This is a genomic window from Larkinella sp. VNQ87, from assembly GCF_049445795.1.
Taxonomy (GTDB): domain Bacteria; phylum Bacteroidota; class Bacteroidia; order Cytophagales; family Spirosomataceae; genus Larkinella.
The window spans coordinates 173015-230482 of sequence record NZ_JBMSDT010000011.1; the positions used below are offsets into that span (position 1 = coordinate 173015).

Sequence of the window (57468 nt, forward strand, 5' to 3'; positions counted from 1 at the left end):
CCGGAACCCGGATTTGCAGATTGCCACGCAGCGTATTGAAATGGCCCGTGCCAATTTCGAGTATACCCGGGGTGCCCTGGTGCCGTCGGTCAATGCCGTCGCAGCCACCGGTTTCGACCGGTTTGGGCGGTATACGATGAACGGGGTTGGCAATTATGATACGAACCTCTCGCCGAACATCGACGGCAAACAGCGCATTCCGGACGTAACGCCGGAGTATTTTCTGGGTTTTCGGAGCAACTGGGAAGTCGATTTGTGGGGCAAACTGCGCAACCGCAAGCGGTCGGCTTACGTCCGGTTCCTGGCGTCGGAAAAAGGACGGCAACTGATCGTCACCTCGCTGATCGCGGAAGTTGCCCGGTTGTATTACAGCCTGCTGGCCCTGGATAGTGAACTTGAAATTATCCGGGAAAACGTGGCGTTGCAGCAACGGGCTGTCGAACTGGTAGGGGTGCAGAAAGCCGCCGGGCGCGTAACGGAACTGGCCGTGCAGCAGTTCAACGCTCAGTTAATCAACACCCGCAGTCTGGAAGCGCAGGTTCAGCAGCAAATTGTACAAACTGAAAATCAGTTGAACCAATTGCTGGGACGCTATCCGCAACCCATCCCGCGTAACAAAACCATCAGCCAGCAGGAGTTTCCGAACCGGATTGCGGCCGGTATTCCGAGCCAGATGCTGCGCCGTCGACCGGACATTCAACAGGCCGAACTGGCGATGCAGGCGGCTAATATCGATGTGGACGTGGCCCGTGCCGAGTTTTTGCCTTCGCTTACCCTTACGCCCTACGTGGGCCTGAATTCCTTCCGGGCGTCGGTTTTGGTAGATCCTGCCTCGCTGGCGTTTGGCGTCCTGGGTGGTTTGGCGGCTCCGGTTTTTAATCGGCGCTATTTGAAATCCAACCTGGCCTTGTCGGTGGCGCAAAGCCGGGAAGCTTTTTATAATTACCAGAAAACGATTCAAACCGGTTTCAGCGAGGTCATGACCAGTCTGCGCGGGATCGAAAACTACCGGAAGGTGGCCGATTTGCAAACGCAGGAGGTTGCTGTGCTGGGGCAGGCGGCCACAATTTCGGATGAACTGTTTGCAACCGGCTATGCTTCGTATCTGGAAGTGATCACGGCCCAGCGGAGTGTGCTGGCGGCTGAGCTCTCGTTGATCAACACGAAACGGGCACAGTTTTTGTCGCTCATCGATCTGTATCGGGCGTTGGGGGGCGGGTGGTAGGCCTGACTGTTACACAGAGTTTATCAGGGGACATCAGAGGTTATCAGAGAAACCCTGATTAACTTTGATGTCCCCTGATAAACTCTGTGTAACAACTTTTGACCTTGACTCGCATCGGTTTGCTTTCGGACACCCACGGGTACTTGGACCCACAACTCTTCACCCACTTTGCGGAGTGTGACGAAATCTGGCATGCCGGAGATATCGGCACGCTGGAGATTGTGGACCAGCTTCGGGCTTTCAAACCCCTCAGGGCGGTTTTTGGCAATATTGATGACGACAAGATGGCCCGGGAATGCCCCGAACACCAGCGGTTTGAGCTGGAAGGTCTGTCGGTCTGGATGACGCACATCGGCGGGACGCCCCCGCGCTACAATCCGATTGTCCGGCCCGAATTGCTCCGTAACACGCCATCGGTTTTTGTGTGCGGTCATTCGCATATATTGAAGGTGGTGCGTGATCCGAAACTGACTAACTTACTGTTTATCAATCCGGGAGCGGCTGGTAAACATGGGTTTCATACCGTCAGGACGGCCCTGCGATTTAGCCTGGATGCCGGGCGGGTGACCGGTATGGAAGTGATCGAATTGGGTAAACGGTAAACAGTTGCCCCGATAAATTACTTATATTGGTGGCTAATTTACCTGAATGAATAAGATTGAATGAAAATAGCAGTTTGGCATAACCTGCGAAGCGGAGGAGGAAGTCGGGCGCTACACCAGCACATCAAGGGCTTGGCCCAACGCGGTCACTCGATAGAAGTCTGGACTTCGTCGATTGCCGACAGCCAATTTCTGAATGTCGATCCATACGTTAACAAAACGCACATCCTGCCTTTATCGATGGACATCCGGATTCGTGATGAATACCGGGACAAGATCTGGGCCATGCAATTTGAGCCCGAAACCCGGATTCGGCGAATGATGGACTTTTGCAACCGGTGTGCCGAGGAAATCAATGCAGGCGGTTTTGATGTATTGTTTGCCAACTCCTGCATCAACTTCTCCATGCCGTATATCGGGCGCTTTGTCACGATTCCGAAGGCGCTCTACCTCGGCGAACCCAACCGCACGTTGTTCGAATCGTCGCCGGAGCTAATCTGGGAAGGCTTGCCCCCGGCCCGGGGCAACTGGCGTAATTCCGATTACCGCAGCCAGTACTGGGAGGATATGTTCAAGATTCGGCAGGCACGGGTGCGGGTGCGGGAAGAGATTCACAATTACCGAAGCTACGATAAAGTACTGGTCAACTCGTATTTCAGTAACGAGAACTTGCTACGCGCTTACGGGGGCGCGGGCGAGGTTTGTTACCTGGGCATCGATTCGGGCCTGTTTCCGTTCCTGGATTTGCCCCGTGAGCCGTTTGTGATGGGCCTTGGGGCTTTCTTTCAACACAAACGGCCGGACATGGCGATCGAGTCGCTGGCGTTGGTGCCGGAAGCCATCCGCCCGAAACTCATCTGGGTGGGCGACATGGGCGATAAAGCATACGTCGACAAACTCCGCGAGTTAAGCCGGGAACGGGGCGTTGTTTTTGAACCCCGCGAGAAAATACCGCATCCGGAGTTGATTCACCTGCTCAACACGGCCTCGTGTCTGGTCTATACCTCGACGCTCGAACCGTTCGGGCTGGCTCCGCTGGAAGCCAATGCCTGCGGGTTGCCGGTGGTGGCCGTGGCCGAGGGCGGAGTGCGCGAAACCGTCATCGCCAATTACAACGGTTTGCTGGTCAATCGAAAACCGGAAGAAATGGCGCAGGCCATCGAACGCGTGCTGACCGACCCGGCCCTGGCCGACCGGCTCTCACGCAACGCCCGGCGCGTGGTGCAGGAACAATGGACGTTCGAAAAAGCCATCGACCGGATCGAAGACGCGCTGTTCCAGACGGTGGGTAAGGAGCGGGATGTGGTGGTGAAATAAAGAAAGACAGTATAACTAAAAGATCGGCTAAGCTCTGAGCTTAGCCGATCTTTTAGTTATACGTTAGAAAAGCTATCGTTTTTACAACGGAATCTGCTCGAAAACAACCGCCGGTTTGTCAGAATCCTTGAAGGCTTTGCGGGGACGGATGTTCAGCGTCTGGAACAATTGGCGATCCTGATCTTCTTCCGGGTTGGGTGTCGTGAGCAGTTTGTCACCGGCAAAGATGGAGTTGGCCCCGGCCAGAAAGCAAAGCGCCTGTTCTTCGACGCTCATCCGGACGCGGCCCGCTGATAACCGTACCATTGCTTTCGGCATGATGATCCGGGCAGTGGCAATCATCCGCACCATTTCCCAGACCGACACCCGGGGCTGGTCTTCCAGCGGGGTGCCTTCGACCGGCACGAGCGCGTTGACGGGCACCGACTCAGGATGTTCGGGCAGGTTCGCGAGCGTCAGCAGCATCCCGATGCGGTCCTGGTGCGATTCGCCCATGCCAATAATGCCACCGGAACAAACCGAAATACCGGCCTGCCGAACGTGGCCGAGCGTGTCCAGCCGGTCGTCGTAGGTGCGGGTTGAAATGATGTCGCCGTAGTATTCTTCGCTGGTGTCTAGGTTGTGGTTGTAAGCGTACAACCCGGCGTTTTTCAGCTTTTCGGCCTGGCTTTCGGTCAGCATCCCGAGCGTGCAGCAGACTTCCATGCCCATCTGGTTGACGCCTTTGACCATATCCAGCACTTTGTCGAAATCGCGGTTGTCGCGCACTTCCCGCCAGGCAGCTCCCATGCAAAACCGGGTGCTACCCGACTCTTTGGCCCGCTGCGCAGCCGTCAGCACTTCGTCGACCTCCATCAGCTTGTGCACCTTCACATTTGTGTGGTACCGGGCTGCCTGGGGGCAATAGGCGCAGTCTTCGGGGCAACCACCGGTTTTGACCGACAGCAGCGTACAAACCTGTACTTCCTGCGGATCGTGGTGCTGGCGGTGGACCGTGGCCGCGCGGTAAATCAGGTCCAGAACGGGGGCATTATAAATATCGGCGATCTCGTCGCGTGTCCAGTCAGTGCGTATGGCAGTCATAACAGGTTGCTAGCGTAATCCAGTTTTAAAAGCTACAGAAGGCCAAATATAGGCGGCACAGGCTACCAGCGCAAACGCTGGCCGTTCAAATTCTCGGCAGCAGGGGCCGTTAGCTGACGGAGTCAGTTAGCCCAGAAGGGTTTAGCTGGCTTTCGGGGAAGGATTTGAGCATATTCCGGGCCTTTATGACCAAATAGAGCAAATACCCGAGAATGAAAAGTTCGATGCCGTACTCCAGCGCGTAATCGGTCCGGCCCCAAATTTCGCTGATGGACTGGTAATAGGGTTGCCCGATCCGCCACCAGAGCGAGGGATGAATGGCGGCCAGCACGTTGAAGGCCAGCAACAACAGCAAGGCATTCCGGTTTTGGAAATCGATCAGTTGAAATACCAGCGGGAGCATGAACAGGTAGGCGTAATTGGCGACGGCGTTTTTCTGAACCATGGTCATAGTGCTGAAAACCGCGATGTAAAACAGCGGAAAGTAATGCCGGAAATCGCGCTGCCCCCGCCCTTGCAACATCCAGGCACCGACGAGCAAACATATTACCAGACCGGCGTAATTCCAGACCGACGATTCAAAATTAACCCAATTGCCCACCCAGGGATGAAGCATCGACGCCCAGTTGGGGGCTTTCAGGTACGTTCCTTCCTCCAATGGCTGTTCAATGAACAAAAAACCGGTTTTTAAAAACAGGAATAAAACCGCCGGAATGCCTAGCGTCGCCAGGCCCGCCAGAAACGGAACCAGCCGCCGGGTAAGCAGCAAAAACGGGATGATGATCAGAATAAAAACCGCTTTAGTCGACAGAATACCCAGGGCCAGCAGCAGCCCACTGAGGTACGGATTGTCGTTGCGTTTCAAGGCAAGAATGGCTGACAACGCAAAAAGCCAGAGCGCCACATCTTCCTGCCCACTTAATACCGACATCACAAACGGCACTGGTAATAAAGTGTAAAATAGTGCCCGAAAAAGCCGTTCCCCGCGTGTGTAAACCCCTTCGTACGTTTGGTAAGTCAGCCAAACCGCCAGCAGTTCGACCAGCGTCAGAAACAGGACAATGGCCCGGGTGTTGTCCCAAAACAGCAACGGAATCGCCATCCAGAAACCGTACAGCGGAGAATACGGGTTGTACACATCGCGGTACGGAATTTCCAGTGCCCTGGCGGATAAACCAATTGGATAGTAATAATTCGGAACGTCGGATTGTGGAGCGAAATCCAGCAGCAGGTAAGCCGTTACAAACGGCACCAACCGAAATACGCCCCAGAAAACAAGCAGCCAGGGGGCTTGACTGCGGTTGAAAAAAGACTCAAGCGTGGGTCGCTTGGACCAAACGATAAGGGCTAAAAGGCTTAAGGCCAGTGAGGCACCCAGCTTTGCGTAGACAATGAACATAAGGACAAAATAAACAGGGTACGCTCTCTTACGATACCGGGGAGCGACCCGTTTGAATTGACTGCGTCGCGTAGGGTCGGGTGGTGGCCTGTTCCAGTGACTTCAGATGAGCAAAGGTGCGCCAGACCAGCACCAGCAACAGCCCCACTTCAACAACCTGAATGAGGTAATCAACGGTGTTGACGCCCGATGCAAACACGGTTTGCCAGTCATCATAATTCAGCATGCCGACGTACAGCACCCAGATAATCGGCTGAACCGAGATCAGCAAATTAAGCAGAATGAGTTGATAGCCAAACCGGCGGTCTTCGGTTTGGAGCAGTTCGTACAACACCACGACCATGTACGTAAACAGGTAAAAACCGGGTGCGCTTGGCTGCGCCAGCATAAAGACTCCGAACGTCAGAATGAACAGCGAGGGGAAGATTTGCCGATAACCAATGTGCCGGTACCGGAAGGCGATATACGACGAAATCGCCATCGTGATCAACAAACTAATGGAGTTCAACCGGGTCAGGCTCACCTGATTATACAAACCGCTCAGGAAAGGCCGCGTCACGCTGACGATGTTGGGCGTCATGTGGTAGCCGGAATGTTGCAGCGGCATCAGGAAGGCGTCGCCCATCAGCAGGTACAGAATCACCAGGCTTGGCAGGCCGATGAGCACCAGCCCGAGCACGTATTTGACCTTATTTTCGACCAGAAAGAAAACCGGAATCACCAGCACGATGGCCATGCTTTTGATGATGATCATCGACAACCCCCAGATCACCCCAATCCATAGACTGGCCTGTTTCCGGCTGGCGTAGGCCATCGTGATCAGCCCGACGCCCCAGAACCAGATGTCTTCTTCGCTGCTCAGCACCATCGCGATGAACGGCATGGGCAGCAGGAAGTACAAAACCGCCATCAGCAGCGCATCCGGACGCTTCGGTTCGTAATACTGCCAGGTGGCCCAGATAATGGCAAACTCAAAAACCGCCATGAATGGAATCAGTACTTTGGCATTGTTCCAGAGGTACAGCGGCAGGCTGATCAAATACCCGAACAGCGGAGCGTGGTAGGAGAGAAAGTCCCGGTAAACCATGCCGCCGTTGAAGGCTCCGATGGCTTTTTTATAGAAAAATTCCGTATCGCTGCGGGGAGCAAAATCCATGATCAGGTACACGATAATAAAGGGTACGATCCGTAATCCGATGAACGAGGCCCAGAGCGTCAGCGCAGGCCGGTCGTTCAGGAGTTTTCGGAACGGAGCCGGATAACGAATCAGCAGCCAACTGGCGAGGGAGAGCAGTAACGTAATGATTACCTTGACCAGTGAAACCGTATCCTGGAAGAAGATCATGTAAACGGGGTGGTGGTTATAGTTTAGGGCAAAGGTCGCAAATCCGGTTTTAGCTACCAAATTTAACGAATGATCATGTGGTTGTTACACAGGGTTAATCAGGGAATATCAGAGGTTATCGGAGTCTTCCCTGATAACCTCTGATAACCTCTGATTAACTCTGTGTAACAACTGACTACTCACACTCGGCCTTGAACAGCTTGTACTCGTATGCTTTTTCCGGCTCTTTCAGCACCCAGCGCCCGGCTTTCTCAACACGTTCGCCTTCCCGCCAGGAAACCGCATCGCCCGCCAGCGTAAACGTGACCTCGTACACCTGACTCACGCCTTCGCCCGACCGCTGCCAGTCGGCCCGGATCTGGTTGTCGGTCAATGTGCCCGAGATCGGTCCCTGCGCCCGGTCTTTTTCAAAGGGCAAAACCGCCAGTTCGCCCGCGACGGTCGAGCCGTTGATCACCAGCCGGAGCCGCGTCGAATCGCGCCCGACGACCTGCCGGTAACAAACCGTATCCGCCGACGCAACAGCCGTTGAATCCGTCGATTGAGCAGTTGTTTCGGTCTTCTTAGAGCCTGAATTGCAGCCGAGAAGTGCGGAAAGGAGAAAGCCGGGAAGGAAAAGGTAGCGCATGGTGTTGATAGAATATCAAATGTTGAATGTAAAATTAATCGGGTGACCGACCCTTTTTCACTTTTACATTCGATATTACTCATTTTACATTTGAAATTTAAAAGCTACAAAAACCGACTACCGGTCAAAAAGACTTTTTGGTTTTCCGGCCGGATTGCCATTAGTTTGCAGCGTTGTTCTTTGTTTTCCGTCAAATACGCTAACGGTTTCCCCAAGAGGGTTGGGGAATGAAAAAGGAATCGTGTGAAAATCACGAGCAGACGTTGCTACTGTCAGTGACCGTTTAGAAAAGGGTTTGCCCTCGATGTCCATTGTTCCATGAAATGGGATGAGAAGGACGGCAAATACCGTCACAAGCCAGGAGACTTGCCTTAGCGGAGTTGATCCAGCCCACACGCTTCTGGGTGCCATCAAATCTTGACTGCTTCGCTTTTCCTGTCTTTTTCGGGCCGGGTGGGGTGCGTCATGGGTGTTGGTTTTCCGCTGCGGGCGGGCTGTGTGGAGTTCGGCAAAGAACTCGACCCATTTTTAACCAACATTCCAACCAAATGGTCGCACACAACCTCGGCTATCCACGAATCGGTAGCCACCGCGAACTCAAAAAGGCCAGTGAACAGTACTGGGCCGGAAAAATTTCCCACGATCAGTTGCTCGAAGCCGGTCGGCACATTCGACGCGCGAACTGGCTGACGCAACAGCAGGCCGGAATTCAGTTGATTCCGTGCAACGACTTTTCGTTTTACGACCAGACGCTCGACTGGTCGCTGACGGTCGACGCCATTCCGGCGCGGTTTCGGCCCCTGGTCGAAAAACCGGGCGCGAACGAGCTTGACCTGTATTTCGCCATGGCGCGTGGCTACCAGCAGAATGGGCTGGACCTCATCGCGATGGAAATGACCAAGTGGTTCGACACCAACTACCACTACATCGTGCCGGAGTTTACCCAAAATCAGACGTTTTCGCTGCGTTCCGACAAAATCTTCCGGGAGTTCGTCGAAGCCAAAACCGTCTTGGGAACCGTGCCGAAACCGGTTTTGCCCGGCCCGGTGACGTACCTGCTGCTGGGCAAAGAAAAAGAAGGCGGTTTTCACCGGCTGGACTTGCTGGATCGCTTGCTGCCGGTCTACGAACAGATCCTGAGCCGCTTGCAGGAGCAGGGTGCCGAATGGATTCAACTGGATGAACCGTGTCTAGTATTGAATTCGGACGAACGCCAACAGCTCGCCTACAGGACGGCTTACCGGTTTTTGCGCGAACGCTTCCCGAACCTGAAACTGCTCGTGGCGTCGTATTTCGAGTGTTTCGGTGAAAACCTCAACCTAGCGACGCAATTGCCTGTCGATGCCCTGCACATCGATCTGGTGCGTTGCCCGAGTCAACTGGATGATATTTTGCAAACTGATTTTGTGACGAAAAAAACCGCCCTGTCGCTCGGGCTGGTCGATGGCCGGAACATCTGGATCAACGACCTGAACCGCTCGCTCGGCTTCATCCAAAAAGCGACGGCTGCGCTCGGCAAAGACCGTGTTCTAATCGCGCCGTCGTGCTCACTGCTTCACACGCCCTGTGACCTGAATTCGGAGACCGACGCCAGCGGGTTGACGCCCGAAATCAAACAATGGCTGGTGTTTGCCAAACAGAAACTCGGCGAGGTGGTCAAACTGGCGACGATGGCCGAACAACCCGAGAGTGAACAAACGCAGCAGTGGTTGCGCGAAAACGAAGCCTTACTGGCGGCCCGGCGGCAATCCCAGCTGATCAACCGCCCGGCGGTGCAGGAGCGCGTTCGAAAGGTAACCGACCAGGATATAAACCGGACGAGCGCTTTTCCCGAGCGGCAATCAATTCAACACCAACGGCTAAACCTGCCCCTGTTTCCGACGACCACCATCGGTTCGTTTCCGCAAACCGAAGAAGTCCGCGTCAACCGGGCAAAGTTCAAAAAAGGCGAGAAGACGATCGAACACTACGAGGACTTTATCCGGCAGGAAACCGAAAAAGCCATTCGCTGGCAGGAAGAAATCGGGCTGGACGTGCTGGTGCACGGTGAGTTTGAGCGAAACGACATGGTTGAATACTTCGGCGAACTGCTCGACGGTTTTGCGTTCAGCCAGAACGGTTGGGTACAGAGCTACGGGTCGCGCTGCGTCAAACCGCCGATCATTTACGGTGATGTGTACCGGCCCGAGGCCATGACGGTGCGTTGGACGGAATTTGCCCAATCATTGACCGACAAACCGGTGAAAGGCATGCTGACCGGCCCGGTGACAATCTTGCAATGGTCGTTTGTGCGCGACGACCAGCCGCGCCGGGATACCTGCCTACAGATTGCTTTCGCCATCCGGGATGAAGTCGTGGATCTGGAAAAAGCCGGTATTCGCATCATTCAGATCGACGAACCGGCCATTCGGGAAGGTTTGCCGCTGCGTCGCGAAAACTGGGTAAATTACCTGGACTGGGCCGTTCGGGCGTTTCGGGTGTCGGCGTCGGGCGTGGGTGATGAGACGCAGATTCACACGCACATGTGTTATTCGGAGTTCAACGACATCATTCAGCCGATTGCGGACCTGGACGCCGATGTGATCACGATTGAAACTTCGCGTTCGCAGATGGAACTGCTTGACGCGTTTGTGCAGTTCAATTATCCGAACGAAATCGGCCCCGGCGTGTACGACATTCACAGCCCCCGCGTGCCGACGACGGATGAGATCATGGCGTTGCTGAAAAAAGCCGCCGATGTGTTGCCCGTCCGAAATCTCTGGGTCAATCCCGACTGTGGCTTAAAAACCCGCCGGTGGCCCGAAACGGAGCAGGCGCTGAAAAACATGGTGCAGGCGGCCCAAACGGCGCGAAAGCTGGTGGCTGAAACCGTATAATCGGTTGGAATGAAAAATGTAAAATGTTAAATGCTGAATGTAAAAGTGCGTTGCGCTTAGCTACTTTTTCATTTGACATTTAACATTTTGCATTTATTATTCTAAAATACGTTTCGTTAAAGTTATGAACACACAAACGAACAAGCACGAAACCGTCGGGTGTCCGCGCTGCGGAGCGCCGTTTGAGTGCAAAGTCGGGTGCATCAACCTGTGTCAATGCACGGCGGTGGCGTTGACCGACGAACAACGGCAGTATATTCGGTCAAAATTCAGCCATTGTTTGTGTGCGAATTGCCTGCTAGAACTCCGAACCGAATACAACCAGACTGTGCATCTGGAACGGATGGCGAAATTCCGGAATGCGCATTGAACCTCATGAATTCACTCGAAGAACGAATTAAACAGGCCGAAACCCGCGTTTTCAAGGCGGTTTTCCCGAATACAACCAACCACTACGACACCCTCTTTGGCGGAACGGCCATGCAGCTAATGGACGAAATTGCGTTCATCACCGCCACGCGGTTTACGCGCAAACGGGTCGTAACGGTTTCATCGGACCGCATCAATTTCAACAAGCCCATTCCGGCCGGAACCATCGTCGAGCTGGTGGGCAACGTGGCACACATCGGCAATACGAGCCTGAAAATTGATGTTGAAATTTTTGTCGAAGAAATGTACAGCGATCACCGCGAACGCGCCGTTCACGGTTCGTTTACCTTCGTGGCCATCGACGAGCACAAAAATCCGGTGAAGGTGTTGTAAATCACTTCCCCGTGCCTGAACCGGCGACTTCCTTCCCGATTTGATTCCAGTTCGGCGGGTCGACACCCAGCAGGTGTTTGACGAAGAAATCCCGCCGTTTGCGTTCGCCGAAGTCACCGCCGGAGGTGTGGCCCATGCCCGGTAACGTCACTAGTTCGAAGTCTTTGTTGGCCTTGATGAGCGCATTGGCGAGCTGATAGGTCGAAGCCGGGTCCACGTTGTCGTCCACCTCACCGACGAGCAGGAGCAGATTGCCCTGTAATTTGTGGGCATTCGTCACGTTGGAACACTCGTCGTAGTGCGGGCCGATGGGGTAACCCATCCACTGCTCGTTCCACCACATCTTGTCCATGCGGTTATCGTGGCACCCGCAGGACGACACAGCGGTTTTGTAAAATTCGGGGTGAAACAACAACGCCCCGGTCGAACTTTGCCCACCCGCCGAGGTGCCGTAAATGCCCACCCGGTCCAGGTCGAGGGAACTGTATTTCCGGGCAGCCGCCTGCATCCAGAGAATTCGGTCCGGAAAACCGGCGTCTTTCAGGTTTTTCCAGCACACATCCTGAAACGCTTTGGACCGGTTTGAGGTACCCATGCCGTCGATTTGCACCACAATGAAGCCCAGTTCGGCCAGCTCGTGCATCGACAAATTGTTGGTCATGAAAGACTTCGGGACAAACGAACCGTGCGGCCCGGCGTAGATATTCTCAATCACCGGGTATTTCTTGGCCGGATCAAAATTCGTGGGCCGGATGATGACGCCCCAGATGTCGGTTTTGCCGTCGCGCCCTTTCGACACGAACACTTCCGGCGCTTTCCAACCCGCTTTTTGCCATTCCGAATGATCCGCCTTTTCGAGTTCCATCAGCACCCGGCCGTCGGCGGTACTGCGCAAAACCGTCACCGGCGGCAGGTCGACGCGGGAGTAGGAATCGACAAAATACTGGTAATCCGGCGAGAACGTGGCCGTGTGGTTGGCGTTCTCGGTCGTCAAAGCCGTCAGCCCCGAACCGTCGAAGTTCACTTTGTAATACTGCACAAAATACGGGTCCTGGTCGGGATTCCGACCGCTGGCGGCAAACCAGATGGTCCGGGTTTTGTCGTCCACATGCACCAGATTCCGAACAACCCATTCGCCTTTGGTGATCTGCTTTTTCACTTTTCCGGTCACGCCGTCGATCAAATAAAGGTGATTCCAGCCATCGCGTTCCGACGCCCAGATGATTTCCTGCCCGTCGTTGGCATCGTGCCGGGAGCGTTTGCCGCTGTAGTCGATGAAGGTGTTGCTGCGCTCCTCGATCAGCGGGCGGATGGCACCGGTTTGCGCGTTCACTTCCAAAACCCGGTAGATCTGATGGCCGCGCTGGTTGTATTCGAACGTAAAAGCCCGGCTGTCTTTGCGCCATTCGAGCCGCGACAGGCTGAATTGCTGGTTAAACAGTGCATCGTCCACCGGAATTTGCTTTTTCGAATCCAGTAAAAATAGTTGTGGGCGTCGGATTGGCAGAGCGTCGCCTGGTTTGAGGTACTCGCGGGATTCCAGTTTGGGCTGAAGCTGGTCTTCCGGCGAAGACCGGACGAAGTAGATCAAATGCTTTTTGTTGGGCCGGATTTTGTTCGTAACCAGCTTTTTACCATCCGGCGACCACTGGATGTAGGCCGAATAATACTCGCCTTCCGAACCATCGAAACTAAGCTGGATTTCCTGTTTCGTTTTTTCGGAACGAACGTACAGGTTATAATTCTTAATGTAGGCCGTTTGGGTACTGTCAGGCGAGAAAACCGGTTTTTCGTCCAGTTCGTCGCGGCTGTTGCCCCAATACCGCCGGTCGGTGGGTTCGGCCCGGAACGGCCCTTTTTTCCGGAAGGCAAACGAACCCGTCGCGTATTGCCAGATGGCTCCTTCGGCCACGAACTCCACGTCTTCATCATCTTTCCCGAAGGTGATCGACGTAAACGGCAGGTTGAACGGATCGATTTTTTTGCCGGTTGCTTCGGTCAGTTTACGGGCCAGTTGTTCCTGGTCAAATACCGGCTGGCGGGTTTGTTTTTTGGGATCGACCACTACAAATTCGCGTCCACGCGCCGTTCGGATCAGGTACCAGAGTTTCTGGCCGGGTGTCCAGAAAACTGCGCCCGGAGCATTGTATAGCTTATTCTGTAAATTTTCCTTCAGGGCTGCCGATCGTTTGTAATCTTCGAGCTTGCCCTGGGCCAGCGCCGGATATTTGGAAAGAAGCAAAAGGAAAGCGAAAAAATTCAGGAAGATTAGTTTCCAAACGGGCCAGCGGCTTGCAGGCGGGTTTGACAAACAAAAAACAGTCATTTTGGTACGAGCTTCGGAGGTTTTTTGGGACGATTCTCCCGAAAATACGGAAAAAAAGAACACCCGGCCATTTCGAACGAGTCGGAACGACCGGGTGTAGGCAGACCCTCATGACACGAACCGGTAACATCAGCGGTTCCCCTGGCGCTTCGTTATCATAGGTAGGTCGAGTCAAAGGCTTCTGTGCCAGATATACGAATCAGGTTGCCAAATGGTTGCGTCGGGTTGAAAACTTTTTTGCCGACCCGGTTTTTGGCGGTTATATATTTAGTTTAGAGTCTAGAGTTTATAGTTGAAGAAACCATAAACTCTACACCGAGCAACTACTCAAGGCAATTCATACGCGACTACATAATCGCCGAGTTTTGTTCCAACTTTAGCGTGCCCGCCAGCCGCTATGACTACGTATTGTTTGCCATTGAGCTGATAGGTCATCGGTGCGGCCTGACCACCCGCCGGAAGCGGTACTTCCCAGAGCAAGCTGCCGTCGCGGGTGTTGAACGCCCGGAGGTGCCCGTCGAGGGAAGCGGCTACAAACACCAGACCGCCCGCCGTGACGATGGCTCCACCGAAGTTGATGGAACCCCATTGCCGGGCCTGCGGCACTTTTTCGGGATCGTACATGAAACCGAGCGGCACTTCCCATTCCAGCGCCCCTTTTTTCAGGTTAACGGCCGCCAGTGTTCCCCAGGGTGGGGCGGTTTGCAGGCTAATTCCCTGTTCGTCTTTGTCCATTAAATAGCTACGTTTCAGGACGTAAGGTGTCCCCGATTGCATCCCGGTTTCGGCCCGCATTAGGTTCTGGTCGTTTTTAACCGATTCCGAAAGCCGGGCGCGGGGAATAAGCGTAATGACGGCCGCAAGCCGATTGATGTTCGTGATGAGCAAACCGGATTCGGGGTCGTAACACATTCCGCTCCAGTTGATGCCACCCACATTGCTGGGGGCAATAACCGAACCTTGCAGCGACGGCGGGGTGAAAGGCCCTTCGAACAGGAGGGCCGAAATCCGGCGTTGGGCGGCTTCTCTGGCTTCGGGTGTGCGGCCCCAGGGTTCCGGTTTTTGTAACCCCAGTGTGGGTAACGTGACCGGAAACGGTTGCGTCGGATGGGCCACTTCTCCGGTAATTTTAGAGGCCGGAACCGGACGCTCTTCCACGGGAAGCAGCGGTGAGCCGGTTTCGCGGTGAAGGATAAAAATGTGCCCCATTTTGGTGCCGACGGCCACGGCCGGAACCGGTTTTCCGTTTTGATTGAAGGCAAACAGGAGCGGCTGGGCAGCATTATCGTAATCCCACAGATCGTGGTGAACGGTCTGGAAGCTCCAGACGACCTTACCGGTCGACGCCCGGATGGCCACGATGGAACTGGCGTTGAGGTTGGCCCCCAGTCGTTCCCCTCCGAAATAGTCCGGACTCGGCGAGGTCGTTGGAATGAACACCAGATCACGTTCGGCATCGGCCGAAATGATCGACCAGGCGTTGGCGGCTCCGGTTTGGGTCGCGTTGGGGCCTTTCCAGGTCTCAAAACCGGGGTCTTTTTTCGAGCGCGGAATGGGGTCCCAACTCCAGCGTAACTGGCCGGTCAAGGCATCGTAAGCCCGCACGACCCCCCGTTCGTAGTTAAACCGCTGGTTGTCACCCATCGACGAACCGACGACGATGGTGTTACCGATGACGGCGGGTGGGGATGTAACGCTGATGTTACCAACTCCGGCGCGTAAGTCAACGGTTCCGTCCTGCCCAAACGTCGGGATCGGCTTACCGGTGGCGGCATCGAGTGCAATCAGCCGCCCGTCGAGTGTCGGGACGAATACCCGTTTCAGGGCGCTGGCGTTGGCCTTGTCGGCGGGCGCGGGCCAGATCGAAACACCCCGGGAAGTCACTTCCGATAAATCCTGGCGCAAATAAACATCGGGATCATACGACCATTTCTGCTGACCAGTGACAGCATCGATGGCAAATACCCGGGTCGTAGGTGTGGTGAAAAAAAGCGTTCCGTCGACCATGACCGGCGTGGCTTCAAAGGCGGCTTTTTCATGAGCATTGGTGCCTTTGTATAGATCCAGCTCGCCGGTACGGAACGTCCAGGCGACGCGCAACTGCTTGACGTTGCCGGTGTTGATCTGTTTCAGGGGCGAAAACCGCATCCCCCCGGCGTCGTTGCCATACGCGGGCCATTCAACGGAAGCCGCCGGGGCGGTTGGCAAAGGTTGTGCCCAAAGGGTCGTTTTGAGCAAATAGAGAAACACAGTGGTCCAAAAGAATACGAACTGTCTCATGGGAAAAATGGAAATAGAGAAGGAGGGTTATTTAAGGCCAAAAACGAACCGGGTTAGTTTGAACGGGCGAATCAGGAACCAATAGAGCGCTCCGCAGATCAGCAACGAGGAGAAACTGATCAGTAAAAAACCGTCGTAAATACCAAACTGACTGGATTTTAGGACAAAATAGCCGATGAACACAATGACAGTCTGGTGCAGGATGTAAAACGGGTACACGGCTTCGGTCAGGTAGGGCAGAATGGGCCGGTTGACATTCAAATAGTGAAAACCGTACGCAACGGACATCAGCACCGAAAACCAGATCAGGCAATCGGAGTTGAGCAGGTGCGGCAGTTCCCAAACCAATTGGTCTTCTAATTCGGGATGACGGTTTAGGTATGCCAGCGAGGCATACAGGCAAAGCGTACAAACCAGCGTTGCAAACAGAAAAATCCGTCGTTGACCCGACAGTATCGCAGCGAAGTGCGGACGGCTGACTAGGAGGTAACCCAACCAGAAAAGCAGTAAATTCTTGGTGAAATACGCCCAATCATTGACCAGGGCGTGCGTTTCGTCGGGGAAGAACGGTTTTAGCGCCAGTTGGCTGAGGATGATGAAGCCCACGAGGGTTAGCGCACCCCCCGGTTTGCTAATTAGTCGTTCGAGTCCGTCGGTGAGCCGTTGCCCGCCGGGTGATTTCAAAAACCGGAAGACGGGAATACTCAACAGAGAGTACAGAAATAAATAGGCCACAAACCAGAGGTGATGCCAACTGAAAGCACCGCCTGTGCCGCCGTCTTCGTAGACCTGAAACCGGAATACTTCGGGGTAAAAGTCGGCATAGGAGCCAGAAAACCGCCCCCGGTGCAGCCATTCAAAATAAATCTGGGGTGGTACGATGACAAACATGCCGAACACCAGCGGAATGAAAAGCCGTTGAAACCGCTCCCCGGCGTAGCCTCCGTACGTCCGGCGTCGGAGGGCGAAGTAGGTTCCGGCTCCCGAAATAAAGAAGAGCAAGGGCATCCGCCAGCGGTGCAGCCAGCGCATGACATCCTCAAACAGCGGGCTGGTTTGGCTGCTTTGAATATGCCAGCCCCAACTGACGTAAATCATGCCGGTATGGTAAAACAGCAGAATTAGAATGGCCAGCACGCGCAACCAGTCGAGGTCGTAGCGCCGGGCGGAGGGCAGTGGGTTAGGGGCAAAGGGCAAAGGGTTGGGGGACCGTGTTGGTTGGGGGCTGTGCATGGCGTTGCTCGTTTGATCGGGTCAAAGATGGCCGCTATTGGAGCCAAAAAAGCCATTTTCCGATCTTCACGAAGTTCACGCCGACCGGGACGAAGTCGCCGTGGCCCGAAACTGGGCCGGGGTCTGGCCGGTGAGCCGCTTAAATGCCGTATGAAACGCCGAACTGGAGTTGTAGCCGACGCGCTCAGCAATCTCGTCGATTTTGAGGTGAGCCGTCGCCGAATCCTGCAACAGGTTCTGTGCTTCCCGAACGCGGTAGGTGGCCAGCAAATCAAAGAAGCTCTGCTCCAGCCGGTCGTTCAGCAGTTGGGAGAGGTGATGCGGGGACGTGCGCAGCCGCTGGGCGAGTTTAGGCAGGGAAAGATCGCTTTCCAGATACGGCTTTTCCTGGTCGAAAAGCCGGTTTAGTTTTTGCAGGAGATTTTCTTCAATTTCTTCCGATAACGCAGACCGTTCGTATTTTTTCCGGACATCGGCCGCTGGTTCCGGCGTTTTATCCTCTCGGAAAAAATCCGAGCGACGCATCACCAGAAAGCTCGTTGCGTAGATCGTGGCTGCGATGTAGGTTGCCAGCAGGTAATCGCCGACATCCCGTTGAAACTGTGGTTTTACCAGAATAATCAACAAAGGAACCAGCGCAAACAGCCAACTTAGGACGCGGAGGGAGTGCAATTGGCCGGATGATTTTAGTTCGGGATTGCGACGCATGGCTTTGCGGATGGCCAGCAGCGAAAGGATTGCATAAATCAGGCAACTGAGCAGCGTCATTTCGCTGATGTATCCGCGCAAGCCGGTAAAATCCTCGTCCAGATACGACTCGGCGTCGATGTAGGGCATCTCGGGATGCTGCGAGTGAAGGTAGGAATTGTACTTGAATTCAAGCGGTTGGTAAAACCAGGTGATGGCGTTCGCCAGCCAGATGCCGAACGGAATCAGGTGCAACAACCACCGACGGGGCATTCGTTTCCAGATGCGACTGAAGGTGTAAAAATAAAACAGCGGTGCGATGACGAAATTGATTGGTTCCGAAAAGTCCACCGTCCACAACGCCCGGAAGGTGTAGTTGCTATAATTCAGGAAAATCTCACCGCTGATGGCGGCCAGTGCGAGCGTAAACCAACCCAGGCAGCGGTTGGCAAGGTTTTTACCCCGTTCACCGGTCAGAAAAAAAAGGCCCAGAAAGAGCCCCTGCGCCACCCCCAGCAGAATGATGAGGGCAAAGACGTCAAGGTGAACCGGCAGTATCTTCATAAAACCAAACAATCCGTTGGCTAAGATACAAAAAAAGTACCCACGGACTTAAGTCCGTGAGAGCTAGTATAACCTTTAAGTTGATATCAACAACAGAGAGTTGAAGCTCTCACGGACTAAAGTCCGTGGGTACGGGGTTATTTAATATCCAGTCCGAACGGCATCCGGGCCTGAAGGCCTTCCATGCGTTTCAATTGTTTTAGGTAGGTGACATACGGAGCCAGATCGCCAAGCTTGGCCTGAAGTTGCTCTTCCTCGTCGCCGGTGAAGGATTTCATCAATTCTTCGAAGGCATTTTTCTTCTCCGGCGTGTAGCGAACCCGGTAATCGCCTTCTTTCAAATTGGCGGCTTTAGCGGCCAGTTGCACGGCTTTGTCCAGTCCGCCCAGTTCATCGACCAGCCCGTTGGCTTTGGCCTGCACCCCCGACCACACTCGGCCCGACGCCAGCGCTTTCAGGCTGTCGAGCGGAAGTTTGCGGCCCTGGGCGGCTTTGCTCGTAAAAAGCTCATACCCCCGGTTAACGCTCTGTTGCAGCGTATTTTTCTCAAATTCGCTCATTTCGCGGGTAAACGACGGGAAATCGGCGTGTGTGTTGGTCACGACGCGGTCGTAGGTAATGCCGAGTTTGTCTTTGAAAAATCCTTCGGTGTTGAACAACATCCCGAAAATACCGATCGAGCCGGTAATGGTGTTGGGCTCAGCCACGATTTTGCGGGCGCCCATTGCCAGGTAATAACCGCCCGAAGCCGCGTAGTCGGACATGGAGGCAATAACCGGTTTTGCTTTGTTCGCCAGCACCACTTCGCGCCACATCACATCCGATGCCAGGGCACTGCCGCCCGGTGAGTTAACCCGAATCACGATGGCCTTCACTTTGTCGTCCAGCCGAGCTTTCCGGATTTGCTCGGCTACGCGGTCGGAAGCTACATTGTTGTCGTCTTTGCCGGAAACAATCTCTCCATCGGTGACGATAACTGCCACCCGGTTTTTGATATTGCCTTCTTCGACGTATTTCTTGGCGTTCCCGTACTTGCTGAGCGAGATGAAATCGATTTTTTTCTTGGCATCGACCTTCAATGATTTCCGCATATCGGCTTCCACTTCATCATAGTAAGCGGTTTTCGTGACCAGCCGGGCTTTCACGGCATCACCGGCGGTTTGAATCGTGAGATTGTCGGCGAGTTTCTTCAGTTCGGGCACCTGTAGGCCCCGGCTCTGGGCTACGTTCGCCAGAAAATGGTTATTCAGTGAATTCAGGAACGAGGTCGTCTGGGCCTTGTTGGCTTCGCTCATGTTCTCGCGGATGAACGGCTCGACGGCGCTTTTGAACTCGCCCACCCGGAAAATAACCGGTTTGATGCCCAGCTTGTCGAAGGTTCCTTTGAAAAACGTATATTCCGCATCCAGCCCGTTCCATTCCAGCGCCCCGGCGGGATTCAGGTAAATGTTGTCGGCGACCGATGCGATGTAATAGCCTTTTTCGGTCATTACTTCGCCGTAGGCGACCACAAATTTCTTCGATGTCTTAAAATCGATCAGGGCGGTTCTGACTTCCTCCAGCGACGCCCAGCCAGCCTGCGGATATTCGGCCTGGATGTAAACACCTTTGATGTTCGGGTCGAGTTTGGCATTGGCCAGGGCTTGTTTCAGATCAATCAACCCAATCACATCGCCTGACGAATTGAAGGGGCCAAAACCGCCGAACGGGTTCTCGACACCAATTTCACGAATCGGACTATTCAGGTTGAGTTTCAGAACGGAATTTTCTTTCACGGCTACTTCGTCACCGGAGGCTGCCGAAAAAACGGAGCCGATGCCCAGTAACATCAAAAAAGCCACGAAAGTAAATAGGAATAAACCAACGATGGTGGCAAAAACGTACTTCAGAAACTGACGCATATCTTGGGTCGGCGAAAGGATAATCGATTAAATGAATAAAATGTACTTTTTACACAATTAAACAAAAATAAACGACAGACGGCTCCCCGGCTGCTGAATTTGTGTTGAATGCGGGAATTTGAGGAAGAATGGAAGAGATGGCGGAAGGGAGGAAATGACCGGCCGTGAAAACCGGCAAAAAACCGAAGGAGAGCCGGGTTAGACTCTCCTTCTTTGGGCATACAGCTTATTTCGCCTGGTTCCGGAGCAGCAGCCAGTAGTCTTCAATCGACCGCCGGATCACGTCGTGCGCTTCTTCCCGTCCATAGACGTTGACGATCTCGCAGGTCATCGGCTCACCCGGTAAGTTCTTGTAGGTCAAGAAGTAGTGTTTCAGGCGCTGGACCACGCTGTCAGGGAGCTGGTGCAGGTCCTCATAGCCTTTGTACATCCCGTCGCCTTTCAGAATTGCAATGATTTTGTCGTCGGCTTCCCCTTTGTCGAGCAGCCGGAAACCGCCGATGGGGATTGCCTGCAAAATGATGTTCCCGTGCGTAATGGCGTGCTCACTTAGGACGCAGATATCGATAGGGTCACCGTCGCCTTTTTCGATTTCACGACCCGAACGTTCGCGGGCCAGCGAAGCCACCTGCTCGTCGCAGTAGGTCATCGGAATAAAACCGTACAGGGCCGGAACGATGTTGGAATACTTCTGCGGCCGATCAATTTTCAGGTAGCCCGTATCCTTGTCTACTTCGTATTTGACGGTATCGGTCGGTACAATTTCAATAAAGGCGGTCACCTGCTTCGGGGCGTCCTCGCCAATCGGAATCCCGTGCCAGGGATGGGCTTTAAACTGGTTGTTCATACTTAATTCGGGTAAATTGCTTGGAGGTTGTATCGGTAAACTGGTTAACAATGGATGGATGGTTATAGATGGTTATATTTTATGGTGATCACGAGTGTAATTAATTTGTTGATTTATAGATTTTTAGGGCTTTTGGTTTGAACTCGAAAAATAGATATTAATTGCCTTTTTTCACCTATAAAGTTGATGGTCGGTCACATCAAGGTATTTCGGCGGCTGAGCATTCATACCATCTAATCATTCAGCCATTTAACCATCTAATTCTAAAATCCTGCCCGTTCGGCAATTAAGTAATCGCCGGTTTTGTGCGTCGACTGCCGGACGAGCATTTCGCCCAAAAAACCTGCCAAAAATAACTGAACGCCCAGAATAATAGCGACTAAAGCCAGAAAAAACAGCGGATTGTCCGTCACATTCCGGTATTTCATCTGATTAGCTATATTGTACAGTTTTTCACCAATCAGGTAAACGGTGATCAGCGTTCCCACAAAAAACGACAGAGTTCCGAAGGTGCCGAAGAAGTGCATCGGTCGGCGGCTGAATTTCTGCACAAAAGCGATGACGAGCAAATCCAGAAAACCGTTGATGAAGCGGTCGAGCCCAAATTTAGTACTGCCGTACTTCCGGGCCTGGTGCTTCACCACTTTCTCACCAATTTTCGAAAAACCGTTCCATTTGGCCACAATCGGTAGGTTTCGGTGCATTTCGCCGTACAGGTTCATCGACTTCACAACGGGTAGCCGGTAGGCTTTGATCCCGGAGTTGAAATCGTGCAACTGAACGCCCGACACCCAGCGCGACACGGCATTGAATAGCTTGGTCGGTAGGGTTTTCGAGAGTGGATCATAGCGTTTCTGTTTCCAGCCCGACACCAGGTCGTAGCCTTCGGCGGTAATCATGCGGTATAATTCTGGAATTTCGTCGGGGCTGTCCTGCAAATCCGCATCGAGCGTGATCACGACCTGGCCCCGGGCCGCCTGAAAACCAGTCTGCAAAGCGGCCGTTTTGCCGTAGTTTCGCGTAAACCGGATGCCGCGCACGCAGGGGTTACTGGCCGAAAGCCCGCTGACAACCTCCCACGAGCGGTCGGTGCTGCCGTCGTCAATGAACAGAATTTCGTACGTATAGCCTTGTTCCGTCATCACGCGCACAATCCAGTCGTGCAGTTCCGGTAACGACTCATCTTCGTTGTAAAGCGGGATGACGACGGAAAGTTGAAGTTTATCAGTCATGTAAAAAGCCTCCCTTAGAGACCGGCCTTGCGATGCCGTATAAACGCCCGGCATCCAAAGAATCACGCAAAGTTCGCAAGGAATTTAGAAAATCAGATAAAAAGGTCGCAATAACTGACGGAACGCATCCGTATAAGTCTTGCCATCCAATTTGTAAATCAGTAATTCGCTGGTTTTCAAAGGGTAACTCTCTTGCCTGCCGAAGCCTGTAATGGTTCGGAAAACCGGCTTTTGGGTCTGATGCCGGAGGCTCAGTTCTTGAAAAGACCACAAACCGGCCGACTGCGCCAGGCGCGAAAACCGCTCCATTTCGAAAGGAGGCAGCAACACCCAGCACTGTCCACCCGGTTTAAGCAACCGATCGATGCTGGCAATGAGTTCTTCAAACGGCAACTCGTCGTTGTGCAGCGCCCGGTTCACGGCTGCATCGGGGGAACGCAGGTGATTCGTATAAAACGGTGGGTTGCATAAAATCCGATCATACGGTTCGGCAGCAAACGTTTGAATTCGGCTTTGAATAACCTTGACCCGGTCGGCGAACGGGCTATCGTTCACATTTTCAACGGCTTGCTGAAAAGCGGCTTCGTCGACTTCCACGGCGTCGACCCGGGCGGCCGGGTTTCGTTGGGCTGCCATGAGCGCCAGCAAGCCCGTGCCGGTGCCGATGTCGAGCAGCCGCCCGCCCGCTCCGGGATCGGCAAAAGCCCCCAGCACGCACGAGTCCGTGCAAACCTTCATGGCTGTGCGGTCCTGCTGAATGGTAAATTGCTTGAAGCGAAACACTTCTTTAGTTAAGAATTAAGAGTTATGAGTGAAGAGTTAGGGGGATTTGGGGAGGTTGGATAAACAGTTTGGCGGTTTGGTCAGTTTGAGAGAAATCATAATTTTTCATCCACTCAACAAACCATGAGCTGTCCACAAAAACCACACACCACCCGTTTTTTTCTTCGCAATCCTGTCGCTGTTTTAGTCGTTTTTTCAATTTTTCTGACTTCCTGCGGGGATTTGATCAATTTAAACCCTAAAAAATCGGAATCGGCCGAAAAAACCGATTCGGTTTCCAAGGCCCTCCCCAACGGCCGCATTGCCTGTGTCGGGACCAGCATCACCCAGGGCGAGGGCATTCCGGTAACGGAAAAGAAATACCCTGACTACCTTGAAGATATGTTGGGTAATCAGGATACTGTCCAAAGCTACGGCGTGAGCGGCACGACGGTTCTGCGAAAAGGCATCCTGCCGTACTGGAACGAAAGTGCGTACCAAAATGCGCTCAGCCTGAATCCCGGAATCGTCATCATTGAACTCGGCACGAACGATTCCAGAGAGGTGAACTGGCAACACAAAGCGGATTTTAAGGCCGACTACATTGCTTTTATCCGTTCGTTTCAGGCATTGCCCGCCAAGCCCACGGTGTACATTTGTAAACCAACGCCAGCTTTCAAAGCGGTGTATGGCATCAGGCCGGATGTCGTCAAAAACGAAATTATGCCACTCATCGACGAGGTGGCCCGCGAAACCGGTGTCAAGGTGATCGATTTGTACACCCCGTTGTTGTCACAGGAATCGTTATTCCAGGACGGAATTCACCCAAACACAGAAGGAGCGAAAGGAATGGCCGAGGTTGTTAAACAGGCTATCCGGCCAAACTAAGACCGAATTGGCTTATTTGCGGCCGAAATCGGCGGGATTTTCGCCCCAGTGTTCGGTTTCCCATTTCAGGATTTTGTTATAATACGTATTGGTTTTCAGCCAGTTTTCGGCCCGGTCGAGCATTTCGAAAAGTGCACCGTTGCGGGGTGTCTCTTCCAGTTTGGTGTTGGCTTTCTTTTTCTGCACCCAACTGATCGCCGTTCGGGAGTCGGAATAAATAGGCAAATCACTGTTGCGCTGCTTAAGCCAGGCCAGGGCGTGAACGATCGCCAGAAACTCGCCAATGTTGTTGGTGCCGTCGGGAAAAGGGCCCTGGCAAAACAGCAATTGTTTGGTGGTCGCGTGAACGCCCTGGTATTCCATGTCGCCGGTGGCGGTATTCCAGGCGGCATCAACGGCAATGCTGTCGGCAATCGGTTTTCCCACAAACAGGGTTTGTTTTTTTCCGTCGGTTTTGGGTGAGCCCCCCTGCAAATGCAAATGCGGTTTTTCACCCAGGGCTTTTTCGGCTACCGGGCGACTTTCAAACGATTTATACAACGCACCGGGGAAATTCTGAATCTGGGCCTGACAGGCTTCCCAGGTATCGTATACGCCTTTTTCGCGTCCTTTCCAGACGACATAATATTTTGTCGGTTTTGCCATGAATACCGCTAACTATAGTAGACCGTTAGGTAATAGAGAAAAGACATGAGACTAACGTTCTGGTTTTCGGGTAGCTGGTCGGGTCGCTCGGCTTTTCACTTCTTTCTTTTGTTTGGGTATGAATAAACAAAGATACAACGGATTGAAACTTCTCCGAACGTTTGCCAGCCGAGATCCCTTCCGGAGCGGAATAGTCTAAATAATATATAGTTTACAATTTCGTAATGGATTAATAATAAAGCAGTTGGTTGATTTTTGAAGTTTTTTTGTCTCAAAAAGCAACTAAATGAAACAACTTTCCGTATATAAATCCAGTCATACTAATCAGTTGCCACATCGTTCAAGACGTTTAATGACCCTTTTTATCTATCTACTGGCGGGCCTGGTCGCAGTTTACCTTTTATTCTGGCTCGGTATTGTTTTGAATACGCAAAAAGTCTGCGAATGCGGCCATTGTCGAACGGCCATGCACCTGGAACGAACCAATCGCCCGCTCTATGTCCGGCGCTTCTACGATTTTCTGCCGCTTAAATATTTTCGTTGCCGCCGATGCCAGCGCACCTTCTACCTGCACAAAAATACGCCTGATTCAGAGCCGGATAAGATGAAAGACATCATCCCCGCGCCCAAGGGTTCGTATAGCTGAAAAACCGTATCTTTGCCGGAAATAGCACATAAACGGCATGACGATAAAGCTACTTTTTGCACTAATTGGCGTCTTTCTTCTCAGGATAAGCGGTTGCTCTGTCCAGGCACAAGACCGGCTGTCGGGCCGCGCTTTTGCGACGCGCTCGGTGGTGATGGCCCGGCATGGGATGGCCTGTACAGCTCACCCGCTGGCTACTCAGGCGGCTATCGAGGTGCTGCGGTCGGGGGGTAATGCCATTGATGCCGCCATTGCCGCCAATGCCGTTGAAGGAGTTGTCGAGCCGAATATGAACGGGATCGGGGGCGATTTGTTCGCCATCGTCTGGGATGCCAAATCGCAGAAACTGTACGGACTGAATGCCTCCGGGCGCTCGCCCTACGGATTGACTTCCGCTCAACTAAAGGCCCAAAATCTAACGCGAATTCCGCTAAATGGACCGTTGTCGGTTTCGGTGCCGGGCTGTGTCGATGGCTGGTTCGAACTCCACAAACGGTTTGGCAAGCTGCCCATGAACCGCCTGCTGACCCCCGCCATTGAGTACGCCCGCGACGGTTTTCCGGTTCACGACGAAACCGCTGACTCCTGGCCGGACATGTTGCGGAAGTTCGGAACCTGGCCCAATGTACGGGAAACCTACGCACCGGGCGGGGTCGTTCCGGCGCGCGGTACGGTTTTTAAGAATCCGGCTTTATCAAAAACGCTCGAAACGATTGCCAAAGGGGGGCGGGATGCGTTTTACAAAGGCAATATTGCCCGGACCATCGATGCGTTCATGAAAAAAACGGGCGGTTATCTGAGTTACCGGGATTTATCCGAACACACGTCCGACTGGATTGAGCCGGTGTCGACCACCTACCGGGGCCATACAATCTGGGAATTGCCGCCCAACGGACAAGGCATCGCCGTACTCCAGATGCTGAACATTCTGGAAGGCTACGATTTCTCAAAAATCCCGTGGGGCAGTCCCGAACACGTTCACCTGTTCACAGAAGCAAAAAAACTGGCATTTGAAGACCGCGCCCGGTTTTATGCCGACCCGGCTTTTGCGACGATTCCGGTCAACGAGTTGATTTCCAAAGCGTATGCAGCCGAGCGCCGGAAACGCATCGATCCGGAACGGGCCTCCCTGAAACCGGAAGCCGGAAATCCGCTGCTGAAAAACGGCGACACGATTTATCTGACCGTAGCCGACAGCGAGGGCAACATGGTGTCGTTGATCCAGAGCATTTTTCTCCAGTTTGGTTCCGGCGTCGTGCCCGACGGACTGGGGTTTGTGCTGCAAAACCGGGGTGCCCTTTTCACTCTGAAAGACGGAGAAGCCAATGCGTACGCTCCGCACAAACGCCCGTTTCACACGATTATTCCGTCTTTTGTGACCAAAGACGGAAAACCGTGGTTGAGTTTCGGCGTCATGGGCGGGAGTTTTCAGCCGCTTGGTCACGTCCAGATTCTGATGAACCTCATCGATTTCGGGATGAATATCCAGGAAGCGGGCGATGCGCCCCGAATCGACCACCAGGGCTCGTCGGAACCGACAGGCGATGTGGCACTTGATGGCGGATTTATCACCCTCGAATCCGGATTCCCGTACGAAACCATTCGCGAACTGATGCGAAAAGGGCACAAGGTTAGTTACTCGTACGGATTATACGGCGGTTACCAGGCCATCCAGTACGATTCGGTGCATCAAATCTACCACGGAGCTTCCGACGCCCGCAAGGACGGGCAGGCGGCCGGTTATTAAAAACCGGATTAGCTGTGCAAAATGGGGTTCTCGGCCATTTGCTCCCGAATCATCCGAAGCTTCCGGTTCAGGTCCCGGAGTTCACTCTGGTATTGTCGGTACGTGGTGGGGTCACTGCTTTTCAGCAGGTTGTTCTGGCCGTAATGAGTCAGGAGAGCGTTCCGGCGGGCGCTTAGGCGTTGGTACAATTCGCTGGTAAGAGTCATAGCTTTGTTGTTTTAGGGAATGCATAAAAGGAGAAAGATTTGCCGCACATCTTTCTTACAACTAAAACGCTCGTTTTGACAAAAAGTACTAGCCGTTCATCAAATAATTGTCACACTCATCAAATGACAAAAGCTATATATTTGAAGAAAGCCAGCGAAAAACATGGTTTTTGGAACATCGAGCGGTTTTTACACGACAGACAAAAACTAAAAGCCGCCCGGATTCCGGGCGGCTTTTAACACTTTTTAAGCTTTTCTTATAACCGTTCGATCACTGCACCGATGGCATTTAGCCGCCCGTCGATGTTCTGATACCCACGGTCGATCTGTTCGATGTTGTCGATGATGCTATCGCCCTTGGCCGATAGGGCGGCAATCAGCAAGGCCACTCCGGCGCGGATGTCGGGCGACGACATGCGAATGCCTTTCAGTTGTTGCTGCCGGTTCAGGCCGATCACCGTGGCGCGGTGCGGATCGCAAAGAATCATCTGAGCGCCCATCTCAATCAGTTTATCCACGAAGAACAACCGGCTTTCAAACATCTTCTGATGAACGAGCAGCGTTCCCTGAGCCTGGATCGCCGTAACCAGCACGATACTGAGCAGATCGGGCGTAAAACCGGGCCAGGGCGCATCGGCAACGGTCATCATGCCGCCGTCCAGAAAGCTTTCAATCTGGTAATGCTCCTGGGCAGGGACAAAAATATCGTCTCCGCGAAACTCCATTCGAATGCCGAGCCGTTTGAACACATCCGGGATAATACCCAATTGCGGAATCTGGCAATTCTTGATCGTAATTTCCGATTGCGTCATGGCGGCCAGGCCAATGAACGAACCGATTTCGATCATATCGGGCAGCATGGTATGTTCGGTGCCGCCGAGTTTTTCAACGCCTTCGATGGTGAGCAGGTTCGACGCAATGCCGCTGATTTTGGCGCCCATCCGGTTGAGCATCGCGCACAATTGCTGCAAATATGGTTCGCAGGCAGCATTGTAAATGGTCGTTTTGCCCTCGGCCAGCACGGCAGTCATGACTACGTTGGCCGTGCCGGTGACGGAGGCCTCATCCAGGAGCATATACGCGCCTTTCAAATGGCTGGCATCGACGTTGTACATCCCGCTGTCTTCCGAATCGTAATTGAATTTGGCACCGAGTTTTTCAAAACCGAGAAAGTGCGTATCGAGCCGCCGACGGCCGATTTTGTCGCCCCCCGGCCGCGGAATCCGCCCCGTTTTGAAGCGGCCCAGCATGGGCCCCAGCAGCATCACCGACCCCCGCAGTGCCGAGGCTTTATCACGGTACTCTTTGGTATCGAGAACGGAAATATCGACCTGGTCGGCCTGAAAACGGTAGGAGGAATCAGACAATTGGTCGACCCGGACGCCCAGGTCGTCCAGCAGTTCAATCAGTTTATTGACGTCGCGGATATTCGGAATGTTATGAATCGTAACCGGCTGATCGGTGAGCAAAACCGCACACAGAATCTGGAGTGCTTCGTTTTTTGCCCCCTGCGGAATAATCTCGCCTTTCAAATGTTGATCACCGGCAATGCGGAAGGATGCCATAAAATTGAATTAAAAGTTAAGAGTTAAAAATTAAAAGTTAACAGTAAAAGTAAAGCAAGGTGCAAGCCGGCTGCCTAACGAAATTGCAGTAACTTTTAATTTTTAACTTTTAACTTTTAACTCCTTGAAAGGTTAGCGTCTTTTGCGGTTGTTGGGGTTGTTGCCCCGGAAGCGGTCGTTACGGTGGCCTCCATCGCGGTTGTTGCCGCCATCGCGGTGGCCGCGCGAACCCTGGTTCTGGTAGTAATTATTGTTCTGGCGATTGCCCGACGTTTCGTTTCGGCTGTAAGAAGGTCCGTCGTGACGGCCGTGCGACGGCGAATTGTCGTTTCGGCTATAGGATTGATTTCCAGGGTTGCGCCGGGGAGGTTGATCGCCGGTACGCTCACGGGGGGTCGCTTCCACAAACCCGTTGGTCCGGATCGAGTTAAGGTCGGCCCGCAATTTGCCGTTCGACATTTCGTCAAGGTTTTGCAGGATCGTTTCGTCTTCGACGGCTTCCTTGTTCCAGGTTGAGTAAAATGTTTTCATCAACTTGGTCAGGTACGAGACAAAAGCCAGCCGTTCGTCGGGATCTTCGAGCGAAATGGCTTTGGCAATCAGCAGATTGATGTTCTGGCCGTAGTGTTTGTAGCGCAAACCGTGGGTATTATACGGAACGGGTTGCGGCATCTTCCCCAACACCTCGGCGGTTGGCGGGGGATAGGGACTGTCCACGTCCAGTTGGAAACCTGACATAATGTACAGATCGTCCCACAGTTTGTTGTAGTAGTCCTGATTATCCCGCATGTTGGGATGGATTTGCCGCATCAATTCTACCAGGATGTGCGCGTAGCGGGTGCGCTTTTCGCGGTCTTCGATAGTCTGTAGATGGCCGACTAATTTTTGGATGTTGCTGCCGTACTCTTTCAAGCGATTGAGGCTCTTTAGGTGTTGCTGACAAAAGTAAGAAAAAACTTGTGAAGTGTGAGGAAACCTTCCGACGGAACAAGGAACAGCCGCCGGGTGTTCAAAAATTATGAAACAGTGGTACCAGATTTACAAGCCGGAACTGGGCGAAACGCTCCGGCTGAGTATCCCGATCGTGATTGCCCAGTTGGGTGTAGTGTTGATGGGGGTTACCGATAATCTGTTTGTCGGGCGCTTGCTGGGGGCGGTTCCGTTGGCGGGGGCGGGTTTATCGGTTTCGCTGGCATTTCTGGTATCGAGCATTGGCGTGGGCGGGTTGTCGGTTATTGCCGCCCTGGTTTCGCAGGCCAACGGGCGGGGCGATGCGGCCGGGATCAATCGGTTGTTTCGGGCGGGCTTGCGGGTGGCGGTTTTGCTGGGCCTGTTGCTGGGGCTGGCTGGCGTCGTTTTGGCATACTTCTTCGATCTCTTTGGTCAAACGCCGGAGGTGACCGAGATTGGACGGAATTTCATGTTGTTTCTGAGCGCTTCCAACCTGCCGCTTTTTCTGTTTGTCGCGGCCCGGCAGTTGTGCGACGGGCTTTCGTACCCGCGCGTTGCCATGACGATCACTTTGTCTGCCTTGATCATCAACGCCTTGTTGAACTACGTGCTCATCACGGGTGCCGGGCCGTTTCCCGAACTGGGGGTATACGGTTCGGCGCTGGCCACGCTGTTGTCGCGCACCTGGATGGCCGTTGCCATGATTGCGTATGTTGTAAAGGCGCAACGATTCCGGCCGTATTTTCTGTCCTCGTACCGGGCGTCGGCGGTGGGCGATCAGGTTCGGCGTATCCTGAAACTCGGTTTGCCGGGCGGCTTTACGTTTTTTTTTGAAGTCGCAACGTTTTCACTGGCCGCCATGATGGCCGGATGGTTGGGGGCCAACGCGCTGGCGGCTCACCAAATTGCCATCAACATGGCGTCGACGACTTACATGATGGCTACCGGAATTTCGGCGGCCGGAGCCATTCGGGTCGGTAATGCCCTCGGTCGGTCGAGCCAAGTGGCGGTGCGTCGGGCGGGTGTAGCGGCTCTGGTGCTGGTCTTTGGGTTTATGAGTGTCTGTGCGATTATTTTCCTGACGGCCAACGACTGGTTGGTGAGCCTGTACATCCGCGACAATCCGGCGGTGGCTACCCTGGCCGCTTCGCTGGTGATCATGGGCGGTTTTTTTCAGCTATCGGACGGCGTGCAAGTCGTGGGCGTCGGGATGTTGCGGGGACTGTCGGATGTGAATGTACCAACCATTATTACGTTATTTGCGTACTGGATCATTGGGTTACCGATGAGCTACATCCTGGGCTTTTGGTTTAATTGGGACGTTGTCGGCATCTGGTTCGGGTTGCTGGGCGGTCTAACAATGGCGGCTTTTCTGCTGCCTGTCCGGTTTTTCCGGCTGGTCGGGCGGATGAAGTCGAAAACCGCCCTGGCCCAGGCTCAACCGTAACGTAGCAAAGCCATGAAAGCCATCTTCTTTACCTCCGCTTCCGTCACCGAACGCTGGCTAACAGGGCTGGCCATGCTGCTGGTGATCAGTCAGTTTGTGCTGGTATTAAGCTACTATACGGAACTACCCGAAACGATTCCGGTTCATTTCGGGTCGGGCGGAAAACCGGATCGCTGGGGTAGTCGGGGCAATCTGTTTGTGGTTCCGGGACTATCGGTGTTCTTTTTCCTTTTATTCCGGGGCCTGCGGCAGATACCAGCCGAGTATTACAACCAACCTACCCCCCCGACGCCCGAAAACCGGGAGCGCCTGCTGCGCAATACGCACCAGATGCTGATACTCCTGTTGTTTGTTATCCAGGTCTTCATGACATGGACATTCTGGAATTGGCTGGAAGCAGCCTCGAGTCCTGCGCCAGTTGTTAACAAGACGCTGGTTACGGCCCTTTTACTGCCGACCATCGCCAGTGTGATTCTTTTTTACCTGGTTCGGGCTTATCGCCGGGCCTGACGGTTTAGACTTACACCGTATCCTTCGTGCTGCGAATCAGGCTGATCCCGGAGAAGAAGAAGATGCCGCCCATCAGCAGGTAGACCCACGACGCCCGGGCAACGCCCCCGCTGGTGAGGTCCATTCCGCCGTAAATCAGGCCGATTAGCCCGGCCAGAGTTAAAATGATTCCGAAAATACTCTTGATGCTCATGACATTGAAATGAAGAATAAGTTAATTTTAAGGCTATAACTATTTTCGACTGCAAATGGCTTGGCGAGCCGGAAAATCTTTTCCTGTCTAGTCAGCTCTACCATTTCTTGAAAACAAAAAAGACAGCCAGCACAATCAGCACAAAGCCGACGATGTAATTCCATTTGATTTCTTCCTTCAGATAAAAAACCGCAAACGCCACAAAAACCACCAGACTGACGACTTCCTGAATGGTTTTCAGTTGAAAGGCATTGAACTGGTACGAGCCGATGCGGTTGGCAGGCACCGCCAGGCAATATTCAATGAAAGCAATCAGCCAGCTAATGACAATGACTTTCCAGAGCGCTTCTTCCTTGTAGCGCAGGTGCCAGTACCAGGCAGTGGTCATAAACAGGTTTGAAAAAACTAACAGGACGACAGTTCGCATAACGGTTTTTGGGGCGACAAAGGCGGTTTTATAAGAACAAAAGACAACTTTCTGGTTGGGAATGAACTACCCGGTCTTTTTTGGGTTAAAGATAGCGTGAAACCTGATTTTGACCTCACCATTGTCCTCACCCGCATCGAGGAAGCCATTCGGCCCTACCCGAAAGCCGCCATGTTCGAACTGGCCGAGCGGGGCTACAACAGTGTGTTCGAACAACTGATTTCGTGCATCATTTCCATCCGGACACTCGACGAAACCACCATCCCGGTTTCGCTGCGGCTATTCGATGTGGCCCGGACGCCGGAGCAGCTACTGCAACTCAGTCCGGCCGCTCTGGCCGAATTGCTTTTCGGAACCCAGTACCCGGAACAGAAAGCCTATACCATGCTAGGAATTGCCAAACGAACCGTCGAAGAATTTAACGGAAACATTCCGGCCGACTTCGAGACGCTGATGTCGTTCAAGGGGGTTGGCCCCAAATGCGCGAACCTGACCCTGGGCGTCGCCACCGGACAGTCCGCCATCAGCGTGGATATTCACGTGCATCGGGTCACCAACCGCTGGGGCCTGGTTCGGACGCAGCAGCCCGAGCAGACCCTGAAGGTGTTGGAAACCCTGGTGCCGGTCGCGCAGTGGATCGACATCAACCGGCTGCTGATGCCGTTCGGGAAACACCTTTGTACCGGCCGGCTGCCGCATTGTTCGACCTGCCCGGTGTTGGCCTGGTGCGAGCAGGTGGGCGTCACCGAACACCGTTGACACCAACAAAAAGCCCCGCCGGTATCCGACGAGGCTTTTGAGTGCTTGTTTAGCGGGACTGCGAACGTTTCCTAACCGTTTGTCCAGCTTTTTAAATCAAGGCAGCAGTACCCGATCAATGACGTGAACGACACCGTTGGTAGCCAGGATGTCGGCCCGCGTCACATTGGCAGGCTGGTTGTTGTTACCACTGCCCAGGAAGCTCACCCCGGTGCTGGAAACATCCGTACGCAGCGTGCCGCCCTGAGCCGTGGTCACGGTTGCATCATCGGTTAGGTTCGTAGAAAAGGCCCGTGCCGCTACGACGTGGTAAGTCAGAATGTTCGTCAGCGTTTGAACGGGAGCAGCATTAATGGCGGCCGCATCCGCAAAACCGGCCGCCTGGAAAGCCGCATTGGTCGGAGCCAGCACCGTCAGAGGACCGGCGGCCGACAGCGCATCCAGGACGGGCGCTCCACCGCGGGTAACGGCGGCAACCAGCAGGCTCAGATCCGGATTGCCCTGCGCAATCTGCACGATGTTCTGCGTGGCAGGCATCAATACTTTATCAATTACGTGGATTACGCCATTGGAGGCAACCAGGTCGGCCTGGGTAACGCGCGCGCCGTTGACTGAAACCCCAGCGTCGTTTTTGGTGACATACAGCGTACCGTTGCTGAGCGTCGGTACCTCGGTGTTGGCAGCGGTCGGGATGTCGGCAGCACCAATGCGCTGGCCCACTACGTGGTACTGCAACACCGCTTGCAGCGTTTCGACGGGCGTTGCGTTGATGGCAGCCTCATCGGCAAAACCAGCGGCCTGGAAGGCGGCATTGGTCGGCGCAAAAACCGTCAGCGTGCCCGTACGCAGGGCGTCGGCCAGCCCAGCCCGGACTACCGCAGCTTCAAGCAGGCTAAAATCGGCATTGTTGATCACCTGATCGGTGATATTTTGCACCGTCGGTTGGTCGTCATCGTCGTCGTTGTTACAGCCCGACAACGTCACCAGCGACGCACTTAACAGAACGACTACCGCAAAACGCAAGCGGCTAAATGGTCGGAAAACGGATGGAATGGACTTCATAACTCGTGTGAATAAATAGGTATGTTGATAAAATGTGCCCCGGGCAGTTGGTCCGCAATTCGGGGCCGTCGCATCATAGTGCCGGGCAATGGGGAGATCTCACAAAAAAAAATCAAATTTTTTCAGAAGCCGGTTTTCGATTTCTACGGGCCAGATGCTAACATTTTTCCTCATCAACCCGTTACCCTCTTGATTAACTCATCGACGCAAAACGACTAGTCAGTATGGCTTACTCCGCACCGGAAATTCCACAATCGCTCTGGCAGGGCCTCAAAAGGAGAGACTCGACCAGCCTGAGCGATTTGTACCGGTTGACTTACCACGACTTGCTGAACTTTGGAATGTATTTTGGGGCTACGGCCACCGTCGCAAAAGATGCTATCAATCAAGTTTTTGCCGAACTCTGGGAGCGGGGTGACCACCTGCCCGAAGTCGCCAATGTCCGTTCGTACCTCATTACGGCGCTTCGGCGCAAGCTCATCAAAGATTTTAACCGCGGTGAACGGTATACGGAATTAACTGACCTGGAAGTTGATAGTGAACCGTCGTACGAAGAACTGATTGTGCGAACGCAGGAACAGGAATTTCTGCAAAAACGACTTCGGAAGGCGCTTGACGAGTTGACTCCCCGCCAGCGGCAGTTGATCGAATTACGGTTTTTCCGGAATAAACGAAACGAAGAAATTGCCGAATCGACCGGCATGCACATCAATACGGTTTACAACACCTTATCGTCGGCGCTCAAATTGCTGCGGCAGACGCTGGTACCAGGTACAAAAGAAAAAACGACGATCGTTCATGTTTGGTGGTTGATTTTTGCCATATTCGGTCTGTGAGATTCCGCCTTTGGGCGGTACTATAGATCATCAAGAATCTAACAACCGGCCCTCTTTCCGGTTACCGAGGCATTCATGAAGTTCGAGAATTACACGACCGACGATTTTTTGATGGACGACAGTTTCGTAGCCTACCGCAGCGGCAGCGATTCGTCGGCCATCGCGTTCTGGACGGAATGGCAACTCCGGCATCCATCCAATCTGGCCGAGTTTCGGGAAGCCGAACGGCTATTTGACCTGCTGAGCGGCAAAAAGCCGGATATGGAGCAGTCGCTGGAGGAATTGAAGGGTCTCATTGCGGACCGGGAAAAAATCCGGGCGGTCGACTGGCAGTCGCGCTCGAAAAACGGGCGACGCAACTGGTGGATGCTGGCCGCGTCCATCCTGTTGGTGAGTGGGCTGAGCGGGTACTGGCTCTGGCAAAATCAGTCGGTCTCGTACCAAACGGATTTCGGTCAGCAACAAGTGGTCGACTTGCCCGATGGCTCCCGCGTAACGCTCAACAGCCACTCGCGCCTGACGTTCCGCCGGAACTGGTCAGCTACGGAAAGCCGGGACGTAAACCTGGAAGGCGAAGGTTTTTTTTCGGTTCGGCACCTGACGACGAACGCCCCTTTCCGGGTGCTGACCGACGGTGGGTTTCGGGTCGAGGTGCTGGGAACCGAGTTTACAATGACCAACCGTGACCAATTGAAACGGGTAGTGCTCAACCGGGGAAAAGTCCGGGTAGACGGTTCGTCCGATGGCTCGACCCTCACGCTGTCGCCGGGCGAACTGGCGCAACTCGATCGCCGGAGCGGGGCACTGATTCGGCGAACTGTGAAGCCCGAGCAGTACGATGCCTGGCGACGGAACCAACTGGTCTTCGAAGGAGCTACCCTGGCGGAAGCGGCCTGGCAAATCGAGGAGCAGTTTGGGGTGGACGTTCAGCTCGCGTCGGAGGTGGATACCGGTCGTCGGTTTTCCGGTATTTTGCCACTGAACGATCCCGAAATGATTTTAACCACATTGGCTACCTATAACGGGCTGACGGTCAGACGGCATGGCGACACCTATACCCTGGCCCGCTGAATCGCAGAATGAAGCTATTTTTACGCTACGGTTTGTCCTTTCGCGTCCGGCTATTGGGCTGGTTGACGGTTTTGCTGTTAACCAGTTCGCTGGTTCGTGCTCAGTCGCCCGTACCGTTGGAAAGTCTGCTGCAAACGCTCAACCAGAAGCGGGGTGTTTATTTTCTGTACGACGAAGGCTTGTTGTCCGGGATCAGCGTTGAGACACCAGTAAATTGGAAAGCCTCGACTGAAACCCTGCTCACAACGCTCCTGACCGGTACCGGACTAACCTTCCGGAAGTTGAATGACTGTTACCTGATCGAAGCGGGCACAACGGTAGGGCGGTCTCCGGTGGTCGGTTCCAGGGCGGTTCCGCGCGTCACCCTCAGCGGTTTTGTGCGGGAAAAAGATAGCCGTGAGCAGATCAACGGCGCGATGGTGTATGCCGGAAAAACCGCAACGACCACGAACCGGTACGGGTATTACGCGCTGACGCTGCCCGCCCGCGACAGCGTTGAACTGGTGGTGTCGATGGTGGGTTACCAGCGCGTCTACCGCCGGATGAGCCTTGCCAAATCCGTTTCGCTCGATATTGAACTGATCCCGAACACGTTGCTGGAAGAAGTGACGCTGACCAATGCCGCCGGGGAGCGGGCTTTTGGGTCTTCCAAAACCGGCCGGCTGATGCTTTCCGGTGAGCAGATTGCCAATACACCCGCCTTGCTCGGCGAAAAAGATGTGCTCCGGACCCTGCAGTTTGTCGCCGGTATTCAGCCGGGGCTGAACGGCCAGGTGGGGCTGCATGTACGCGGGGGCGGGGCCGACCAGAACCTGTTGCTGCTCGATGAAGCGCCGGTGTACAATGCCAATCATTTGTTTGGCTTTTTTTCCGCCTTCAATGTCGACGCGCTGAAAAACGTAAAACTGGAAAAAGGCGGTTTTTCGGCCCGGTACGGTGGTCGGCTGTCGTCGGTGGTCGACATGACCATGCGGGAGGGCAACAAACAAAAGCTGAGCGGAGCCGCCGGAACCGGCATCGTAGCTTCGCGGCTGTTGTTGGAAGGGCCCCTGATTCAGGAGAAAGCGTCGTTTCTGCTGGCCGCCCGGCGGTCTAACTTAAGCCCGGTTTTGGGCGATTTCATCGCGACGGTCGTCGAAGATTACAGCGGAACCGCCTGGAGAGCCAATTTTTACGATATCAACGCCAAGCTAAATGCCGATCTTAACCGCCGGAATAAACTGTACCTCAGTGGCTATTTCGGCCGGAATTACTTTGGCGGGGGCGATAGCCTGAACCGGACCCAGCGCTGGGAAAACGTGCTGACCTGGCAAAACCAGACCGGCAACCTGCGCTGGAATCACCTGTTTTCGGAGAAGCTATTCAGTAATACATCGTTGATTTTCAGTAATTACGATTTTGAAACGCACCGGAAGAACATTCGAACGGCTGAACCGATGGCCGGGCAAACAGCCAACCTCTGGCGGTATTTCGACGGCATTACCGATTTGACCTTCAAAGCCGACTTCGATTACTTTCCGGCGGCCCGGCACCATCTGCAATGGGGTCTGATCAGTACCTTCCGGGCCTACCGACTCAACGGTTTCCAGATTACGACCTTATCGACCCTGGGAAACCGGTCGGGGCAGGAGCGGACCGAATCGCTCGAAACCTCGGCCTACGCCGAAGACCACTGGGACCTGGGCAACCGTACCAAACTGGGCCTGGGTGGGCGACTGACGCATTACCGAATCGGGCAAAACACCTTTCTGCGGGCCGAACCCCGCCTGTCCGCAGCGTTCAGGCTCTCGGACAAACAAGCGCTTCGGGCTTCGTTTTCCGACATGAATCAGTTTGTGCATCTGTTGTCGAACACCGGTTTGGGCTTGCCGACGGATTTGTGGGTTCCGGCTACAGACCTGGTCAAACCGCAACGGTCGCGGCAGGCGGTTTTGGGACTGGTACACGACTTCAATCCCCGCTGGCAGTTGACTGTCGAAGGCTACCGCAAATGGATGCGCCATGTGATCAGTTACCGCGAAGGGGCCGATTTTATTGGAATCACCAGTGCCGTTCGGGCGGCTGAGGTAAGTTGGGAGCGCAACGTAACGTCCGGGAACGGAAACGCTTCCGGGCTGGAAACCACCCTGCAATCCCGTTCGGGCCGACTGACGGGCTCACTCAATTACACCTGGGCCGTTACGCGCTGGCAGTTTCCCGAACGCAACAACGGGAGGGAATTTTACCCGTTGCACGACCGGCGACACAGCGTTTCGGTAACGGGGCTGTATACCTTCAATCCCCGTTTGCGACTATCAGCGGCCTGGATCTACAGCTCGGGCAATCCGTTTTCGGTGCCGGTTTCGGGCGTGCCCAGTTTCGGGCATCTGGGACTGGGCAAACCGGATGTCAGGATTACGCCTTCCGAGCAGTTGTTTGGGACCGAAACGCCCCTGGTACAGGTGCAGACGGCGTTCAGCAACTTTCGGGCGCAGGCCAGTCACCGGCTGGATGTAACTGTTCAGGCGGATCTGGGCCGGGGACGGTTTCGGCACCGGCTCGAACTGGGGGCCGTCAACGCCTACGGGCGTCGAAATCCGTTTTATTACGACCTGATGATCAATCCCACGGGTGAACTTTCACTCCGGCGGGTGTCGCTGTTTACGTTTGTGCCGTCCTTGAATTACCTGGTTTATTTCTGACCATGCGAACGGGTTTTCTTCTTATACTGATCCTGTTGACGGGCGGCTGTATTCGCTCGGTAGACGAATTATCCGTGGATGCCCTGCCCATCGACCGGGTGACGAAACCGAATGTGATCTGTTTCATTTCCCCGCAGGACACGGTTTTGACGGCTAAGATTGCTATGTCGGAACCGCAGATTGTCTCGTCGTTTGCCGAATCGCTGGTGGTCAAAGACGCCGTGGTGCTCCTGAGCGACAGCAGCCGCAGCATTCAACTGCTTTACGACGACCGGCTGAAGTATTACCGGGCGGTTCCGCAGGGCCGGTTTACGATCCGGCCGGGCGTCACGTATCGCCTGACGGTGAGCATGAGCGGAGACCGAAGTGTGACCGCCGAGGCCACCGTTCCCCAGACCGTACCCATCGACCGGGTTTCATTGGATTCAACCGTCGCCCGGAACAGCGCCAACGCGGCCCTGACGACCTATACCACGACGGTCTACTGGACATCGCCGGGGGCAGGATCAGGTAGCCGGAACGCGAATTACTACCGGGGCTGGGCCGAAATCGACCAGGCTATAGTGGACCAGTCGACCGGTCAGTCCGTGAGCCCCCGCGTCAGCCAGCCTTCATTTTTTGTGGAACGGGAAACCGGGCAAATTGGAGCCCAACGACTCATGACCGGGACCCACACCCTGCTAACGGGGCCGAATACCGGAACACGCACACGACGGATTCGGGCGGGACTACTGACCACCGACGAGAATTATTACCGCTACCACACCTCGCTGCGGGAACAATTTGTCAATCAGGAGCAAAACTTTGCCGAACCAACGGTTTTGTATTCAAACATCGTAGGCGGTTATGGCGTATTTGCCGCCTTTAATGGATCGTACACGACCGTCAACGAGCCCGTGAGCAAAGCGCCCCACCAGTAATTTATTAGCCCTGAAACCGCTTGAAAAACTCCGCTTCGTAGCTCATTCCGATCGGAATTTCTTCCCCGGCCAGCGTGATCATCCGGTTTCGAACCTGCTCAATTCGGTTGAAGGCCACGATGTAAGACCGGTGTACGCGTACAAACCGCTCCGTCTCCGGGTCGGCTTCCTGGAGTTTTTGCAGTATGGTTTTCATCGTCATCCGGGCGACAATCGGGCGGTTGGCGCTTTGCAGGTGAATCTTCAGGTAGTCGTCCAGGCCTTCGATGAACAGAATATCCGAGAGCGCGATCTGGTGAAGCGTGTAATCGGCCCGAATGTACAGGTAGGCTTCTTTTGCCGAGCCCGGGGGATGACGGAGCCGGTGGTATTCGGTCGCTTTCTGAATCGCTTGCTGAAACCGCTCGAACGTAAACGGTTTTAACAGGTAGTCGATGGCATTCAAATTGAACCCTTCCACGGCGTATTCGGCGTAAGCCGTCGTGAAAATGACCATCAACTGGGCCGGAATGGCCTGATGAAATTCAATTCCGGAGACCGACGGCATGTTAATATCCAGAAAAAGCAGTTCCACGGGCGACTCGTGCAGGTAACGCAGGGCTTCGTCGGGCCGCAGGAACGTTTTGACCAGCTCAACGGAAGAAAGCTGACGACAAAAATGGGTCAGAACCCGCAGGGCGGGTGGCTCGTCGTCGAGGGCAATGGCGCGGATCATACGATTTCAATCGTTAAATCAACCGTGAAATCGGTCGGGATATTGGTAATGACGAGTTTGTGTCGGTCCGGATACAGCAGGTTCAGTCGGGCCTTCGTGTTTTCCAGGCCAATCCCGCCCGATGATTCGTTGTTTGCGTAAAACCGCACTTTTCGGTTAAATACGAACAGGGTTAATTGGGTATCAGACAGTGTAATGCGAATCCGGATCAGCGATTTTTCTTCAGGATTGACGCCATATTTAAAGGCATTCTCAATGAACGAAATCAGAATCAGGGGCGCAATGGACTTACCGTTGGGCCGTCCGCTGATCGAAAAATCGACCTGAACGGTATCGTCCAGCCGGAGTTTCTGCAAATCGACATAGTGGCCGATGTAATCGAGTTCTTTAGCCAGGGGGACCTCATGGCTGCCCGCATCCCGGATGACGTAACGCATTAACGACGACAGTTTTACAATGGCGTCGGCAGTTTGGCCCGATTGCTCGATGGCCAGCGAATAAATGCTGTTGAGGGTATTGAACAGAAAATGCGGATTAATCTGCGCTTTCAGGTACGCCAGCTCGGTTGCCATCTTTTCCTGCTCGGTTTGTCGCCATCGGTTGTTGATCCGGAGAAAAAGTGACACAAAAATTCCGACCAGAAACAGGAACAAAGCATGGCTCAATTCAAAGCCAAACGGCGGTTTTTGGGGATGTTCGCCAGCTACGGGCGGTGGTGGATGATTGAGAAACAAATCCTGCCGGTCGAGCAGCACCAGCCCGGCGATCAGGAGCAGAAAACAGCCGATAATGCTGCCGATATACCCAACGTAGTGACGCTCAAAATACAACCGGGGAATCAGGACGTAATGATGGGTGTAAAAAAACGCCAGCATGAACAGGTACGATAGAAAATTCGTCCGTTCGTGGGGATTTTGCAGCAGTTCGCCCAAACCCGGAAAACCGTTCGGCGCAAAGATGTAGGGAAGCGCCAGAAAAGCCAGGCCGATCAGGATATGAATGAAAAGGGGCGGAATGCGTCGTTTCATGGGCTCTAATTCCCGGTAAACTACAAAACGCGCGCTTGCCGTGAAAAGGATTGCGGTAGAAAAGGGAAATGTATCGACGTAATTGGAAATGAGCCGCTAAAATAGCTATTTCAGGCTGTAACTACCTAGCCCTTACGACAATGCCTCCCTCTATTCCGCCTACTTTTCACCTGGGCCTGTGCATGGCCGGGGCCATTTCGGCCGGTGCCTACACCGCCGGTGTCATGGATTACCTGCTCGAAGCCCTCGACCGCTGGGAACAGGCCCGTTTGTCGGGCAAACCGGGCGTGCCGGGCCACCGCGTGATGATCGATCTGATGACCGGGTCTTCGGCCGGAGGAATGACCGCGCCCATCACGCTGGCCACGTTGCTCGACCGGGAAACCGAACACATCTCGGATGCTACGTACCGCTATTTCACGGGTAAAAACCGGCTTTACGAAGCCTGGGTAAACCTGACTGCCGATGAAATGCTGCCCACGCTGCTCGGCACCGGGGATTTGACAAAACACGGTCCGGCCTCGGTCCTGAACTCGGATTTTATCGACGACATCGCCGATGCCATCATGCGGGTGCCCCGGCAGCGCAAGCTCACTGACATCCCCTACATCGCACCGGATCTGGAAATCTGTCTGTCGCTCAGCAACCTGACCGGCATCCGCGACGACCTGCGGTTTGCCAACGACAGCGACCGCGAACCGACGCCGAACAAAGCGGTGCAGGAGCGAGGACGCCGGGAAGTCAACGACCGGTTTCTGACCATCAACCACCGTGATTTCGGGCATTTTATTTACGGTAACGAATACCAGAACGACGGCCGGATTCCGTTCACGCTGGCTCCCAACGACCCAAACCGCTTGCTGTTGGCCGAATGTACGAAGGCCACGGGCGCTTTTCCGATCGGCCTGCGCTGGCGGAAAGTAAAACGCAAAGGGATGTATCTGAACCAGAGTCCGTTGATTAACCCGTATGCCACTGAGGCCGCCTTCCGGCATGTGACCGTTACGAAACCGCTTTTCAACGATGACTTTGATTATGAGTCGGTGAATGTCGATGGCGGCATGCTCAACAACGAGCCTTTTGAGATTGCTAACCGTTTACTCTGCCTGCGACACGGGGCCAGTGCCATCAACAACGATCCGAACCTGACGGCGGGGAGTGTGTTGATGATCGACCCGTTTCCGAGCGTCGACGACGGAAAACCGTTTCTGCCCAAAGGTAAAATTGCCCTGCTGGACGTAATCGGGCAGTTGTATTCGACCATGCGGACGCAACTCCTTTTCAAACAGGACGAGGTGGCCGATGCCGTGAGCCTGACGAAATTCAGCCGGTTTTTGATGGCGCCTACCCGAAAAAGCCGGGGCGGTCGGGAGTACATTGGATCGCAGGCCATTGCCTGCGGGTCGCTCGATGGATTTGGTGGGTTTATCGCACGGGATTTCCGAACACACGATTTTCAGTTGGGACGCCGGAATTGCCAGCGGTTTTTGCAGCGGTATTTCTGTGTGCCGTACGAAACGACGAACCCGATTTTTTTGCAGGGATACGCCGACCCGGTGGCCCGGAAGCGGTTTACGGTTCGGCGCGAAGATGGCTCGCTGCACCTGCCCATTTTGCCCGATATCAACCCGAAACGAATCGGTTTTCAGCCCCAGGTCAAACAGCCGGTGTTCCCAGTTTTTCACATCGATACCATCAGCCGGATGGTTTATCAGAATCAGGATGCGATCGAGGAGCGGGTTTCCGAGCTTCTGAAGGGCCACGGAGCTCCGAAACTGTTGCGCATCGCAGCCGGTGTTTTCGAGCAGCGGCTGGCGCCGGTTGTCTGCGAATTGATTCTGGACCGATTGGCCGAGCATGGACTCGTTTCCAATGAGAAGTAAACAAACAGGTGCTGTCCGGACAAAAACCGCCTGAACAGCACCTCTTCCCGGGAAGAATCGACCGGTTTACTCCGTCAGATTCTTCAAGTACGCAATGCTCTTGGGTACCTGCTGGCTCCAGATATTGCTCTCATCTTCAATGAAATAGTGTTTGATGCCGACCTTTTTGGCAGTTTTCAGCACCATCGGCATGTCGATCTGGCCGGTTCCCAGAATCACGTCGTTCTCCTGCGGGGTTCCGCCGGTCAAATCGCCTTTCACGCCTTTTTTGAGGTCTTTAAGGTGCATCAATTTCCAGCGACTGCCGTATTTGTTCAGGAGTTTAACTGGATCGGCACCTCCGTGCGTGGCCCACAGAATATCCATCTCGAACGAAACGTACTCGGGATTGGTGTTTTTCACCATGTAATCGAACAGCGTACCGTCTTCGTAGGGCTGGAATTCAAAACCGTGGTTGTGGTAGCAGAACGTCAGGCCGTTTTCTTTCAGCACTTTCCCGGCGCGGTTAAAATCTTCAACGGCTTTCTTCGCGTTTTCGAGCGTAAAATTGCCGCGTTGGTGCGGAATCCAGGCACACATCACGTACTGGGCCCCCAGTTCCTTCGCCTTCTGAACCACGTCCATCGGGTCTTTCACCAGTTGCTCGTAGCCCGCGCCCGTCGCCGGAATGCTGATGTTGCGGTCTTTCAGCATTTTCTTGAACTCGTCGGCAGTCACACCTTTCGGTACCCCGCCTTCCATTTCGGTAATGCCCAGCGATTGAATCGTATCCAATGTAGCTGCTACGTCCTTCGGGAAGCTATGGCGGTACGTATACGCCTGAATGCCAATCGGAAAGGTGTAAACTTTCTTGCCCTTCTGGGCAAAACCGGGGCTCAATTCAAGCAGGAGCGGAGCCAGTAGCAGCAATACAAAACGGTTTTTTAGCATGGGTTTAGTCGTCAACGTGAATTAATGCAATTTGTCGTGCAGCAATTTAATAAAATACCCACCGACTACCGAGCGGGCCTGAAAACCGACCTGCTTGCCATCGGTGGTTTCGTGCCAGTCGCTGAGCGGCACTCGGCTTGGCGTCTGGTCGGCAAACTTGTAAACCGGCGCGATCAACTGCTGAAAATCCTGCGGCTGGTCGGCAATGGTAGCGGTCCAAATGATCCAGTCTGATTTGGTGTAGGTCCGGCGGCTGTCGAGCGGCAGGCCAAACGGTTGCTGTTTAGTCAGGTAATACTGGATTTCTTTCTGCGCGACATCTTTCGGGAAAATGTTCAGATCGAGCAGTCTATCCCACACCAGGTTGTATTTCTGGCTCCAGCTTCCCTGCGGTCTGTCGAAGGTCAGGGCGTAGTGGTCGCCATCCTGCGCCATTTGGGTCCATTTCTGGGCCAAGTCGCGGGCCAATTGGAGGTGCTGCTCGCCCAGGTCGGTCTGGCCGAGTTGCTTCGCCAGGTAGCCGTACGACGCGATGCCCATGATGGCCTTGATGCTCAGGTTGGCGTTGCGGGCCAGGTGACCGGCAAAATCGTCGGTGCAAAGCTGGTTGGCGGGATCAAAACCGTCTTTTTTGAGGTACTCCACCCAGGTCGTCAGCGTCGGCCAGTGCTGTTTAGCGTAGTTGGCATTCTTCTCCACGGCGGCAATGGCGGCCGTCAGAATCAGCATGTTCCCGCTTTCTTCCACCGGCATATCCTCACCGTAGGTCTGCCCGTTGGCGAGCGGATAGGTGCCGACGTCGTGGGCCGCAAACGGTTTGGTCCACTTTCCGCTTTCCGAATACTGAAAAATCGGTTCGAGCATTCCTTTCAGCAAGGTCGGGTTGTACACCAGGAACTGCGGGGCCGAGGGGTAGGTCACGTCCACGGTACCGATGGAGCCGTTGCTGAAGTTTTCTTTCGAGAAAAACAGCACTTCGCCCTTCGGTCCGGCCACGGTTTTATGGGCCGCAATCGCTTGCCGGTACACCAACTGGCAGAGGTCGGCATACGGTTTTCCACCCGATTTTTCGGCGTCGGCATAAAGCTGCTGATCAAACTGGCGGCATTTTTCCACTAAAGAAGAATAGTCTTTTTCGGCGGCTGCCAGCATTTTTTCGGCCGTCATGCTTTCATCCCGTCGCCACCAACCCCGCAGGTTCTGCCCGAAATACTGCACGGAATAAATGTCGTCGTAGCCCAGAATCACATGGGCGGTTTTGGGCGTTGGCCCGACTGAACCGAGCGACTGCGCAACTGCCAACGAACGCGCATCGGCCGCAGCCGGTTGCAGGGATTCATCGGCTACCTTGCCCTGACTCACAAAACTGCGGAACAGAGCCGCCGGTTGCCCGATGCCGGTTTGCGTGGTTGCCGCCGACGGAGCCGCCAGCAACGCGTATCCCCAGTCGATCCGGACATCGTCGCCCTTGCGGCCCAGCACCTTCTGTTCGGTGGTGCCGATCGACAAAACCGTCAATCCGTCGGCCGACGACCGCTTGCCGACCACCTGCTGCATGGGCTGGTGAACGCTTAACAGGCCGGATGCCGCCGTATACACCTGCACGGTATGCGGTTTCCCGTCCATCGATTGGGCCGAATAGGTGATGTATGAGGCCGGGCGGGTGGCTACATCCAGGTTGTCGAGCAGGAACGGGGTTGTAAACGTCACGGTCAGGGCGACCGGGCCAGCGGCAAACTGGTATTCGGTTTGGGTGGCTTTTACGCTGACACTTTTCTGTTCCGCCAGTGCGATGGACGCGCCCAGATTAACTTTCCGTTCGTCCGACAGCCCCACGTCGACGAAAGCACCCCCTCGCGGGTTGAGGCACTTGACTGCCAGCACGTTACTACCTTTTTTGAGGGCGGCTTTGGCGGCCGGGGCAATCGGAAAGATTTTGTAATCACCGACGTAGCTGGGTCCGCTGTCGTAGGCCTGGACGCCGTTGAGGTACACCACCACATCGTCGTCGTGGCTCATGTACAACACCAGATTCTCGAAATTCAGGTCACTGAGGTTGACCGTCCGGCGGTACCAGACCTCCTTGGTTTTCCAGAGCGTAGCCGGTTTGACCGGGTTACTGGAAGCGCCGTCGCCGATGGGAGCCTGCCCGGTTTTCCAGTCCGCTGAGGGTTGGAATGCCGGTTTTTCCCAGCCCTCGGTCGGTTGCTGAAACGTGTAGGTCAGCGAATACGGGCCGGTTTGGGCCGTTGAAACGACGGTTTTGAGCGTGGTCAGGGTGCTGCCCATAAACCGGTACGTCCGGCCGTCGACCCGGATCAGGCCGTCGAGCGGGTGGTTTTTGCCGGTCCAGTGGCGGGTGGGCGATTCGTTGAGTTTGTCGCTGAATGCCCAGATGCTGGTGTAGGGGTCAATCGTCACGAGCGGATAGGCGGGTGGCCGTTGGGCCCAGACTGAAAAATGAGTGCCCAGGCTGAAAAAGAAAAGAAAAAGCAAAGAAACAGATCGCTGTCGCATCAGAACAAGGTTGGTTACGTGCAATTTTGTCGGGAAAAGGGTCAACAAATCAAACGGCACGAATGTACAAAAAATCATGGGATGTGCCGACCTCCTCCTGCAAAACCGCCCCGCCAACCCCGCAGGGGTTGACTATGGATAACCCCGGGTGCAACCCGGGGAGGAGGAGGTGGAGGGGTATAGGCACGACGACCTGCACCGGCTCCCCCGGCACGGTCATCGCCCTGGCTCCTCCCTCGTACTGACTCACCTCCTCGTACTAGCTCCTCTCCGGGGTGATCCTCACCTCGCTCTGGACTAGCTCCTGGCCGGGACTGGCTCCTCTCTGGGGTCATCACCTCGCCCCGGGTTGCACCCGGGGTTATCCACGGTCAACCCCCTGCGGGGTTGGGGTGTTAGTGGCTAAAAATGTTGGTGGCGAGAAAGGCGTTGCGAAACTTGCCGTTGGGGTCGTATTCGGTCAGTAACTTTCGAAATTCGGGCAGTTTTTCATACCGTTGTTCGAGTTGGGCGGGCGGGATGGTAAACAGCTTTCCCCAGTGCGGGCGCACTCCGAACGGCGCCAATTCCTTCTCGATCAGCGGCAGCACCTTTCTGACGGCTTCCCACTCGGGCTTCCAGGTGAAGTGAATGGCTACGGAAGGCTGTTGGTAACACGGACTCATCCACAAATCATCGGCGTCGATGGTCCGGATTTCCGAAATCAGCAGGTGCGGGCTGATGCGGTCGCGCAGGCGCTCGACGGCCAGGATGGCGTCCACGGCGTTGCGATGCGGTACAAAGTACTCCGACTGTAACTCCTTGCCGCTGCTGGGCGTGAAACCCATCCGGAAATGCGGCAACCGTTCGTACCAGGGGCCGGGAACGCCCATCTGCTCGGTGCAATGGATGGCGGACAGTTCGGCGATGGGGTGCAGGTTTTTGGTGGCTAGTTTGGCTCCGTAAAATTCCGGTTGGGCCGCAGCCGGTTTTCCCGCGCCGACGCGTTCTTTCAGCCATACCTCATTGATGCGTTTTTTTTGCCAGTCGGTAAACAGGCTGACGCTGTAGGCGCTGGACTCGATGGCGTCAAAATGCAGTTTCAGTTGCTCCAGCGGCAGATTTTCGTACACATACTGACGCATTTGAAACGTCGGCTGAATGTCGAGCGTTACTTTTGTCACGACGCCCAAACCGCCCAGGTGAACCACGGCCGCCCGAAACTGCTCCCCGTCTTTCGCCCGCGACAGGGTCCGGACTTCGCCATTGGCCAGCACGATTTCCAGACCCGAAACCGCCGTGGCCAGGTTGCCGTTCTTCGTGCCCGACCCGTGGGTGGCGGTTGCGCAGGCCCCGGCTACGGAAATATGCGGCAGCGACGCCAGGTTATGCACGGCGAACCCTTTGCTGTCCAGGTAGGTAGCCAGCTCGCCGTACTTGATGTTGGCATCGACGGTGACGGTTTTGGCTTGAGTATCCAGCGCCAACACCTTGTTCAGCTCGACGAGCGAGATGAACTGGTGCTGACTGTCGGCAATTCCGTTGAAACAGTGGCGCGTACCGAGTACTTTGAACTTGTCGTATTTTTTAACCAGTTGCGGAACCTGGGCCAGCGATTGGGCGGATGCGAGGTTGCCCGTGCTGTACCGGTAATTGCCGGCCCAGTTGGTAAGTTGATCGTCAGTCATCCAGCGTGATAAGGGTGATAAAACCGGCGTTGCCAGCAAACTTGAAGATAGTTTCAGGAATGTGCGCTTTTTCATGGTACCGGAGTTTAGGAGGGTTGAGTTGCGCCGGTTTCAGCCAGCGACCCATTTCCATAAGGCAGAAAATCGCCTTTCATACTGTCGGCCGATACCGTTCGCTAAGTTCTGTATAAAGTTGGCGGGGAAAAAGCATTTGGCGCTATACTGGCAGTAAAATTGTCCCTGACTCGGGTACAAAACCGCGTCATCAAAAACCGCAAAACCGTTATGAAGCTGATTCTGGAAACGAACCAAAAGGAAGTCGATACCGTCAAACTGGCCCTGACAAAATTTATCAACGAAGCGAAAAACCAGCCCGCAACGCTCCAGAAATGGGGGTTGAACCAGGTGGACCTGGCCCGCATCGAGCGGTTTCGGGATACCCTGAATGTGGCCCCGCTGACCGAATAACCGGACGGAGCCACCGGTTTCAGAAAGTTGATGATCAGGCGAGACTATCCTCCAGCAGTGGGGCAGGTTTGGAATGTTTTTTAGACCTCGACGCCAACAGCCAGATGATGCCCAGCACGGCGTACGATGTCAGCACCAGTGTGGGAAGTTCATACCGGTTTTCGCCCGAAGAAGCACTGATGAAGATGGCCAAAACCGATAGGCCCAGCCCCGCGCCGAAGAAATAACAGGTGTTGGTGATGCCGGAAGCTAGACCGTGGTGGTCGCGGGGAACATCCTGGACGGCAATCCCCATCAGGCTCGTAAAGCAGATCAACATCCCGCTGCCCGTCACACAGGCCGCCGAGAGTAACAACAGGAAAAGTTGGCTTCCCCCCTGAACGGAGCCAAACAACAACAACCCGCCGGTCGTCATCAGCGACATCCCCAGAATAGCGACCCCCCGACTGCTCAGGGTTCTGAACAGGTACGGCAGCAAGGTTTTGGAAAGAAAAATCGACGCAAAACTGAACGGGAATAGAAACAGACCGGCTTCGGCGGCCGTGTAGTGCATACTCTTTTGGGCAATCAGCGACACCAGAAACAGATAACCGGAAAAGAACGCCCCCAGCAGCAGCACAACGCCGTTGCCGGTGCGGGTATTCGGACCTCGCAGTACACTAAAATCAATCAGCGGTTCAGGCTGGTGGCGCAGCCGGGCGCAAAACCACAGCCCGCCCGCTACCAATGCGCCGACCAACCCGAGCGTTCGGCCCGGATGGTCTTTAAGGTGGACCAATTCGTGAACCAGGTAGGTGAGAATCCCAATCAAAACCGTGATTAATAAACCCGACAAAATATCCGGGAAGGCTTTCGGCTGGGCGGTTTTTTCATCGGTAACATGAAGGTACGCCATGCTGATTGTCAGCAGCAAAATGGGTACGTTAATGAAGAAAACCCATTGCCAGCCCAGGTAGGTGGCGATCAGCCCGCCCACCGACAAACCGCTGCCGGAGCCCACGGCGGCAAAGGAACTGAAGATCGCCAGGGCCTTGCTCCGTTCGGTGGCATCGGTGAAGGCGTTGGAGATAATGGAAAAAGCCGAGGGCATCACCAGCGCAGCCGCGATGCCCTGCACCACCCGAAAAAACGCCAGTGCCGCGAAAGACGTGGCAAAACCGGCGCCCAGCGACGTGACCAGAAACAGCAGCGAACCGACCAGGAAAATGGGTCGTCGGCCGAAAGTGTCGGTCAGTTTGCCGCCCACAATGAGCAAACCGCCGTAGGAGAGCAGGTACAACGTTTGAAGCCATTGCACGTCGGCATCATTCAGAGCAATCTCCTTCTGAATCAGCGGCATCGCCAGGTTGATGATGGCAATGTCGAGGGCTTCGACAAACACCCCCAACGAGGCTGTGATGAGTAAGATGTTTTTCCGGGTGATCATTAGTACGTTGCTATTTGTTCTGTGCAAAATTAGTTTTGTCGTTCACTGGAAACTAGAAAGAGTGTATGTTTGGAACAAATGCATAAATTGATGTCTACTTGCAGAACAAGTCAATTTTTTTGAGGAATTATGGAGCCGAAAACAGAACAAGCACGGAGCCTGACGGTAGAACTGGATCAAAAGGATTACGAGATCCTGCGGTTGTTGCAGGACAATGCCAAGCTGACCGTCCGGGAAATTGCATCGAAAGTACACCTGAGCGCCACGCCGGTGCACGAGCGGATCAAGCGGATGGAGCAGCAGGGCGTCATCCGGCAGTACGCGGCTTTGCTTGATAACCGGAAAGTGGGGAGGGGGCTGATGGTGATTTGCCAGGTTTCGCTGAAAGAACACGACCGGAAAACCGCCCAGGCGTTTATCGACGGCGTGAGCGGTTTTCAGGAAGTGGTGGAATGTTACAACATCTCCGGGGATTTCGATTTTATGCTCAAAATTGTGGTCGACGACATGGACAGTTACCATCATTTCATGGTCAACCACCTCAATGAAATCAAAGGCATCGGCCAAACCAAAAGCATCTTTGTGATGGCGGTGCTCAAGGAGGTGCATCACCGGGTGTTCTGAGGGCGGTTTTGCCGTAGTTATCCGCTATCTTGCTGAAGCTGCTTGCGGTTTTAAGAGGAAAGTTTTTTGTACTTTCGCTGAATTGATTTACTACATTGTTACCGAAAGTGTACAGTCTTTACACCTGACAGCGCCGGGCGGTCAACGACTCTGTCAGCGGGCCAAAAGGCTGAAAATCATCATAAACTCTGACAGGGTCGTTGACCGCCCGGCGCTGTCAGGGTTTTTACCGTCTCAACAGCCGTTGTCTCTTTTTTTAGCATCATGAACACAACCTTATCCCTACCGACCAATCAAGTAGCCAAAGCCCGCATCGCGACTCAATTGATTTTTCTGGTTTGTGGCCTGGGAATGTCGAGCTGGGCGCCGATGATTCCGCTGGCGAAAGATCGCCTGGCGCTGAACGATGCCGATCTGGGGCTCTTGCTGCTGTTGCTGGGGGGCGGTTCCATGCTCCTGATGCCGACCTCGGGCTGGCTTGTGGGGCGGTTGGGCAGCCGCGTCGTGATGGCGGGTGCGGCCCTGGTGATGGCGCTGGTGCTACCGCTTTTGCTAACACTGTCGTCCACCGCTGCAATGGCTGTGGCGCTCTTTGTGTTCGGGGCCAGCATCGGGACCATCGATGTGGCGATGAATGCCCACGGCGTGCAGGTACAGAACCTGTACGGTAAGCCCATCATGTCGTCCCTGCACGGCCTGTTTAGCGTGGGCGGTTTGTTGGGCTCCCTGGGCCTCGGTTTTTTAATGAAGGTGGGACTCAACCCGGTTTTCGCCATTTTGAGTATTGCGGCCCTGATGGTGCTCATCACGCTTACCCAGTACCGACACCTTTTTTCGGCCGGGGTGGAGCAACAGGCCATCGCCCGGTTTTCGGCCCCGGATCAGCAGCCCAACAGCGCCCCGAAGCGCTTCGCCTGGTTGCGGGGCAGCGTCTTGTTTCTGGGGTTTCTCTGTTTTGCCATTTTCCTGGCCGAAGGCGCTATCCTGGACTGGAGCGCGGTCTTTCTGCGGGATAGCAAAGGAACCTCCACGGAGTTTGCCGGCGTGGGCTACGCGGCCTTCTCGGTGGCCATGGCGACGATGCGGTTAGCGGGCGACAAATTGGTGGCCCGGTTGAACGGCAAAACGGTGGTGGTCGGTGGTAGCCTGATTGGGGCTGTCGGACTGGGCTTGGCCGTCCTGAGTCCCTGGGTCGTTGGTGTCATCGCCGGTTTTGTGTTGCTGGGCCTGGGGGCGGCCAACATCGTGCCGGTGTTTTTCAGCGAAGCGGGTCGACTCCCCGGTATTTCGCCGACCGTCAGTATTCCCGCCATTACGACCCTGGGCTACACCGGTTTGCTGACCGGACCGGCCTTGCTGGGCTTCATTGCCCATCATTTTTCGCTGTCGATGGCCTTCGGTTTTGTCATCCTGCTGTTGGTGCTGGTCGCGCTGGGCTATCAACTAAACGGAAAGGTGAAGTAACGGAATTCGAACGTTCTTGAAGCCTGTCGAAAGTTCGTATGCGGTTTTAGGAAGACTGTATTTATAAATTCGTTGACAGAAAATTACCTAATCAGCGATCAAAATGGAGACGTTGGATGACGATTTGACGGATAAAAGCCGCGAGTGGTTGCTGGAGGAAGTCAAAAAGCTTCGGGAAGCCATTCGGGAACACCGCGACAGTACCGGGCATGACTTGTGCTGGCATCACCCTAGATTATGGGGATTGTTGCCGGAAAAGACGCTGCCGGAGGTAGCCGTTCCGGCCTGGCCTCAGTTCATGCGGGGATGCATCAAATACCGGCAGTCGTTGGAGGCACAACTTCCCCAGGCTCCCATTGAAAAACGGGAAGCCGACTGACGCAATTTTTTGCTTGCACCAGGGTTTTCACTCCTCAAACAACTCCACTTTCGTTACCGCCCACTCCCCCGCGATCAGAGGCAGACCGCGCAGGACACCCCGGTTGTTGGTGCAGATGAGATACAGATCGCCCGACTGGAAGATGGCGACAATTGTCTCGCCGGAGGTTTCCGACGGTTTGCCGACGGTTTCGGTCAGACTTAGGTTGTTGTCATCGAACGTGATCGAATAAATCCGCTGGTCGGTAGTTTCGTAGCGGTGTTTCAGCATCGACTTCCGCAGAATACCGTACACCTTTTCGGCTTCCTCGGGGTTCTTGGTGGCAGGAACGAAGAATTTCATTGATCGTTTAACGTTTGATGTTTAAGGTTTAACGTTTTTCGTTCAAAGTTACTTGTTAAATAAAGCAGGGGGAAGGTTTAGCCTTAAACGTTAAACCTCACCTCAAACCTTAAACGTCAACGTATTCCGCTCCTGATCGACAAATCCGACGGATTCATACAATTGCCGGGCGCGGCTATTGTATTTTTCAGTTTGCAGCAGTACGACTGAGACACCCAGGTCCGGAGCAATCCGCTGAATCTCGTGCAGAACCTTCCGGCCCCAGCCCGCACCCCGGTGGACCTCCTCTACAAAAAGCTCGTCAACCAGGGCGGTTTTACCTCCGAACTCAAATGCAAAACCGTACGTCAGCGCCACGTAGCCGATGGGCTTATGATCCGTCTCGATCAGCCAGAGGGAGCCAAGCGACGGATTCGTCATCACTTCCTGAATAAGTCGCTTCCGCAGCCGTTGGTCGAATGGGTAGCTGAAATGCTGGCAAAACGTCTCCATCAGACGCAGCAACGTGTCCGCGTCGGCGGACGTGGTCACTAAACGGATCAGCGTGGTTGCGGATTGATGTGTCACCAAAGAAACAGAGCTCAGGCGGCAAAATACGGGAAAGTTTAAAAAAACTTCCTTTTTTTCTTGACTCTCCCCTTACGTCATAGCCTACATTTACCGCATCAATCGCAGGAACGTTGTGAGTATGAGAACCTATTCGGTAAAAAAACTAGCGAGTCTGGCAGGGGTAAGTGTGCGCACGCTTCACCACTACGACCGCCTGGGTCTTCTGAAACCCTCCGTTCGCACGGAAGCCCGGTACCGGCTGTACGGCGAGAAAGAGCTGATCCGACTGCAGCAGATCCTCTTTTACAAGGAACTGGATTTTCCGTTGCTGGAAATCCGGCGGGTGCTGGAAGATCCTGAATTCGACGTACTCCGGGCGCTGGAAAGTCACAAAACCGCCCTGCGCACTCGGCGGGACCGACTCACGACCTTGCTGGAAACGATTGATAAAACCATTTCAACACTTAAAGGAGAAACAATCATGTTAACAGACGACGAATTATACGCCGGTTTTCCGAAAGAACAGGCGGAAGCCTACCGGCAGGAAGCTGCTGAGAAATACGGTGCCAAAACCATCGAAGAATCGGAGATGAAGATCCGCAAGCTGGGTAAAGCCGGTTTTGAAGCCTTGAAAGCCGAAGGGGAAGCCATTACGCACGCCCTGCTCAGTCTGATGGACCGCGACCCGGCCGACCCGGCGGTGCAGCAGCAGGTTGCCCGGCATTATGCTCTCATCCAACAGTTTTGGGGTAGTTCGGTCGCCAACGGCGACACGCTGGCTGCTTACCGGGGGCTGGCCCAGGTGTACGTGGATGATCCGCGCTACACCCACCCAAACGGTCTGCAAAGTGCCGAGTTTGCCCGGTTCATGAGCCAGGCGATGAAGCACTTTGTAGCGTTTAAGGTTTGAGGGAGTACCCACGGACTTTAGTCCGTGAGTTGCTAGTTACTCACTGAGAAAGCTAACACTCACGGACTGAAGTCCGTGGGTACGTTTACTTATCAAAATAATGCCGCATGAACAACAACTGGGCGTGGACGGCATTGTTCCAATACGGCCAGTTGTGCGCACCGGGGCGCGTGATGTACTCGTGGGCAATGTTTCGGTAAAGCAGTTTCTCGTGAAGCTCGTTATTGACCCGGAAGAAAAAGTCCTCAGTGCCACAGTCGATAATGAGGGCCAGGGAGTTCGGGGTGAGCAGGTGGAGCAGATTGATGACGGTATGCTGTTCCCAACGGTCGGGGTATTGGGCGTAGGGGCCGAGTCGTTTGGCCATATCCCAGTTGTTGGGAAAAGGCCGGATGTCGACGCCCCCGCTCATGCTCCCGGCAGCTCCGAACACATCTTGATGTTTAAACGCCAGGTACAACGCCCCGTGGCCGCCCATGCTCAGGCCCGTGATGGCGCGGCCTTTCCGGTCTTTGATGGTTTTGTAACGACTATCCACCCAGGTCACCAGCTCGGTCGAAACATAGGTTTCGTATTTCCAGGCAGGGTCGGCCGGACTGTCGAAATACCAGCTCGAAAAATTGCCATCCGGGCAGACGATGATGGTCTGGTAGGTATCGGCGGCTTTCAAAACCGAGGGCGCTTTTTTGACCCAATCGGCATAATTGCCGCTGTGACCGTGGAGCAGATACACCACCGGAAATGCTTGACCATTGGTATAGGAGTCCGGCGTCAGGACCACGGCTTTGATGGTCTTCTTCATGGAAGGACTATACGTCTCGACGGTATCAACTTTCGACGCCAACACGGTTTGGCAAAACAGAACGAAAAGGACTAGAAGGCGTAGCATACGGTTTGAAGTCATGGGTTTTGGGATTGGGCATGGGGTATAGGGGTAAGAGCAGAGGGCACGGGGCATGGGGCAGAGGGGGGGTGACACGTTCTTTCGATTGCGGAGTACCCTATGCCCTTACCCCCATGCCCTCTGCCCCTCCGCAAAAATAGCCCTGATTTCCAAACTTTTTGTATCTTCATGGATCCAATTGGCTTCAAAACAAACGCATGAAACGCCTATCTCTTCTTTGCCTGCTCATTAGCAGTACGGTTTTCGCCCAACTTCCGACCAAACGACCAATTCAGCCTTCCGACATTCTCCGATTACAAAACATCAATGACCCACAGGTGTCGCCCGATGGAAAATGGGTGGCCTATACACTCTCGTCGGTCGACAAGGAGAAGGATAAACGCAATACCGACCTCTGGATGATTAGCTGGGACGGCAAGGAGTCGGTTCAGTTAACCAGCAGCCCCGACGGCGAATCGTCGCCCCGCTGGAGCCCCGACGGGCGGTTTTTGTCGTTTGTGGCCACCCGCAACGGTGACAAGGACAGCCAATTGTGGCTGCTCGATCGGCGCGGGGGCGAAGGCAAAAAATTGACCGAACTCAAGGGCGAACTCGAAGAATATGAATGGGCACCGAACGGCAAAACCATCGCGCTCGTGATTCGGGACAAAGATTATTCGGATTCAGCAAAGACCAAAATCCGGAAACCGTATGTCATCGACCGCTATCACTTTAAAGAAGATGCCAAAGGCTACCTCGATCGCCGGGCGGCTCACCTGTATCTGTTCGATGTCGAAACCCGTAAACTCGACACGCTAACCAACGGGAATTTCGATGAAACCTCGCCGGTTTGGTCGCCCGACAGCAAGCAGCTTGCGTTTGTCAGCAATCGGACGGTTGAGCCTGACAAAAATGAAAATACGGATCTCTTTGTGGTAGAAGCGAAACCGAAAGCGACGCCGAAACAACTCACCACCTGGGCGGGCTACGACCGTAATCCGGTCTGGAGTCCGGATGGTTCACAAATTGCGTACCTGCGCTCGACGGCTGCGACCAATTTTATCATGTACGACCAGCCGGTTTTGTCGGTCATTCCGGCGACGGGTGGCGAACCGAAACTGGTATCGGTTGCCCTGGATCGACCGGTTCGTAACCCTCGCTGGTCGGTGGATGGGAAGTCGATTGCGGTTTTGGTCGACGATGACCGCCGGACCTACGTAGGCACATATGAACTGGGGAGTGGGAAACTCAACCGCCTGGCGGGGGGCGACTGTGCTTTTGCCGATCTGGAACAAAACCCCAAAGGTGGCTGGGCGACGCTCATGAGCAAACCGCAATTGCCGAACGAGATTTATGCCGTTGAAAACGGCGAAGTGCGTCGGTTGACAACCATTCAGGATGCGTTCGTGGCTCCGTTGCTGCTGGCCAATGTAGAAGGCTTTACGTCGAAGAGCAAAGACGGTACGCAGGTCTCGAACATGCTGTTCCGACCTGCCAATGTTTCGGCCGGGCAAAAACTACCGACGATTCTATTCATTCACGGCGGCCCGGTGGGGCAGGATAATTTCGGCTTCGACCTATCGCGGCAATTGCTGGCGGGGGGCGGTTATGTGGTGGCCGGGGTCAACTACCGGGGCAGCAGCGGACGCGGACTGGCCTATTGCAAAGCCATTTACGGCGATTGGGGGAATAAGGAAGTGGCTGATATTCTGGGGGCTGCCGATTACCTCGTTGCCAGCGGTATTGCCGATCCGGCTAAATTAGGCATCGGGGGCTGGAGCTATGGCGGTATTCTGACCAACTACACCATCGCTACCGATCAGCGGTTTAAAGCAGCCGCCAGCGGGGCTGGAAGTTCACTGCAAATGACCATGTACGGCTCCGATCAGTACGTCAACCAATACGAAAACGAACTGGGCGCACCCTGGAAAAACATTGACAAATGGCTGAAAGTATCGTATCCGTTTCTGAAAGCCGACCGGATCAAAACGCCAACGCAGTTTATGGGGGGCGAAAAGGATTTTAACGTACCGATTGCCGGAAGCGAACAGATGTACCAG

General features: G+C 54.4%; 51 protein-coding genes and 1 riboswitch (2 of these 52 only partly in view). Of the genes, 23 read left to right on the plus strand and 28 right to left on the minus strand.

All coding sequences use genetic code 11. The features are described from left to right. From ACO2Q8_RS19995 to ACO2Q8_RS20005, 3 genes are all read left to right on the plus strand, one after another. Positions 1–1225: the 3' portion of a TolC family protein gene (locus ACO2Q8_RS19995; RefSeq protein ID WP_423346617.1), read on the plus strand. The gene continues 230 nt to the left of window position 1, outside the view; 1225 of the gene's 1455 nt are visible here — the last part of the coding sequence; its start codon lies off the left edge, out of view; it ends in the stop codon at positions 1223–1225. Between the two features lie 104 nt (positions 1226–1329). Beyond that, positions 1330–1827, plus strand: a complete 498-nt coding sequence (locus tag ACO2Q8_RS20000; RefSeq protein ID WP_423346706.1) for a metallophosphoesterase family protein — start codon at positions 1330–1332, stop codon at positions 1825–1827. 60 nt (positions 1828–1887) lie between these two features. After that, on the plus strand, positions 1888–3144 hold the full coding sequence (locus tag ACO2Q8_RS20005; protein ID WP_423346618.1) for a glycosyltransferase family 4 protein: 1257 nt from the start codon (positions 1888–1890) through the stop codon (positions 3142–3144). Between the two features lie 81 nt (positions 3145–3225). On the opposite strand, the gene bioB is transcribed toward ACO2Q8_RS20005, so the two are convergent. The 4 genes from bioB to ACO2Q8_RS20025 form a co-directional block, all read right to left on the minus strand. After that, a complete protein-coding gene (gene bioB / locus ACO2Q8_RS20010; RefSeq protein ID WP_423346619.1) occupies positions 3226–4227 on the minus strand; it encodes a biotin synthase BioB in 1002 nt (333 codons plus the stop codon). A gap of 109 nt (positions 4228–4336) precedes the next feature. Further along, the gene (locus ACO2Q8_RS20015) at positions 4337–5626 is read right to left on the minus strand and encodes a hypothetical protein (RefSeq protein ID WP_423346620.1); all 1290 of its coding nucleotides are present in this window, start codon (positions 5624–5626) and stop codon (positions 4337–4339) included. A gap of 28 nt (positions 5627–5654) precedes the next feature. Then, positions 5655–6971, minus strand: a complete 1317-nt coding sequence (locus ACO2Q8_RS20020; protein ID WP_423346621.1) for a hypothetical protein — start codon at positions 6969–6971, stop codon at positions 5655–5657. Positions 6972–7146: 175 nt separating this feature from the next. Beyond that, entirely contained in the window at positions 7147–7599 is a 453-nt protein-coding gene (locus tag ACO2Q8_RS20025; RefSeq protein ID WP_423346622.1) for a hypothetical protein, read from the minus strand. 185 nt (positions 7600–7784) lie between these two features. Next, positions 7785–7987, plus strand: a riboswitch (cobalamin riboswitch). Between the two features lie 160 nt (positions 7988–8147). Here ACO2Q8_RS20025 and metE point away from each other — a divergent pair. The 3 genes from metE (at position 8148) to ACO2Q8_RS20040 (ending at position 11237) form a co-directional block, all read left to right on the plus strand. Next, positions 8148–10475: a 5-methyltetrahydropteroyltriglutamate--homocysteine S-methyltransferase gene (metE, locus tag ACO2Q8_RS20030; protein ID WP_423346623.1), complete on the plus strand. Its 2328-nt coding sequence runs from the start codon at positions 8148–8150 to the stop codon at positions 10473–10475. A gap of 124 nt (positions 10476–10599) precedes the next feature. Then, positions 10600–10845: a cysteine-rich CWC family protein gene (locus ACO2Q8_RS20035; protein ID WP_423346624.1), complete on the plus strand. Its 246-nt coding sequence runs from the start codon at positions 10600–10602 to the stop codon at positions 10843–10845. A 5-nt stretch (positions 10846–10850) separates the two neighbouring features. Beyond that, positions 10851–11237 (plus strand): acyl-CoA thioesterase, encoded by a 387-nt coding sequence (locus ACO2Q8_RS20040; RefSeq protein ID WP_423346625.1) that lies wholly within the window; start codon positions 10851–10853, stop codon positions 11235–11237. Position 11238: 1 nt separating this feature from the next. On the opposite strand, the gene ACO2Q8_RS20045 is transcribed toward ACO2Q8_RS20040, so the two are convergent. The 8 genes from ACO2Q8_RS20045 to ACO2Q8_RS20080 form a co-directional block, all read right to left on the minus strand. Continuing rightward, positions 11239–13479 carry a DPP IV N-terminal domain-containing protein gene (locus tag ACO2Q8_RS20045; RefSeq protein ID WP_423346626.1) on the minus strand — a complete coding sequence of 747 codons (2241 nt, stop codon included), beginning with the start codon at positions 13477–13479 and terminating at the stop codon, positions 11239–11241. Between the two features lie 411 nt (positions 13480–13890). Then, positions 13891–15843: a pyrroloquinoline quinone-dependent dehydrogenase gene (locus tag ACO2Q8_RS20050; protein ID WP_423346627.1), complete on the minus strand. Its 1953-nt coding sequence runs from the start codon at positions 15841–15843 to the stop codon at positions 13891–13893. 27 nt (positions 15844–15870) lie between these two features. After that, the gene (locus ACO2Q8_RS20055) at positions 15871–17040 is read right to left on the minus strand and encodes an acyltransferase family protein (protein ID WP_423346628.1); all 1170 of its coding nucleotides are present in this window, start codon (positions 17038–17040) and stop codon (positions 15871–15873) included. 111 nt (positions 17041–17151) lie between these two features. Then, entirely contained in the window at positions 17152–18327 is a 1176-nt protein-coding gene (locus ACO2Q8_RS20060; RefSeq protein ID WP_423346629.1) for a helix-turn-helix domain-containing protein, read from the minus strand. A 137-nt stretch (positions 18328–18464) separates the two neighbouring features. Then, the gene (gene sppA / locus ACO2Q8_RS20065) at positions 18465–20228 is read right to left on the minus strand and encodes a signal peptide peptidase SppA (protein ID WP_423346630.1); all 1764 of its coding nucleotides are present in this window, start codon (positions 20226–20228) and stop codon (positions 18465–18467) included. A gap of 226 nt (positions 20229–20454) precedes the next feature. Then, a complete protein-coding gene (locus ACO2Q8_RS20070) occupies positions 20455–21075 on the minus strand; it encodes an inorganic pyrophosphatase (protein WP_423346631.1) in 621 nt (206 codons plus the stop codon). Between the two features lie 263 nt (positions 21076–21338). Next, on the minus strand, positions 21339–22307 hold the full coding sequence (locus tag ACO2Q8_RS20075) for a glycosyltransferase family 2 protein (protein ID WP_423346632.1): 969 nt from the start codon (positions 22305–22307) through the stop codon (positions 21339–21341). A gap of 84 nt (positions 22308–22391) precedes the next feature. Continuing rightward, on the minus strand, positions 22392–23045 hold the full coding sequence (locus ACO2Q8_RS20080; RefSeq protein WP_423346707.1) for a tRNA1(Val) (adenine(37)-N6)-methyltransferase: 654 nt from the start codon (positions 23043–23045) through the stop codon (positions 22392–22394). Positions 23046–23213: 168 nt separating this feature from the next. On the opposite strand from ACO2Q8_RS20080, the gene ACO2Q8_RS20085 reads away from it, so the two are divergent. Continuing rightward, positions 23214–23957, plus strand: a complete 744-nt coding sequence (locus tag ACO2Q8_RS20085) for a GDSL-type esterase/lipase family protein (protein WP_423346633.1) — start codon at positions 23214–23216, stop codon at positions 23955–23957. A 12-nt stretch (positions 23958–23969) separates the two neighbouring features. Here ACO2Q8_RS20085 and ACO2Q8_RS20090 read toward each other — a convergent pair whose 3' ends face one another. Continuing rightward, positions 23970–24602 carry a viroplasmin family protein gene (locus ACO2Q8_RS20090; protein WP_423346634.1) on the minus strand — a complete coding sequence of 211 codons (633 nt, stop codon included), beginning with the start codon at positions 24600–24602 and terminating at the stop codon, positions 23970–23972. Between the two features lie 352 nt (positions 24603–24954). Here ACO2Q8_RS20090 and ACO2Q8_RS20095 point away from each other — a divergent pair, with 352 nt between their 5' ends. Continuing rightward, positions 24955–25248 carry a hypothetical protein gene (locus tag ACO2Q8_RS20095; RefSeq protein ID WP_423346635.1) on the plus strand — a complete coding sequence of 98 codons (294 nt, stop codon included), beginning with the start codon at positions 24955–24957 and terminating at the stop codon, positions 25246–25248. A 37-nt stretch (positions 25249–25285) separates the two neighbouring features. Then, positions 25286–26995: a gamma-glutamyltransferase gene (gene ggt / locus ACO2Q8_RS20100; RefSeq protein WP_423346636.1), complete on the plus strand. Its 1710-nt coding sequence runs from the start codon at positions 25286–25288 to the stop codon at positions 26993–26995. A gap of 8 nt (positions 26996–27003) precedes the next feature. Here ggt and ACO2Q8_RS20105 read toward each other — a convergent pair whose 3' ends face one another. From ACO2Q8_RS20105 to ACO2Q8_RS20115, 3 genes are all read right to left on the minus strand, one after another. Continuing rightward, complete coding sequence (locus ACO2Q8_RS20105) at positions 27004–27201, minus strand: hypothetical protein (RefSeq protein ID WP_423346637.1); 198 nt, start codon at positions 27199–27201, stop codon at positions 27004–27006. A 257-nt stretch (positions 27202–27458) separates the two neighbouring features. Further along, positions 27459–28766, minus strand: a complete 1308-nt coding sequence (gene murA, locus ACO2Q8_RS20110) for a UDP-N-acetylglucosamine 1-carboxyvinyltransferase (protein WP_423346638.1) — start codon at positions 28764–28766, stop codon at positions 27459–27461. 132 nt (positions 28767–28898) lie between these two features. After that, a complete protein-coding gene (locus ACO2Q8_RS20115) occupies positions 28899–29678 on the minus strand; it encodes a DUF4290 domain-containing protein (protein WP_423346639.1) in 780 nt (259 codons plus the stop codon). Between the two features lie 106 nt (positions 29679–29784). On the opposite strand from ACO2Q8_RS20115, the gene ACO2Q8_RS20120 reads away from it, so the two are divergent. Then, a complete protein-coding gene (locus ACO2Q8_RS20120; protein ID WP_423346640.1) occupies positions 29785–31164 on the plus strand; it encodes an MATE family efflux transporter in 1380 nt (459 codons plus the stop codon). 12 nt (positions 31165–31176) lie between these two features. Then, positions 31177–31674 carry a DUF1648 domain-containing protein gene (locus ACO2Q8_RS20125; protein ID WP_423346641.1) on the plus strand — a complete coding sequence of 166 codons (498 nt, stop codon included), beginning with the start codon at positions 31177–31179 and terminating at the stop codon, positions 31672–31674. Positions 31675–31684: 10 nt separating this feature from the next. Here ACO2Q8_RS20125 and ACO2Q8_RS20130 read toward each other — a convergent pair whose 3' ends face one another. After that, positions 31685–31867: a hypothetical protein gene (locus tag ACO2Q8_RS20130; RefSeq protein WP_423346642.1), complete on the minus strand. Its 183-nt coding sequence runs from the start codon at positions 31865–31867 to the stop codon at positions 31685–31687. 97 nt (positions 31868–31964) lie between these two features. After that, the gene (locus ACO2Q8_RS20135) at positions 31965–32294 is read right to left on the minus strand and encodes a DMT family protein (protein ID WP_423346643.1); all 330 of its coding nucleotides are present in this window, start codon (positions 32292–32294) and stop codon (positions 31965–31967) included. A 96-nt stretch (positions 32295–32390) separates the two neighbouring features. Between ACO2Q8_RS20135 and ACO2Q8_RS20140 the strand changes: the two genes are divergently transcribed. Beyond that, entirely contained in the window at positions 32391–33053 is a 663-nt protein-coding gene (locus tag ACO2Q8_RS20140) for an endonuclease III domain-containing protein (RefSeq protein WP_423346644.1), read from the plus strand. Positions 33054–33149: 96 nt separating this feature from the next. Here ACO2Q8_RS20140 and ACO2Q8_RS20145 read toward each other — a convergent pair whose 3' ends face one another. Beyond that, entirely contained in the window at positions 33150–34115 is a 966-nt protein-coding gene (locus tag ACO2Q8_RS20145) for a fasciclin domain-containing protein (protein WP_423346645.1), read from the minus strand. Positions 34116–34339: 224 nt separating this feature from the next. Here ACO2Q8_RS20145 and ACO2Q8_RS20150 point away from each other — a divergent pair, with 224 nt between their 5' ends. From ACO2Q8_RS20150 to ACO2Q8_RS20165, 4 genes are all read left to right on the plus strand, one after another. Then, positions 34340–34951, plus strand: a complete 612-nt coding sequence (locus ACO2Q8_RS20150) for an RNA polymerase sigma factor (protein WP_423346646.1) — start codon at positions 34340–34342, stop codon at positions 34949–34951. 75 nt (positions 34952–35026) lie between these two features. Beyond that, positions 35027–36022, plus strand: coding sequence for a FecR family protein (locus ACO2Q8_RS20155; protein ID WP_423346647.1), 996 nt, complete (start codon positions 35027–35029; stop codon positions 36020–36022). Between the two features lie 8 nt (positions 36023–36030). Then, complete coding sequence (locus ACO2Q8_RS20160; protein ID WP_423346648.1) at positions 36031–38703, plus strand: TonB-dependent receptor; 2673 nt, start codon at positions 36031–36033, stop codon at positions 38701–38703. Positions 38704–38705: 2 nt separating this feature from the next. Continuing rightward, positions 38706–39623: a DUF4249 domain-containing protein gene (locus ACO2Q8_RS20165; protein WP_423346649.1), complete on the plus strand. Its 918-nt coding sequence runs from the start codon at positions 38706–38708 to the stop codon at positions 39621–39623. Between the two features lie 4 nt (positions 39624–39627). Here ACO2Q8_RS20165 and ACO2Q8_RS20170 read toward each other — a convergent pair whose 3' ends face one another. Both ACO2Q8_RS20170 and ACO2Q8_RS20175 read right to left on the minus strand, forming a co-directional pair. After that, entirely contained in the window at positions 39628–40338 is a 711-nt protein-coding gene (locus ACO2Q8_RS20170; RefSeq protein WP_423346650.1) for a LytR/AlgR family response regulator transcription factor, read from the minus strand. After that, the gene (locus ACO2Q8_RS20175; RefSeq protein WP_423346651.1) at positions 40335–41366 is read right to left on the minus strand and encodes a sensor histidine kinase; all 1032 of its coding nucleotides are present in this window, start codon (positions 41364–41366) and stop codon (positions 40335–40337) included. Before ACO2Q8_RS20175 ends, ACO2Q8_RS20170 begins: the two co-directional genes overlap by 4 nt. A 140-nt stretch (positions 41367–41506) precedes the next feature. Here ACO2Q8_RS20175 and ACO2Q8_RS20180 point away from each other — a divergent pair, with 140 nt between their 5' ends. Continuing rightward, positions 41507–43249 (plus strand): patatin-like phospholipase family protein, encoded by a 1743-nt coding sequence (locus ACO2Q8_RS20180; RefSeq protein ID WP_423346652.1) that lies wholly within the window; start codon positions 41507–41509, stop codon positions 43247–43249. 66 nt (positions 43250–43315) lie between these two features. Here the strand turns inward: ACO2Q8_RS20180 and ACO2Q8_RS20185 are convergent, their stop codons facing one another. The 3 genes from ACO2Q8_RS20185 to ACO2Q8_RS20195 all read right to left on the minus strand — a co-directional run bounded on the left by ACO2Q8_RS20185 (position 43316) and on the right by ACO2Q8_RS20195 (position 48438). After that, a complete protein-coding gene (locus tag ACO2Q8_RS20185; protein ID WP_423346653.1) occupies positions 43316–44179 on the minus strand; it encodes a sugar phosphate isomerase/epimerase family protein in 864 nt (287 codons plus the stop codon). A gap of 21 nt (positions 44180–44200) precedes the next feature. Then, on the minus strand, positions 44201–46696 hold the full coding sequence (locus ACO2Q8_RS20190; protein ID WP_423346654.1) for a glutaminase domain-containing protein: 2496 nt from the start codon (positions 46694–46696) through the stop codon (positions 44201–44203). 395 nt (positions 46697–47091) lie between these two features. Then, positions 47092–48438, minus strand: coding sequence for a D-arabinono-1,4-lactone oxidase (locus tag ACO2Q8_RS20195; protein WP_423346655.1), 1347 nt, complete (start codon positions 48436–48438; stop codon positions 47092–47094). Between the two features lie 159 nt (positions 48439–48597). Between ACO2Q8_RS20195 and ACO2Q8_RS20200 the strand changes: the two genes are divergently transcribed. Then, positions 48598–48831 (plus strand): hypothetical protein, encoded by a 234-nt coding sequence (locus ACO2Q8_RS20200; protein WP_423346656.1) that lies wholly within the window; start codon positions 48598–48600, stop codon positions 48829–48831. 34 nt (positions 48832–48865) lie between these two features. Here the strand turns inward: ACO2Q8_RS20200 and ACO2Q8_RS20205 are convergent, their stop codons facing one another. Next, positions 48866–50257, minus strand: a complete 1392-nt coding sequence (locus ACO2Q8_RS20205; RefSeq protein ID WP_423346657.1) for an MFS transporter — start codon at positions 50255–50257, stop codon at positions 48866–48868. Between the two features lie 129 nt (positions 50258–50386). On the opposite strand from ACO2Q8_RS20205, the gene ACO2Q8_RS20210 reads away from it, so the two are divergent. From ACO2Q8_RS20210 to ACO2Q8_RS20220, 3 genes are all read left to right on the plus strand, one after another. Next, positions 50387–50881: an Lrp/AsnC family transcriptional regulator gene (locus ACO2Q8_RS20210; protein ID WP_423346658.1), complete on the plus strand. Its 495-nt coding sequence runs from the start codon at positions 50387–50389 to the stop codon at positions 50879–50881. A 264-nt stretch (positions 50882–51145) separates the two neighbouring features. After that, positions 51146–52345 (plus strand): MFS transporter, encoded by a 1200-nt coding sequence (locus tag ACO2Q8_RS20215; RefSeq protein ID WP_423346659.1) that lies wholly within the window; start codon positions 51146–51148, stop codon positions 52343–52345. 103 nt (positions 52346–52448) lie between these two features. Next, a complete protein-coding gene (locus tag ACO2Q8_RS20220) occupies positions 52449–52724 on the plus strand; it encodes a hypothetical protein (RefSeq protein ID WP_423346660.1) in 276 nt (91 codons plus the stop codon). 27 nt (positions 52725–52751) lie between these two features. Here ACO2Q8_RS20220 and ACO2Q8_RS20225 read toward each other — a convergent pair whose 3' ends face one another. Together ACO2Q8_RS20225 and ACO2Q8_RS20230 are read right to left on the minus strand one after the other, a co-directional pair. Beyond that, positions 52752–53066 (minus strand): hypothetical protein, encoded by a 315-nt coding sequence (locus tag ACO2Q8_RS20225; protein ID WP_423346661.1) that lies wholly within the window; start codon positions 53064–53066, stop codon positions 52752–52754. Positions 53067–53168: 102 nt separating this feature from the next. Continuing rightward, positions 53169–53633, minus strand: coding sequence for a GNAT family N-acetyltransferase (locus tag ACO2Q8_RS20230; protein ID WP_423346662.1), 465 nt, complete (start codon positions 53631–53633; stop codon positions 53169–53171). A 121-nt stretch (positions 53634–53754) separates the two neighbouring features. Between ACO2Q8_RS20230 and ACO2Q8_RS20235 the strand changes: the two genes are divergently transcribed. Next, a complete protein-coding gene (locus ACO2Q8_RS20235) occupies positions 53755–54525 on the plus strand; it encodes a MerR family transcriptional regulator (protein WP_423346663.1) in 771 nt (256 codons plus the stop codon). Positions 54526–54610: 85 nt separating this feature from the next. Here ACO2Q8_RS20235 and ACO2Q8_RS20240 read toward each other — a convergent pair whose 3' ends face one another. Then, positions 54611–55414 carry an alpha/beta hydrolase gene (locus ACO2Q8_RS20240; RefSeq protein ID WP_423346664.1) on the minus strand — a complete coding sequence of 268 codons (804 nt, stop codon included), beginning with the start codon at positions 55412–55414 and terminating at the stop codon, positions 54611–54613. 212 nt (positions 55415–55626) lie between these two features. Here ACO2Q8_RS20240 and ACO2Q8_RS20245 point away from each other — a divergent pair, with 212 nt between their 5' ends. Beyond that, positions 55627–57468: the 5' portion of a S9 family peptidase gene (locus tag ACO2Q8_RS20245; protein WP_423346665.1), read on the plus strand. Its footprint extends 165 nt past the window's final position; the window shows 1842 of its 2007 coding nt (coding positions 1–1842); the start codon lies at positions 55627–55629; its stop codon lies beyond the right edge, outside the window.

Coding starts and splice junctions, on each gene's coding strand:
- ACO2Q8_RS20005 (WP_423346618.1), top strand. CDS start 1,888: ATGAAAATAGCAGTTTGGCATAACCTGCGAAGCGGAGGAGGAAGTCGG.
- bioB (WP_423346619.1), bottom strand. CDS start 4,227: ATGACTGCCATACGCACTGACTGGACACGCGACGAGATCGCCGATATT.
- ACO2Q8_RS20015 (WP_423346620.1), bottom strand. CDS start 5,626: ATGTTCATTGTCTACGCAAAGCTGGGTGCCTCACTGGCCTTAAGCCTT.
- ACO2Q8_RS20020 (WP_423346621.1), bottom strand. CDS start 6,971: ATGATCTTCTTCCAGGATACGGTTTCACTGGTCAAGGTAATCATTACG.
- ACO2Q8_RS20025 (WP_423346622.1), bottom strand. CDS start 7,599: ATGCGCTACCTTTTCCTTCCCGGCTTTCTCCTTTCCGCACTTCTCGGC.
- metE (WP_423346623.1), top strand. CDS start 8,148: ATGGTCGCACACAACCTCGGCTATCCACGAATCGGTAGCCACCGCGAA.
- ACO2Q8_RS20035 (WP_423346624.1), top strand. CDS start 10,600: ATGAACACACAAACGAACAAGCACGAAACCGTCGGGTGTCCGCGCTGC.
- ACO2Q8_RS20040 (WP_423346625.1), top strand. CDS start 10,851: ATGAATTCACTCGAAGAACGAATTAAACAGGCCGAAACCCGCGTTTTC.
- ACO2Q8_RS20050 (WP_423346627.1), bottom strand. CDS start 15,843: ATGAGACAGTTCGTATTCTTTTGGACCACTGTGTTTCTCTATTTGCTC.
- ACO2Q8_RS20060 (WP_423346629.1), bottom strand. CDS start 18,327: ATGAAGATACTGCCGGTTCACCTTGACGTCTTTGCCCTCATCATTCTG.
- sppA (WP_423346630.1), bottom strand. CDS start 20,228: ATGCGTCAGTTTCTGAAGTACGTTTTTGCCACCATCGTTGGTTTATTC.
- ACO2Q8_RS20070 (WP_423346631.1), bottom strand. CDS start 21,075: ATGAACAACCAGTTTAAAGCCCATCCCTGGCACGGGATTCCGATTGGC.
- ACO2Q8_RS20075 (WP_423346632.1), bottom strand. CDS start 22,307: ATGACTGATAAACTTCAACTTTCCGTCGTCATCCCGCTTTACAACGAA.
- ACO2Q8_RS20080 (WP_423346707.1), bottom strand. CDS start 23,045: ATGAAGGTTTGCACGGACTCGTGCGTGCTGGGGGCTTTTGCCGATCCC.
- ACO2Q8_RS20085 (WP_423346633.1), top strand. CDS start 23,214: ATGAGCTGTCCACAAAAACCACACACCACCCGTTTTTTTCTTCGCAAT.
- ACO2Q8_RS20090 (WP_423346634.1), bottom strand. CDS start 24,602: ATGGCAAAACCGACAAAATATTATGTCGTCTGGAAAGGACGCGAAAAA.
- ACO2Q8_RS20095 (WP_423346635.1), top strand. CDS start 24,955: ATGACCCTTTTTATCTATCTACTGGCGGGCCTGGTCGCAGTTTACCTT.
- ggt (WP_423346636.1), top strand. CDS start 25,286: ATGACGATAAAGCTACTTTTTGCACTAATTGGCGTCTTTCTTCTCAGG.
- ACO2Q8_RS20105 (WP_423346637.1), bottom strand. CDS start 27,201: ATGACTCTTACCAGCGAATTGTACCAACGCCTAAGCGCCCGCCGGAAC.
- murA (WP_423346638.1), bottom strand. CDS start 28,766: ATGGCATCCTTCCGCATTGCCGGTGATCAACATTTGAAAGGCGAGATT.
- ACO2Q8_RS20120 (WP_423346640.1), top strand. CDS start 29,785: ATGAAACAGTGGTACCAGATTTACAAGCCGGAACTGGGCGAAACGCTC.
- ACO2Q8_RS20125 (WP_423346641.1), top strand. CDS start 31,177: ATGAAAGCCATCTTCTTTACCTCCGCTTCCGTCACCGAACGCTGGCTA.
- ACO2Q8_RS20130 (WP_423346642.1), bottom strand. CDS start 31,867: ATGAGCATCAAGAGTATTTTCGGAATCATTTTAACTCTGGCCGGGCTA.
- ACO2Q8_RS20135 (WP_423346643.1), bottom strand. CDS start 32,294: ATGCGAACTGTCGTCCTGTTAGTTTTTTCAAACCTGTTTATGACCACT.
- ACO2Q8_RS20145 (WP_423346645.1), bottom strand. CDS start 34,115: ATGAAGTCCATTCCATCCGTTTTCCGACCATTTAGCCGCTTGCGTTTT.
- ACO2Q8_RS20150 (WP_423346646.1), top strand. CDS start 34,340: ATGGCTTACTCCGCACCGGAAATTCCACAATCGCTCTGGCAGGGCCTC.
- ACO2Q8_RS20155 (WP_423346647.1), top strand. CDS start 35,027: ATGAAGTTCGAGAATTACACGACCGACGATTTTTTGATGGACGACAGT.
- ACO2Q8_RS20160 (WP_423346648.1), top strand. CDS start 36,031: ATGAAGCTATTTTTACGCTACGGTTTGTCCTTTCGCGTCCGGCTATTG.
- ACO2Q8_RS20165 (WP_423346649.1), top strand. CDS start 38,706: ATGCGAACGGGTTTTCTTCTTATACTGATCCTGTTGACGGGCGGCTGT.
- ACO2Q8_RS20170 (WP_423346650.1), bottom strand. CDS start 40,338: ATGATCCGCGCCATTGCCCTCGACGACGAGCCACCCGCCCTGCGGGTT.
- ACO2Q8_RS20175 (WP_423346651.1), bottom strand. CDS start 41,366: ATGAAACGACGCATTCCGCCCCTTTTCATTCATATCCTGATCGGCCTG.
- ACO2Q8_RS20180 (WP_423346652.1), top strand. CDS start 41,507: ATGCCTCCCTCTATTCCGCCTACTTTTCACCTGGGCCTGTGCATGGCC.
- ACO2Q8_RS20185 (WP_423346653.1), bottom strand. CDS start 44,179: ATGCTAAAAAACCGTTTTGTATTGCTGCTACTGGCTCCGCTCCTGCTT.
- ACO2Q8_RS20190 (WP_423346654.1), bottom strand. CDS start 46,696: ATGCGACAGCGATCTGTTTCTTTGCTTTTTCTTTTCTTTTTCAGCCTG.
- ACO2Q8_RS20195 (WP_423346655.1), bottom strand. CDS start 48,438: ATGAAAAAGCGCACATTCCTGAAACTATCTTCAAGTTTGCTGGCAACG.
- ACO2Q8_RS20205 (WP_423346657.1), bottom strand. CDS start 50,257: ATGATCACCCGGAAAAACATCTTACTCATCACAGCCTCGTTGGGGGTG.
- ACO2Q8_RS20210 (WP_423346658.1), top strand. CDS start 50,387: ATGGAGCCGAAAACAGAACAAGCACGGAGCCTGACGGTAGAACTGGAT.
- ACO2Q8_RS20215 (WP_423346659.1), top strand. CDS start 51,146: ATGAACACAACCTTATCCCTACCGACCAATCAAGTAGCCAAAGCCCGC.
- ACO2Q8_RS20220 (WP_423346660.1), top strand. CDS start 52,449: ATGGAGACGTTGGATGACGATTTGACGGATAAAAGCCGCGAGTGGTTG.
- ACO2Q8_RS20225 (WP_423346661.1), bottom strand. CDS start 53,066: ATGAAATTCTTCGTTCCTGCCACCAAGAACCCCGAGGAAGCCGAAAAG.
- ACO2Q8_RS20235 (WP_423346663.1), top strand. CDS start 53,755: ATGAGAACCTATTCGGTAAAAAAACTAGCGAGTCTGGCAGGGGTAAGT.
- ACO2Q8_RS20240 (WP_423346664.1), bottom strand. CDS start 55,414: ATGCTACGCCTTCTAGTCCTTTTCGTTCTGTTTTGCCAAACCGTGTTG.